Here is a 54115-nt window from a genome sequence, read left to right on the forward strand (position 1 = left end):
CGTCGATATAGACGGGATCGTCGTGGTAGGGCGGCACCGTGCGGATCGCCGGCTGCCAGCGCATCGCGAGCAGCGCCTCGAACACCTTGTCGTTCACCGTGGCGGTCGTCGTCGCCGAATATTGCGGATAGAGCGGAAAAACCAGAATGCGATCGCAGCCTTCCGCCTTCAACGCGTCGATGCGTTCGGCGATCGACGGCTTGCCGTAGCGCATTGCCCAGTCGACATGGACGTTCGGGTGGTTCGCGAGCGAAGCGCCAAGGCTATCGGACTGGTTGCGCGTGTAGGTGCGCAGGTAGCTCTCATCGAGCTCCTTGTTCCAGATTTCCTCGTACGCCTTGCCGACCCGCTTCGGACGGGTATTGAGCACGATGCCGAACAGGATCGGGTACCAGAGCGCCTTCGGCCATTCGATGACGCGCTTGTCGGTGAGAAACTCTTTCAGATAGCGCCGCATGGAGACCGGGTCGGTCGCATCGGGCGTGCCGAGATTGACCAGCAACACGCCCACCTTGCCGAGCTTCACCGGCGGGTGGTCCGCAGGCAACGTCATGGCAGGATCTGCCACATCGAAATCGAGATTGACGTGCTTGTTCATGGTTGGGGCGACCCTTGTCTCGGCATCCACCTGGAATGACCTCTCACATAAAGGCGACGCGCCAATTTTCAATCATTCCAATTTGTCGCATGAAACGACTGCATAACAAAAGCCCGGATACGAGGATCCGGGCTTTTGGTGTTTCAGGGACTTTCGACCGCGATTACGGCTGAGCCGGGATCACCAGCTCGGTGCCGATGTCCAGATCGCGCGCCTCTTGCGACGGGTTTGCGTCGGCAATGGCCTGCCACATCATGCCGTCGCCGTAATATTCCTCGGCGATATCCCAGAACGTGTCGCCACGGGCGACCGTGTGGGTGCGCTCACCGGCATCATCGGCGGCCGGGGCAGCTTCCTCGGTTGCTTCCGGTCCCATCGGCGCCGGCGTAGCAGCAGGTGCTTCCTCGGCCATGTCCGCAGGCTCGGCCGGCTCGTCAGCCGGTGCCGACGGGGCAGGTGTCGGAGCAGGCATCGTTTCCGCTGCGTCTTCCTCGGTCGCTGGCATCTCGGCCGGCATCTCGGAAGGTGCGGCCTCTTCGGTCATCGGTGCTTCCGCAGCCGGAGCTTCCGGTTCGGTCGTTTCAGCAGCTTCAGGGGCCTCAGCTTCAGGGGCCTCGGTCGCCGGTGTTTCGGTTTCCATCGCCTCCTCGGCTGCCGGTGCGACCGGCTCTTCGGTCGGCGCCTCGGCTTCCGAGGCGGGCTCTGCGGTCATCTCTTCGGCCGGAGCCGGAGCAACTGCTTCCTCTTCAACCGGAGCGGCCGTCTCGTCTGCAGGTGTAGAAGCGTCGGACGCATTGGCGTCGATGATGCGGCCTTCGAGGAACGGCTCGTAAGGCTCGTTCTCGGCCAGGTAGTCGGCAACCACCTGCTCGAGGCCCGGGCCGTAGTCGTAGGCGTTCTCGCCGTCGGTCGCGAACATCTCGTAGCCGTCGCCGCCGCCGCGCATGTAGTTGTTGGTGGCGACGAGATAGGTCGCTGCCTCGTCGATCGGCGCGAAGCCGCCATTGCCGTCGGCGACTTCGACCGAAACGACGCGGCTTCCGGCCGGCTGCGTGGCATCGAAGGTGTAGCGCATGCCGGCAACCTGGGCGAAGCGGCCTGCTTGTTCTTCATACTGGCTGAGGCCGTTTTCCAGTGCAGCAACGACGCCCGCGCCGGAAAGTCCAAACGTCGCCAGCGTGTTCTGGAAGGGCAGCACGCCGAGCACGTCGCCCATCGTGATCTCGCCTTCGTCGATCGAGGCGCGAAGACCGCCGCCGTTCTGAATGACGAGCTGCACGCCCTGATCGGCCGTCTGCCAGAGCATCGCATCGGCAACGAGATTGCCCATTTCGCACTCGCCCGCACGGCAGTTTTCGCGCGAGCCGTCGATGGCGGTCGTCGTTTCGGAGACGCGCTCCAGCATCAGGTCCTGGATCGGCTCGGCAAGTTCGGTCACGCGCGCCGCGACTTCCGCGTCGGGCTCGACCGATGAATCGAGCAGGTGCGGATCACCGGATGCCGACGTGACGTTGCCTTCGTCGTCGAATTCGACGCGTAGTTCACCGAGATACTTGGAATAGGCATAGGCCTGCACGATCGGCACGTCCGTGCCCGACGGGTTGGCCACCATCGTCGGGTAGGCGCCAGCTGCACCTTCTTCGGTGTTGGACAGGAGCGTGTGCGAGTGACCGCCGACGATCACGTCGATGCCGTCCACGGCAGCGGCGATCTCCTGATCGCGCACATATCCGACATGCGACAGAAGGACGATCTTGTTGACGCCTTCGGCTTCAAGCTCTTCGACCGCACCGGTCAGATATTCGATCTCGTCCTCGAACGTGATGTCGTCGCCAGGCGAGGAGGTCTCGTCCGTGTCTGTGGCCAGAACGGAGACGATGCCGATGCGCTCGCCGCCAAGCTCCTTGATCAGATAGGGCTCGTATTTCCCGGCCAGCAGCGAACCTTCGGCTGCGACCGTATTTCCGGAGAGAAGCGGAACGTCGACCTGCTCGATGAAGGCATCCAGGGCTTCCGGGCCATCGTCGAATTCGTGGTTGCCGATCGCCATCGCGTCGAAGCCGATCGCGTTCATGAACTCGGCTTCGGCTTCGCCTTTGTAGGTCGTGTAGAACAGCGAACCCTGGAACTGATCGCCTGCGTCCAGCACGAGCACGTTGGCGCCTTCACCGGTCAGCGCATCGCGGCGCTCGTCGATCTTCGTCTTCAGCCGCGCAACGCCACCGAAACATTCGTTGGCTTCGGCATCCTCTGCAGAACACGTCGCATCCGACGAGTTGATCGCCTCGATACGCGAGTGCAGATCGTTGATATGCAGGATGTCGAGGGTGAAATCGGCATGGGCCGCGCCCGCGGAAAGGGCGAGCGCAGAGACCGAAATCGCCGCGCGGCGAAAGAATTTTGACATGAAAGATAGGCTCCCTGTTGATCCCGCTGCTTGCTGCCAGCTTGGTACATGGCTTTTATGACAGCTTATGCGGCCAATGGTTTCATCATGGCCAAACGAGCGCAAGCGCAAAGAACAGGCGCTCCGACCAAAATCCCGGCGAAGTCTCAGGGAGAGTTAACCGGCGCCTATGCGGCGCCGGTTAGGAGAACGTCGTTCAGCCGACAGCCTGGCGGGCAAGCGAGAACTGCGCGCCGGCGTCCGAAGTGCAGTTCAACTGCGTCGGGCTGACGATCGCGCAGTTGACCGTGGAGGTCGTGCCGCGAACGCGCGAGGTCAACTGAATTTCGACCAGGCGATCTGAGCGGTACTGGTAGTTTCCGTCGGCCAGCAGGCTGTTCGTGTCGGTCGTTCGTGTCTCGAATCGACCGCTGTTGAAGCTCGAAACGATGCCGTTCGGATCGACCCAGGTGCCTTGCAGTTGGTCGCGCGGTTGCGGCGCCTCGCGCAGCACGGGAGCCGGACCGTAATTGACCGACTGACACGCTGCCAGAAGTGCAGCCAGGCCGGCGATGGATGAAATGCGGACGAGGCGGTTCATGTAATTTATGTCTCCCGTTGATAGCGGGCTTGTCGTTAGCCCCCGCTGTGGCGAATGCGCGTGCGCCATGTTGGTTCCTGTGCTTCTGCAAGGCTTTGGCTCTGTGGCGATTGCGCCACAGTCCTGCCGTGCTGAAGCCTATGGCCGAGGATGCAGCGCGCAATCGTCTTATGCAAGTGCGCGCCGCAGCGTCCGATTAGCGTACGAGAATATTGCGGAACTGCCAGGGATCGCTCTCATCCAAGTCTTCCTGGAACAAGCCCGGCCGGCCTTCCAGCGGCGTCCAGTCGGTATAATGCCCTTCGACCGGGCCGAGATAGGGCATCTGGACTTCCAGGCAGCGCTTGTAGTCCATCTCGTCGGCTTCGACGATGCCGGCTTCCGGGTTCTCGAGCGCCCAGACCATGCCCGCGAGCACCGCCGAGGTCACCTGCAGGCCCGTAGCGTTCTGGTAGGGTGCCAGTTCGCGGGTTTCCTCGAGCGACAGGCGCGAGCCGTACCAATAGGCGTTCTTGTCGTGGCCGTAGAGCAGCACGCCGAGTTCGTCGACGCCGTCGACCAGTTCGTCCTCGTCGAGCACGTGCAGCTTCGGCTGCTGGGTGCCGCCATTGCCGAACATTTCGTGCAGCGAAAGAACGGCATCGTTGGCCGGGTGATAGGCGTAGTGGCAGGTCGGGCGGTAGGAAACCTCGCCCTTCTTGTCGCGCAGCGTGAAGAAGTCCGCGATCGAGATCGATTCATTGTGCGTGACGAGGAAGCCGTACTGTGCGCCGGGAGTTGGGCACCATGTGCGCACGCGCGTGTTGGCGCCGGGCTGTTCCAGGTAGATCGCGGCCTTGCAGCCGGACTTGTGTTTCTTGGCGTTCTTTGGCTTCCACTTTTCGTGCGTGCCCCAGCCGAGTTCGGACGGCTGCAGGCCTTCCGAGATGAAGCCTTCCGCCGACCACGTGTTCCAGAAGACGTTCATCGGCTTCGGGTTCTTGGTGCGCTGCGTGTCGCGCTCGGCGATGTGGATGCCCTTCACGCCGACTTTCTTCATGAGCTTGGCCCAGCCCCGCTGATCGGCTGCTTCCGGCTCTTCGAACTCCACATTGAGCTCATTGGCCAGGTTGACCACGGCCTGCTTCACGAACCAGGAGACCATGCCCGGGTTGGCGCCACAGCACGATACGGCAGTGATACCGCCGGAGTTCTTGCGCTTTTCCTCGCGGACCGTTTCGCGAAGCGCGTAGTTGGTGCGCGTGGAATTGTCGGCGGTCTTGTCGAAATAGAAGCCGAGCCAGGGCTCGACGACCGTGTCGATATAAAGAACGCCCAGCTCGCGGCAGAGCTTGATCAGATCCAGCGACGAGGTGTCGACCGACAGGTTCACGCAGAAGCCACGGCCTTCGCCTTCCGTCAAAAGCGGTGACAGGAGATCGCGATAGTTTTCCTTGGTCACGGCCGACTGGATGAACTTGACGCCGTGCTTGCTGAGAATTTCGGCATTGTCGTCGCGCGGATCGATGACGACGATGCGGTTTTTGTCGTATTTGAAATGCCGCTCGATGAGAGGAAGCGTGCCCCGCCCGATCGATCCGAAACCGAGCATGACGATCGGTCCCGTGATATCGCCGTAAACGGGATAATCCTTGCCTGACATGGTGAGCTGCTCCTGAGCGCGATGGCCGGACGCGGCATTCGCGTCCATCTGTTCCTGTTGGACCGCGCTAAAGCATGTTTTCCCGTCACAATAAAGGGCGAGGCGACTTTACCCCTCGACCGTCTCCAGCTGTTGGAGCGCGTTGACGAGTTCGTCGCGCCGCAACCGAAGGCCTTTGTAGTCGAGCTCGGTCTCCTGCAGCGACTGAAGTTGACGGCGCAGCCCCGCAGCGAGACGAGGGCGATCGCCGTGTCGTTGCAGCGCTGCGAGCGGATCGACGTAGATGCGAATGGTGAAAACGATGCCGCCGGTCTCGGGCAACTTGCGCAGCGTCTGCCGCTCCACCCGAATGAATGCCGCGAGCGGATCGACGAACGGCGCCCCATCATAGGGCTGCGAGCGGGGATGATGCAGCTGGTCGTCGCCGTAGATAGACCAGTTCAGGCGCCAGACGGGACGCTCTACCCGAAGATTGTCGAACATCCGGACGATGAGTTCTGCATTGCGCGTCCCGGCTTGAAACCCGGGAACCGGCGCATGGATCTCGTCCATCGACCGATTGAATTTCGAGGCGAGGGACCATGACGAAGGAAATGAAAGCGATGCGGCCGTCAACCGCCACGCATCATCGACCTTTTCCATAGTGACAAGGTCTTCCTGCACAAGCCGTGAAGCCCGCTTCAATGGCGGCACGGATGTGTCGGCAAGATCGACGACGCGATCGACGCCGACGCCCATCCGATTGCCGTCGAGGCGATAGACATGCGGGAAACTGCTGGGCAGATACGCCATAAGCATCGCCAGAACTTCGTTTTGAGCGTGCCGGGACTGCGGCGTCTCCATGAACACGCGGGACGGGTGCTCGCTTTCGAGCCGATCTTTCTCAGCGAGATAGGAAGCGAGCCGATCATCGACTTCGATCCAGTCGGCGGGATCGAGTTGGCGCAAGCCGATCGTGAAGGGCTCGGCGGACCCGTCATAGGGGGTGTGGGCGGGAGCGTGGTTGATCACAGCCAATGTTCCGGTCGTCTGCGCCTGACATGGAAGACGCGCAGGATTTCAAGTTTATCGTTCGAAGCGCGATACGGAACCACGTAGGGAAGTCCCGGGATCGTCCATTCTTTCACATCGCTGCGATCGATCGGCCTTCCGATCCCAGGATTCTTGACGATGACCTCGACTGCTTTGAGGATACGGTCGGCAACCCGTCGCGCGGCGACCGGATTATCGGCGCCGATATGTTGGTGGAGCGACTCGAGGTCGCGAATGGCGACCCGCGTGAATTCGACCCTCACCGTCTAGCGGGGTCGATCTGATTGCTCGCCGTCGGGCAAATCACCCTCCGTCTGGGTTCCCCAGCTTTGAAGCCAGTTGACGACAGGGGCACCATCCACAACGTCGCCTCGATCGGCTTCGGCAAGAGCTTCATCGATAGCCGCGTAATATGCCCTTTGTTCCTCGACATAGGCGTTGATCGCCTCCTTCACGACGAAGGAGCGCGATCGGTGCTGTTGCCTTGCAACGCGGTCGATTTCGTCGCGCAGATCGTTGGGCAACCTGATCGAGAGCATCGAAGTCTCGTCCGACATCACATCCTCCGTCTTATACTGTATGACAATGTAAGACGGATCAGTGAGACCGTCAAAGCGCTTGCTCTTCCCGCTCCAGCGCCTCGATCTCGTCGATCAACCCTTCGATCATCGACAGGCCCTTGTCCCAGAAGGCGGGGTCGGACGCATCGAGGCCGAAGGGGGCCAGAAGCTCGGAGTGATGCTTCGTGCCGCCTGCCTTGAGCATCTCGAAATACTTCTCCTGAAAGCCTGATTCCGCATTCTGGTAGACAGCGTAAAGCGAGTTCACGAGGCAATCGCCGAACGCGTAGGCGTAGACGTAGAAGGGCGAATGGATGAAGTGCGGGATGTAGGCCCAGTAGGTCTCGTAGCCTTCTGAAATCCGGATCGCCGGTCCCAGGCTTTCGCTTTGCACCGATAGCCACAATTCGCCAAGTTGCTCGGCCGTCAGCTCCCCTTCGCGGCGCGCAGCGTGAACCTTGCGCTCGAACTCGTAGAAGGCGATCTGGCGCACGACCGTGTTGATCATGTCCTCCACCTTCTGGGCGAGCATCGCCTTGCGTTCGCGCTTGTCCTTCACCTTGTCGAGAAGCGCGCGGAAGGTCAGCATTTCGCCGAAGACCGATGCGGTTTCGGCAAGCGTCAGCGGCGTCGAGGCCATCAGCGCGCCCTGCCGACCAGCCAGCACCTGGTGCACGCCATGACCGAGTTCGTGGGCAAGCGTCATCACGTCGCGCGGCTTGCCCATGTAATTCACCAGCACGTAGGGGTGAACGGATGGGACGGTTGGGTGAGCGAATGCGCCCGGCGCCTTGCCCGGCCGCACTTCCGCATCGATCCAGTTCTGGTCGAAGAAGCGTTGGGCAATCTCCGCCATCTCGGGCGCGAAGCCCGCATAAGCCGAGAGTACGGTATCGCGCGCTTCCGACCAGCCGATGGCCGCCTGCGGCGTATCCGGCAGCGGCGCATTGCGGTCCCAGAACTCCATCTGCTCCATGCCGAGCCATTTCGCTTTCATGGCGTAATAGCGGTGCGAAAGCCTGGGATAGGCACGCCGGACGGCTTCCACGAGCGCGTCCACCACGTCGCGTTCGACGCGATTGGCGAGATGGCGCTGGTCGGCGATGTCCTCGAAACCGCGCCAGCGGTCAGAGATTTCCTTGTCCTTCGCCAACGTGTTGGTGATCAGCGAAAACGTCCGGAGATTGGCGCCGAGGGTCTCGGCAAGCGCCTTGGCCGCCGCTTCGCGCTTCGCCCGATCATGGTCCTGCAGAAGGTTGAGCGTCGGCTCGAGGCTCATGTCCTCGCCATCGACCGTGAACCGCAGCGCCGACATTGTTTCGTCGAACAACCGGTTCCAGGCGCCGGCGGCCGTCATCGCCTTCTCGTGGAACAGCTGCTCGATGCGTTCTTCCAGCTGGTAAGGCTTGTCCTGCCGCAGATCGACGATCCAGGGGCGGTAGTGACCCGTCAGCCGGTCCCGATCCATGGCCGCATCGACCTGCGCATCGTCGATGGCATTCAGTTCCAGCGAAAAGAAGAGGAGATGCGAACCGGCATCGGTCAGCTTCGCCTGCATGTCGCCGTAAAACTTCGCGTTCGCCGGGTTGCTGGTGTCGGAAAAATACAAAAGCCCCGCATAGGAGATGATGCGCCCCAACCGCTCTTCGATTGCCTCGAAGGCGGCGATCGCCGCGCCGAGACCCTCGTCGCCGTCTTTGCCGGCTGCCTCGCCGAGTTTGCCTTTCCAGCGCGCGGCAAAGGCTTGCGCATCGGCAAGCCCTTGAGCGACATCGGCTTTGAGGGCGTCGCTGTCCGGGCTTGGATAAAGATCCGCAAGCTGCCAGGTCGGCAATGCGCCGAGATCGGCTGCAGGACGTCGCGCCGCTGCCGCTTCGGTCGCTCTAGACACTTGTTTCGCCACGACATTCGTCATCGATAGATGTCCTCCAATGAAACGGTTTGGCGCAGGGTGACGCCGTTTGCGCCGTTCTGAAACGCGACCGTTAAAATGCGAGCCTTTCCGGCAAGCTGATCTTGAAGCTCCTGTGGGACTCTCTGGTCGAGCGTCCGATCCTTCAAGAGAAGAGTCCTAGCGAACATGGACCAGACAGCAAGCCCCAATGTCCTCGTCGTCGACGATGATCCCGTCCAGCGGCGCCTTTTGAAGGCCGCCGTCGAACATATGGGCGGCAACGCCTTCATGGCCGAGGATGGCGACATCGCGCTGGAGTTCCTGACGACGACGCGCGATCCGATCGCCATCGTCGTTTTGGATCTCAAAATGCCGCGCATGGATGGGTTGGAGGTCATGCGGCGCATGACGCAATCCGGCATAGAGGTGCCGGTGATCGTGCAGACCGGCCATGGCGGCATCGAAACGGTCGTCGAAGCCATGCGGGCAGGGGCCTTCGATTTCGTGGTCAAGCCGGTGGCACCTGAGCGTCTGGCGGTTTCGATCCGCAACGCGCTCAAGGTCGACCAAAGCGAGGAGCGCCATGCGGGCTTCCGCATGGATCCCGGTACTGGAATGGTCTCGGCAAGCCCTGCAATGGAGCGGGTCATGCACCTGGCGCAGCGGGCCGCTGCATCGTTGATCCCGGTCGTCATCGAAGGCGAATCGGGTGTCGGCAAGGAAAAGATCGCCCGCACCATCCAGCGCGCCAGCGATCGTCGCTACAAGCCCTTCGTCACCGTCAATTGCGGGGCCATTCCCGACAAGTTGGTGGAAAGCGTGCTGTTCGGCCACGAGCGCGGCGCCTTCACGGGCGCCACGGAGAAGCACCGCGGCAAGTTCATGGAAGCCAACGGCGGCACGCTGTTCCTTGACGAAATCGGCGATCTGTCGCCTGACATTCAGGTCAAGCTGCTGCGCGCCGTGCAGGATGGCGAGATCGAAACCGTCGGCGCACGCCAGAGCGCCAAGGTCGATGTGCGGCTGATCTCCGCGACCAACAAGAACCTGATCGAAGAGGTGAAGGCGGGCCGCTTCCGCGAAGACCTCTACTACCGGCTGAACGTGTTCCCGATCACCGTGCCGCCGCTGCGCAATCGCAAAGAAGATGTTCCGATGCTTGTCCGCAGCTTCGCCGATCGCTTCGGTCGCGAGCATGGCCTTCGCGGACCCGTGTCGATCAGCCCCGAAGTGCTTGCGATGCTCACGGCTTACGACTGGCCGGGCAATGTTAGGCAGCTCGAGAATGCCGTGTTCCGGGCCGTGGTGCTTTGTGACGACGGGCTTCTGACGCCCGATCTCTTTCCGCAGATCGCGGCGCAGCTGCCGGGCTACGACGTTCGCGAGGCTGGCGCGGGCCAGCGCGTCGCGGTGTCTGACGCGCCGTCGCTCTCCATGCCGGACGTGCCGCTTCAGCGCGGCTTTGCCGAAAGCCAGCAAAGAATCGCAAGCGGCCTCTCGCTCGCCGACCTCGGAGGAACTGCCAAGACAGGCAGCGTCGCCCGCGGAACGATCAATTCGATCGGCGACGACGGTGAGTTGCGCACCCTCAACGAGGTCGAGGAAGAAGTCATTCGCTTCGCGCTGCAGTTCTATTCGGGACAGATGAGCGAGGTCGCACGCCGTCTCGGAATCGGTCGGTCGACGCTCTACCGAAAGATCAAGGACTATGGTATCGACGCCGGACGGGCGATTGAAGTAGAGGCCTGAGCGGGGATTTTCGCAGGAAATCCAGTCCATGTTCGAGGCGGTCGCCGGATAAATCGGAGCGATCGCTTTGACTGTTTAGGTGTTGTTAGTTATTCATTCACTACATTGCACCCTTGGCCGGCCCTGTTGCCGGCGGGCCACGGTTGCAGCTTCGAATGGGGCGACCGGGGATCTGACTAAAAAACGAACCTGCTTGTGGGGATGATTTTGGCAGTCAATTCGGGGTGCATCGAAAGCGCAGCTGCTGCGCAGGGCCTTCTTCGGTCCGTGACGAGCTGCTTCTCTCAATCCCTTCGCTGGGCGTTTGTCGCGGTTTTTGCCGTCGCCGTCATGTCGTTCGCCACAGCCGAAGCGTCTGCGCAGACGCGCAGCCTCAAAATCCATTTCACCCATACGAAAGAGCGCGCTGAGATCGTGTTCAAGCGCAATGGGCGTTACGATCAGGCCGGCCTGAACCAGCTGAACAACATCCTGCGTGATTGGCGCCGCAACGAGCCGACCAAGATGGACCCGCGTCTGTTCGACCTGATGTGGGAAGTCTACCAGGCCTCGGGATCGCGCGACTACATCCACGTGGTTTCGGCTTACCGTTCACCCAACACCAACAACATGCTCCGTTCGCGCTCCTCAGGTGTTGCGAAAAACAGCCAGCATACGCTCGGCAAAGCCATGGATTTCTTCCTGCCGGACGTTCCGGTCAAACGGATCCGCGAAATCGGCATGCGCTTTCAGGTCGGCGGCGTTGGCTTTTACCCGAATTCGGGTTCTCCCTTCATTCATTTGGACGTTGGCAGTGTTCGTGCCTGGCCGCGTATGAGCCGTCAGGAACTCATCGCGCTGTTCCCGGATGGCAAGACGATCCACCTGCCGCCGGATGGCCGCAAGCTGGCCGGTTACGACCAGGCACTCGCCGATTACCAGCGTCGCGTCGGCGCCTCGGAAATTGCAGTTGCTGGTGGCGGTTCGCGCAACAGCGACGGTGCTGGGGGTGGCGGTGGTCGCCGCAACCTGATCGCCATGCTTTTCGGCAACAATGGCGACGAAGACGAAGATGCGGAAGCAATCGCGGCTCCGACGCAAGCTGCTGCGCCGCAGCGCGGTGCACCGCCGGCCGCCGTGCCGCAGCAGGCAGCAGCCCCGCAGACGCAGATCGCAAGCGTTGCTCCGATCCGTGCGCCTGTGCCGGTTGCCCGTCCCGTGATCGAGGCCGTTGCACAGCCCCAGATGGCTGCGCTTGCACCGGCTCCGGCAGTTCCCGTTCCTGCAGCGCCTGTTCCAGCCGCGCCGCCAGCTGGCATGAGCATGGCGAACGCCACCTTGCCGGCCAATGGCGCCAACACGCCGCCGGCCGCAATCCCGCAGGCAGCTGCAGTCGAACCGCCGTCGCCGACGGAAGCACCGGCAATGCCTGAGGTTCGTGAATTCGCCGATCTCTCCGGCATGTCCGTGCCGGTTCCGGAATTCGTCGATCGCTCCGGCATCTCGGTCTTTGCCGCCAACGACGCGCCTGCCTTCGATGGCCAGGAAGTCACCGACATCCTGATGGCCGAGGCGACCCCTGAGACGTCGAATGCGACGCCGAACGAGGCATCGTCGTCCGCACTTCAGACCGCTCTGGTGCCGGCACCGGTCGCACGTCCGGAGATCGCGGCTATCGCTGCCGCCACCGGGCAGGGCACCGTCGCCGCTGCAACTGGTGCAGCTGCCTCGGCAGCAGCGCCCGCGGCCGAAGCCGTCGCCGAAATCCCGGCGCCGATCGCAGCTCCCGACGAGATCCGGGTCGCTTCGCTCACGCCTTCGCCACGGGCGGCAAGCGACGCATCCACCGGTTCCAGCGCGTCGAGCGGCAACGATACCGCCACGGGCGAGCCCGAAAGCCTCGCCAACCGCATGGCCGCATCGCTGGGCGCAACGCCGCTCAAGGGATCGCGTCCGACGGAGCGCGAAGCAACCGGCACGTCCAAGCGGGCGATCCGTACCGAGCCGAAGCTCACCGATACGATGGTATCGAGCTGGGCGCTGGACCACACCCGCCTCGCCAGCGTTTCGCAGCCGGTCAAGTCGCCGCGCTTCGTTGACAAGCAGCTGCGTGCCGCCCCCGAAGTCGTCTACACCACCGGGTTCTCGGCCGAGACCGTCGAGGCCAATCGCTTCACCGGTGCCGCCGTGAACTTCCTGAGCGTCGCGCGCTTCCAAGCGCAGCAGTAATCCAGGTCATCCACTGACATCATAGTGAAGGCCGCCGTTCTCATCGAACGGCGGCCTCCTGCATTTCCGGGGCTGCGCTATCGTTGCGGGAGGTAGTGCGCCGCCGTCGGTATCTTGCCTTGCTCCAGGCCTCGCTTTATCGAAGCGATATGCACGTGCCGAAGGAAACCGCCCCATGAAATCGATGGAACTGCTGATCGAGCGCGTTATTCTCTCGGCGCGCTGGATTTTGGTTGTCTTCTATGTGGGGCTGGCCGCGGCGCTGGCGATTTACGCGGTGTCGTTCATCTACAAGCTCGCCAAGGTGGCCGTCGACGTCTTCACCCTGGACGACTCCGACATGATCCTCGCGATGCTTGGCCTCATCGATGCTGCGCTCGTCGCGAGCCTGATCGTGATGGTCATGATCTCAGGCTACGAGAATTTCGTGAGCCGCTTCGACGGCACCGACAACGACGAGATTTCATGGCTCGGCAAGCTTGATGCGGGCAGTCTCAAGATCAAGGTCGCTTCGTCCATCGTCGCGATCTCCTCGATCCATCTGCTGCAGATCTTCCTGAACATGCAGCAATATGACGGGACACGGCTGATGTGGGCCACGCTGATCCATCTCGCCTTCGTCGCATCGGCGCTGTTGCTCGGATTCCTGGAGCAGATCATGACGAAGCTGAAGGCCTGATTGAACGGCGTCTAAACATCCATCTCTCTAGAACTGCACACGATAAGGCCGCCGGTCGAAACGACCGACGGCCTTTGAAGTCAAAACCATATGATGACGCTTATTCGCTTGGGGCAGGGCCCATGCCGAGTGCGTGCAGATAGGTGTCCAGGATCGCTTCCTGTTCCATCCGCTCGTCCTTGTCGATCTTCCGGAGCGAGATCACGCGGCGCAGGGCCTTGGTGTCGAAACCGGTTCCCTTCGCTTCCGCATAGACGTCCTTGATGTCGTCCGCGATGGTCTTTTTCTCTTCTTCGAGGCGTTCGATACGCTCGACGAATGCACGCAGTTGGTCGCGTGCGACGCCGCCTGTGTCGGACATCGCTTACTCCTGTTGTCTCGTTCCAAGAAGGTCCAATTTTAAGGGTGTCAGGTGCCGCGCGGCGCGGCCCGCGTCAAGTCAAACCTTGATACCGCGCCGCATTCCTCATCGGATGCGCCGATTGCGCATCAGCCATGGGTCGCCTTGGTGGCGAATGAAGCCTTTTGCGCGTCGGTCGCCTCCGTCTGGTAGCGCTCCCGCCACGCGTCATAGGGCATGCCGTAGACGATCTCGCGTGATTCGTCCTTGGTGAGCGCGATGCCATCCGCCTCGGCCGCGTCCCGGTACCAGTTGGAAAGGCAGTTCCGGCAAAAGCCCGCGAGATTCATCATGTCGATGTTTTGCACGTCGGTGCGTTCGCGCAGGTGCGAGACGAGCCGGCGAAAGGCGGCCGCCTCCAGTTCGGTGCGCTGCTCGGCGCTGAGCTTCTGTTCGGGCGATGTCTGGTGCATGATTGGCCTCCTGAGGACTCGTCCCGGAAATGGTGATCGATGGTGGCCGATTCTAGGCGTCGCCGCAGCCGTGGGTCAAGTTGACGGAAGACATGCCCGCAAAGGCTCAGCTTCGTTGACATTGTCGGGTTCGCATCGCACAACCGACGCAGTGATCAATGGAGAAACGATAGACACCGTGCCTGCGAAAAATCGCTTCACATCGCGTCTCTTGAGCCTCCAAGTGCTGTTCCTGCTGGCGGGGTCCGCGGCCCTTTTCGGCGGCACCGAAACGGCACGCGCCGATTTCCGGGTCTGCAACGGAACGCAGAACCTCGTTGGCGTCGCAATCGGCTATCGGGCCCAGGAAGGCTGGATATCCGAGGGCTGGTGGCAAATTCCGGCCACGTCCTGCGCCACGCTCATCGAAGGCCAGCTCCAGTCGCGCTTCTACTATCTCTATGCCGAGGATGCCGCCCGTGGCGGACGCTGGGCCGGCAACATCAACATGTGCGTCGCCGACAACGAATTCAAAATCGTCGGCGTCAACGACTGCGTCGCACGCGGCTACCAGCGCATGGAATTCAAGGAATACGATACGGGACGACAGGGCAGCTGGATGGTTCAGCTTTCCGACACGCCAGCCCCACCCGAATCGCCGACGACCGCACCCAACGCGACACCTGAGAGCACGGAAGGCACCAGCCAATGAGACGCCAGCGCAAAGTCAAAATCCTGGCGACCCTCGGTCCGGCCTCCTCCGACGAGGCCATGATCCGAAAGCTCCACGAGGCGGGTGCAGACCTGTTCCGCATCAATATGAGCCATGCGAGCCACGAGATCATGCGCGATCTCATCGGCCGCATTCGCAATGTCGAAAAGCAGGTCGGGCGCCCGATCGGCATTCTTTGCGACATCCAGGGGCCCAAGTTGCGCGTTGGCAAGTTTGCCGACGGCAAGGTCCAGCTCAAGGCCGGCGATATTTTCACGCTCGACGACAAGCCTGAGCTGGGCGATGCGACGCGCGTGCAGCTGCCGCACAAGGAAATTCTCGAAGCCGTCCAGGTCGGGCATCGGCTTTTGATCGACGATGGACGCCTGCAACTGGAGGCGGTCAAGACCGACAGCAAGTCGATCGTCACCAAGGTCATTTCCGGCACCCATATCTCGGACCGCAAGGGCGTCAGCCTGCCAGACACGACGCTTGCCACGGGTGCGCTCACGGAAAAGGACCGCAAGGATATCGACGCGGCGATCGCCACTGAGGAGGTGGACTGGATCGCGCTCTCCTTCATCCAGCGGCCGGAAGACGTCGCCGAAGTGCGCAAGATCGTGCGCGGTCGGGCAGGCCTCATGTCCAAGATCGAAAAGCCGCAGGCGTTGGAGCGGATCGACGAGATCATCGAACTCTCGGACGCCCTGATGGTGGCGCGTGGCGACCTCGGCGTCGAAATGCCGATCGAAGCCGTCCCCGGCATCCAGAAGCAGTTGACCCGCGCCTGCCGCAAAGCCGGCAAGCCCGTCGTCGTCGCGACCCAGATGCTCGAATCGATGATTTCGGCCCCTGTTCCAACCCGCGCCGAAGTGTCTGACGTCGCGACTGCGGTCTTCGAAGGTGCCGATGCCGTCATGCTATCGGCGGAATCCGCTGCCGGCGACTACCCGGTCGAGGCGGTTTCCACCATGGCCGCCATCGCCCGCAAGGTCGAGAAGGATCCCAATTATCCGGGCATCATCTACGCGCAGCGCCCGCAGCCCGAACCGACCGGCGCCGATGCGATCTCGCTCGCCGCACGCCAGATCGCCGAAACGCTGAACCTCGCCGCGATCGTCTGCTACACGTCCTCCGGCACCACCGGTCTGCGCGCCTCGCGTGAGCGGCCGCAGACGCCGATCCTTGCGCTGTCGCCCGTCATCCAGACGGCGCGTCGCCTGTCGGTCTGCTGGGGCCTGCACTGCGTGGTGACCGAAGATGCCCATGATCTCGACGACATGGTCGATCGCGCCTGCCGCATCACCCATCTGGAAGGCTTTGGCTCGGCGGGCGACCGTGTGATCGTCACCGCAGGCGTTCCGCTCGGCACGCCGGGCGCGACGAACATGCTGCGCATCGCCTATATCTCATCCGACGGGCAGTCGGCCGTCTGAGCACGGGCGACTAGCCGCATATCTCCGCATCATCGGCGATGCGCTCTTCCAGGGCGCGCGCCATCGCCTGCAGGTCGGCTTGCCCACCGGCGAGCTTTTCGATGGCTGCGATGGCGATATCCCGCGCGATATAATCCGGCTTGTGGCCGAGATTGTTGACCTCGACGAGTTCCACGTTCGGAAGATCGCGCTCCAACCCGCGCGAATGGATCTCGGGAAGTACGATCTCGTCGCGATTGCCGGTGATGACGACGGCCCGCGCCGTGATCTCCGGGTAGCGCGGCGAAATCCGCCCTACATAATCCTTCAGATTGGCGACATCGGTCGAGTTGGCGCGGAAAGCCCGCGGCCTGAGCACAAGCTGGGGAGCAGTCAATTCCACATAATCGGCCGGCATGGGGTTCGGGGCAAATACGCAGGCAGCCGAGGAATCGATGCGCGACATCCCGACTGGCAACGCGACCACGCTGCTGAAGAGAGGGCCGATCACCGGCGCACGGGCGATCGAATAGAACCAGGCAACCCCGCCCGGCCAGGGGTGAGTCGCCGGCGCGAGAAAGAGAAGGCCACCGGTTCGTTCCGGATACTGAAGCGCGAAACTCGCGGCAATCGCCGACCCGAAGGAATGGGCAACGATGATGGCGTTGTCGATGCCGAGCTTGGCCATCAGACCAGCGACCATGTCTGCTTGCCCGTCCGGATTGGAGTTCGAGGCGTTGCCGCGCTCCGAGTAGCCGTGGCCCGGCCGGTCGACGAACAGCATCTCGGCCCGACCCTTCAGCGGATCACCGAAGGCAACCAGCTGGTCGCGCAGATTGCCGCTCGCTCCGTGCAGAAAGACGAGCGGAGGGAGATCCGCCTCGGGCCCGGCAGGCACGTGAACGGCATGCATCCGAACCCCGTCGACTTCGTGAAAAGTCCCGATCGGCGGAAAACGGGCCTCGATCTGGCGTGACTGGTAGACCGTAAAGCCGGCCAGGAGAGCAAGGACCGCGGCGAGAGCGAGAACGACGATGATCATGAAACGCATAAGCTGAGGGGTTCGATTGATTGAGCGGGAGGCCGGCGACGAACACCGATGACGGGCACCGATGTCGGCAATGGACGCTATACGTCCGACGCGCCGGTTTGGTTGCGCCGGCGGCTCCCCGGTTTCCTCAATCGCTGATCTTCAGCACGATCTTGCCGATATGGCTGCTTTCTTCCATGCGGCGATGGGCATCCACGACATCCGCGAAGGCGATCACGCTGTCCATCACCGGCGCGACGCGCCGGCTTGTAAGGAGCGGCCAGACCTTTTCCTTCAGCTCCGTGGCAAGCTGGGCCTTGAAGCCGCTGTCGCGTGCGCGCAGCGTCGAACCGGTGTGGACCAGCCGCTTCATCATGAGCTTGGAGAAATCTGCCTCGGCTTTTCGCCCGTTGAGGAAGGCGATCTGGACCACGCGTCCCTCGATCGCCGCCGCATCGTAATTCCGGCCGATATAGTCGCCACCGACCATGTCCAGGATCACGTTCACCCCCTTGCCGTCGGTCAGGGTTTTCACCGTCTGCACGAAATCCTCGTCGCGGTAATTGATGGCGTGGTCGGCGCCAAACTCGAGACAGGCGCCGCATTTGTCGTCCGAGCCCGCGGTCGCAAAGACGGTCGCGCCAAAGGCCTTCGCAAGCTGGATGGCGGTCGTCCCGATGCCCGACGTGCCGCCATGCACAAGAAACGTTTCCCCGGCCTTCAGTCCGCCGCGCTGGAATACGTTGTGCCATACGGTGAAGTAGGTCTCGGGCAGGGCGGCCGCCTCTTCCATGGAGAAACCGTCCGGCACGGGCAGCACGCTGTCCTGATGCGCAGCGCAGTGTTCGGCATAACCTCCGCCCGTCACCAGAGCGCAAACCCGGTCGCCGATCGACCAGCGCGTGACGCTATCGCCGAGCGCCACGATCTCACCGGCGACTTCGAGCCCTGGAATGTCGGAGGCGCCTGGCGGCGGTGGATAGGCACCTTGTCTTTGCAGGCAGTCCGGACGATTGACGCCCGCAGCCTTGACGGCGATCAGCACCTCGTCGTGCTTCAGTGTCGGAACGGGGCGCTCGGCGAGCTTGAGAACCTCCGGACCGCCCGGCTGGCTGATCTCCACGGCGCGCATCATCTCGGGCATTGCTTTTCCATTCCTGTTTTTCGTCACGAGGTTATACTGGCTCAACCCGCCGAGGGCGAGCGATGCTCGAAATCGGCCGAAGCGTAAAGCGTAAGGAGCGATGAGCTGATGGCAATTTTTGATGATGTGCCGCCAACGCGCAAACCAGTCCACGAGATCGGTATCGATCTGTCGCTTCTGTCCGCCGACGAATTGAGGCAGCGCATAGAGGCGCTGCGCACCGAGATCGCGCGGCTGGAGGAGGAGATCGAGACGAAGACGTCGAGCAAGGCGGCGGCAGAACAGTTTTTTCGCTGACCGAGAAAGGAGATTCCCGAAAGAAGGCATGTGGGCGAGACGCATTAACCCGGCGTTAACGGTTAATAGTGTCTAATCACCATGTCCGGAGCTTCTGGACGATTGCAGACTGACTGCTGGTCACTCTGTTTGACGCCTCCCTGTTAAAACTCTCGAGAGCCGCTTCTGCGGCTCTTTTTTTGTTGCAGGACGGGATGGCGCATTTGCCGCACATGTGGACATTAACCCTTTCTTAAGAACGTTCTTGCGCAAAGCCCTCCAGGCGTACCATTCTGCAGCTAGACATCGAGCACCCATGAAGGCGGAACGGAACCTGATTCTGCCTGGAGTGTTACAGCGTTTATAAATGCGACGGCCATGATGTGCCGACGCGACACAGCCTGCAGGCGAGAACCGCAGAAGGCGGCACGGCGGGTCAACTGATATCGAGGCGGAATTCGAATATGAGCGAAACGTCCAGCAACATGATCAGCTTTGCCGGTCACATGGCCACGTCCAATCCATTCAAGACGCTTTATGCCGATGGCATGGGTCTGGTGGAGGAGACGGCAAGCTATCTCGACGGCCCCGGTCGCATCGCATCCAAGGACCTGACGCGTCTTGCGTCGATTCTCTATGCAGCGGAATCCATGCGGCTGACCACGCGTCTGATGCAGCTTGCCTCGTGGCTGCTGCTGCAGCGCGCCGTCAACAACGGCGAGATGAGCCGCGATCAGGTCATGTCCGAAAAGAACAAGGTGCGGATCGACAGCTTCACCATCGACGCCAACGCGCCGGGTTGGGACGACCTGCCAGAGCAGTTCCGCGACCTCGTCGCCCGCTCGCTGCGGCTGCAGGCTCGCGTCGCATTGCTCGACCGCGAGATCTATCGTCCGGAAGTCATGCCGGCATTCGCCGACAACGAAAACAGCGTCAAGGCACAGCTTTCACTGCTGCAGACGGCTTTCGGCCACCACTAATTTCATTCGGAAGGAGAGAAACTGCCGTTCTCTCCTTCCTTTGACTGCGACTGCATCCACAATCGAAACGAAAAAAGCCCGGTCTTGCGACCGGGCTTTTTTTGTTCTCGCGAGAGATCGAAACTTAAAGGCCGAGGCCTTCGAAGCGCTTCTTGAACTTGGAAAGACGGCCGCCGCGGTCCATGAGCTGCTGGCCGCCGCCGGTCCAAGCCGGATGGGACTTCGGATCGATTTCGAGGTTCATCGTATCGCCTTCCGAGCCCCAGGTGGAGCGCGTCGTGTACTCGGTGCCGTCAGTCATGACGACTTTGATCGTGTGGTAGTTGGGATGAATGTCGGCTTTCATCGTCCTGGCTTCCTGACTGCTTGGCGAGCCGCCGTGACGAATTAGGCGTTGCGTCAAATCGGCTCAAATGGGAAATGAAAGCGCCGCCGGGTAGGCTCGCAGCTTCCTAATTTGTTGGCGAGCCTATACAGGAAGGGAAAATCGATAACAAGAGCCTCGGGGGAAAATGGGGCCGGGCGGGAGTAGGAGAGTTAAAGCGTGGCGGAAACGGCCCCTAGCGTGAACAAGCGGCGCTCGCTGCGACCGCTCGCGAGATTGCTGCCCTATGTGCTGGCCTATCGCGGGCTGGTCACCGGAGCTTTGATCTTTCTGGTCCTCGCCGCCAGCATGACGCTGACCTTGCCGATGGCAGTCCGCCGTATGATCGACCACGGCTTTTCGGAAGCCGACGCCGGTTTCATCGAAACTTACTTCATCATGCTTCTGGTGATTGCGGTGCTGCTCGCCCTGGCGAGCGCATTTCGCTACTATTTCGTCATCACCCTTGGCGAGCGTGTCGTGTCGGACCTTCGCCGCGACGTCTTCGCGCATGTCACGCGCCTCTCCGCCGGCTTCTACGACGTCAACCAGTCGGGTGAGATCGTCTCGCGCCTGACGGCGGACACCACCCAGATCAAGTCCACGGTCGGCGCGACGGCATCGCTTGCCCTGCGCAACATGATCCTGTGTCTCGGCGCCATCGGCATGATGATCGTGACGAGCCCTGGTCTGTCGAGCCTGGTGCTCGGCGCCATTCCGCTGATCGTTTTTCCGATCGTCGCTTTCGGACGAGCCGTGCGCCGCCGCTCGCGCGCCGCCCAGGATACGCTTGCCAGCGCGATGGCCTATGCGAGCGAAACGATCGGTGCAACCCGCACCGTCCAGTCCTACAACAACGAGCCGACCGCAAACGGCCTGTTCTCCCATGCGATCGAATCCGCCTTCATCGCCGCGCGCGACGCGGTGCGGGCCCGCGCGGTGCTGACAGGCTTCGCCATCTGCATGGCCTTCGGAAGCGTCGTCGCGGTCCTGTGGTTCGGCGCGCAGCGTGTGCTCGACGGAACGATGTCGCCCGGCACGCTCAGCCAGTTCCTGCTCTATTCGCTCTTCGCCGCCGGTGCGCTTGCGGCCTTGTCCGAGGTCTGGAGCGAGATTTCCCAGGCCGCCGGCGCGGCCGAACGCCTGTCGGAACTCCTGGACGAAGTGCCCGAGATCCGCGTGCCGGCCAATCCCGTAGCGATGCCCGTGCCCGCAGTGGGCGCGATCGAATTCGATCACATCGCTTTTGCATATCCCGCGCGCGACGACATGCCGGTGCTGGAGGATTTCGACCTGCAGGTGAAGCCGGGCGAAAGCGTCGCCGTCGTCGGCCCGTCAGGGGCGGGCAAGAGCACGCTCTTTTCGCTTCTGCTCCGCTTCTACGATCCGGTAGCGGGAACGGTGCGGATCGATGGCGTCGATATCGCCAAGGCCGACCCTGCCGAAGTCCGCGCACGCATCGCGATCGTGCCGCAGGACGTGACGATCTTCCAGGGCACGGTGCGCGACAACATCGCGTTTGGCCGGCCGGGTGCCAGCGAGGGCGACATCCTGGCGGCGGCCAAGGCCGCCCATGCGGATATCTTCGTGGCGGCGTTGCCGGAAGGCTACGACACGATGGTGGGCGAGCGCGGCATTACGCTGTCCGGCGGACAGCGCCAGCGCATCGCGATCGCCCGCGCCATTCTCAAAGATGCGCCGATCCTCATCCTCGATGAGGCGACCTCCGCGCTCGATGCCGAGAGCGAGCAACTTGTGCAGCAGGCCCTGGAGCGTTTGATGGAAGGCCGCACGACGCTTGTCATCGCGCATCGGCTCGCCACCGTGCTCAAGGCCGACCGCATCGTCGTCATGGATCGCGGGCGCATCGTCGAGGAGGGCACGCACCGCAATCTCGTCGAGCGCAACGGCATCTATGCGCGGCTGGCGCGCCTGCAGTTCGACCACGGGCACGCCGAGTTCATCCAGGCCGCAAAGTAGCGGCGCTCCAAGCCTTCGCTCTAGACCCTCAGCGTTCCGTCAGCTTCAGCTCGATGCGTCGGTTGGTGGCGCGCGCTTCCGGGCTGTCGCCTTCCGCGATCGGCTGGAACTCGCCGAAGCCCGCTGCAACCAGCCGCTCGGCCGGCACGCCCTGAGAGATGAGATATTTGACGACCGACGTCGCGCGGGCGGACGAAAGCTCCCAATTGTCCACATAGCGGCCGGTGCCGGACAGAGGCACATTGTCGGTATGGCCATCGACGCGCAGCACCCAATTGATATCGGACGGGATCTCGCGTGCGAGTTCCAGAACGGCCGTTGCCAACTCACCCATTTGCACAGAGCCTTCCGGGTTGAGATCGGCACCGCCTGATGGGAACAGCACTTCCGATTGGAAAACGAAGCGGTCGCCCACGATCCGGATATTCTCGCGGTCGGACAGGATTTCCCGCAAACGGCCGAAGAAGTCGGAACGGTAGCGGTTCAGCTCCTGCACCCGCTGGGCAAGCGCGACGTTCAGGCGGCGGCCGAGATCGGCGATCTGAGTCTGGGCTTCGGTGTCGCGCGCTTCCGACATGTCGAGCGCGCCTTCCAGAGCCGCGATCTGGCTGCGCAGCGCCGAAATTTGCTGGTTCAGCAGTTCGACCTGGTTCAGTGCGCGCTGGCTGACTTGGCGTTCGTCATCGAGCGTGCCTTCGAGCATTCCGATCTGGGCTTCGGTCTCCGATGATACGCCTTGGTTGCTGCTCAACAGCTCGCGCAGACGCGATTGTTCCTGCTCGGACTGGGCAAGCGACGCGCGCAAATTGGCAAGCGCATCCTCGGCGTCCTGCCCAACGGCCTGCTCGAGCGCCAGCAACTGGGTCAATTCGTTGATCTGGCTGTTCAGCCGGTTCAGCACCTCATCCTGGCCCGAAATTTCACGGCTGAGCAGAAACTGCGCCAGCACGAACACGGACAGCAGGAACATGATGGCGAGCAGCAAGGTCGACAGGGCATCGACGAAACCCGGCCAGTAGTCGACGGACCGCTCGCGCCGCCTGTTGCGCGCCAGGGCCATGGCTCAGCCTTCTTTCCGCGGTCGGTCAGGATCGATTCGGGCGGAAATCTGCTCCAGCGTCTCGCGAAGCGCACGCGATTCCCGCTGCTGCGCCTCGATCCAGTCGCGCAGCATCTGCTGCTCGGACCGCATGTTCTTCACAAGCCCCTGGATGCCCTCGGCCAGATTGGCCATGGCTGTGGTGGAGCGCTGCGACATGCCGTTTTCCTGGGACATGACCTGCAGTCGCTCCGACAGCAGCCGAAGCTCCTCCGTCGACCCCGTGCCGCGTCCCATCTCGTTGACGATTGTTTCGGAATCCATGTCCGTGACCGTCGAGAGCCAGTTTTCCAGCTCCGTATAAAAGCGGTTCTGCGCGCGTCCTGCTTGCAGATCCAGGAAGCCGAGGATCAGCGAACCGGAGAGGCCGAAAAGCGAAGACGAGAACGCCGTTCCCATGCCGCCGAGCGGTGCGCTCAGGCCGGCCTTCAGCGATGCCAGAATATCGCCGGTATCGCCCGATCCCGGGTCGAGCGACTGGATGGTGTTGTTGATCGATCCGATGGTGCCGAGAAGGCCCCAGAACGTGCCGAGCAGGCCGAGAAAGACAAGCAGGCCGATCAAATAGCGAGACGTGTCGCGGGATTCATCGAGACGCGTCGCGATGGAATCGAGGATCGACCGCAGCGAGGAGGTGGACAGCGCCATCTCCTGGCGGCGCCCGATCAGCGCGCGCATCGGTGCGAGAAGCACCGGCTCGCGTCCGGCTTTCTCGGCACTGCCGGCGGCTCGGAAGGAGTTGACCCACCGCACTTCGGGGCGAAGCCGCAGCACCTGGTTGAAGGCAAGCAGAACGCCGATCAGCAGAACGCCGAAGATAAGGCCGTTCAGGCCTGGGTTGGTCACGAAAGCCGATTGAATTTGCCGATAGAGGATCGCCGCCAGAAAACCGACGATGATCAGGAAGATCAGCATGCTCCAGAAGAAGACGAGCGGGCTCGATAATTTATGCGGATCGGCGCCGGTGCCGTCGTCGGAAATGCCCCAGCCCGAGAATTTCAATCCTGCCATGAAAAGCAGCTCCAATCGTCATAGGGTCGGACAGTAACCGAGAATCAAGACGGAATGAAAGCCGCGTAGTGCTGGAAGATTAACCGCCGATTGCAGGAGCAGGGCGGTGCACGACCTCTTTCAGCGCCTTGTGGATGTACTCGTTGCCGGCAAGAACCGTTCCGCTTTCGAACATGCGGTTGCCGCCTTCGAGATCCGTGACGTAGCCGCCGGCTTCACGCACCAGCAGCAGGCCGGCGGCGATGTCCCAGGCGGCGATGTTCTTTTCCCAGTAGGCGTCGAAGCGTCCTGCAGCCGTATAGGCAAGGTCGAGTGCTGCGGAGCCGGTGCGGCGAACGCCGGCGACTTCGCCCATGACATTGCGCAATTCCAAGAGGAACTTGCCGTGGTGGCCGCGGCCGAGATGCGGAATGCCGGTCGCAACGACGGAATCCGACAGCTTCTTGCGGGCCGCGACGCGCAGGCGACGATCGTTGAGGAAGGCGCCACCGCCGCGTTCTGCGGTGAAAAGCTCGTCCATCGCCGGGTTGAAGATCACGGCGCCGACGATCTCGCCATTGCGCTCCAGCGCGATCGAGACCGCGAAGAACGGAATCCCGTGCAGGAAGTTGGTCGTGCCATCCAGCGGATCGACGATCCAGCGATGCGCTCCGTCGGTGCCCTTCGTCTCGCCGCCTTCCTCACCGAGGAAATCGTAGGTCGGGCGGGCACGCAGAAGCTCGGAGTGAATGATCTCTTCGGCCTTGCGGTCGGCCTGGCTGACATAGTCGCCCGGGCCTTTGAGCGAAACCTGCAGATTCTGCACTTCGCCGAAGTCTCGCGACAGCGAGCGCCCGGCCTTCATTGCGGCCTGGACCATGACGTTCAAGAGGGCGGAGCGGGCCATCGGGAAAGCTTTCGGGAAGAGGAGTGGGCGGCGTGATCAGTCGGCGCGGCGGATATAAGTGATCTCGTTGGTATCGACCAGGATGCGCTCGCCGGACTCGATGAAGGGCGGCACCATGACGCGCACGCCGTTTTCCATGACGGCCGGCTTGTAGGACGACGCCGCCGTCTGGCCCTTCACGACCGGATCGGCCTCTACGATCGCCAAGACCACCTGATCCGGCAGCGAGATGCCGATCGGCTTGTCTTCATAGAGCTCGACGGTGACCATCATGCCGTCCTGCAGGAAGGCTGCGCGATCGCCGACGAAATCCTGCTGCAGTTCGAGCTGCTCGTAGTTTTCGTTGTCCATGAACACGAGCATGTCGCCCTGTTCGTAGAGAAACTGGAAGTCCTTCTGCTCCAGCCGCACGCGCTCGACCGTTTCGGAAGCGCGGAACCGCTCGTTGAGCTTGGTACCGTCGAGGAGGTTTTTCAGCTCGACCTGGTTGAACGCGCCGCCTTTGCCTGGCTTGACCGCATTGGTCTTCACCGCGGCCCAGAGGCTGCCATTGTGCTCGATGACGTTACCGGGACGGATTTCGTTGCCGTTGATCTTCATGAGTCTTTTCCGTTGACATCTGGACGACCGGAAGACGTCGGATTGGTCCGATTGCGATCGCTACGAGCGCGCTTTCCGGGATTGCGCGCCTCAAGACCACAAATGCGGCCGGCTTTCAAGCCCGGTGCCGGTCAGGGCTCTGCCTGAAGGGCGGAATGCTCAGCCCAGGAAGCGGTTTGCGGCTTCGATCGCCTGGCGCTGTTCCTCGTCGGTCAGGCCCCGGAAGAAGTCGTCGAGCAACGGATCGTTATAGCCCGCCCGGCGCGACAGCACATACCATCGGCCGGCAGCGATCGGGTCGGGGCGGGTGCCGATCGCATTGATGTAGAGATGCGCCAGCCGGTTCTGAGCAACAACATTGCCCCGGTTGGCCGCGATCTGCATCCAGCGGAAGCCTTCCTCGTAGTCGACGTCGCCACCGACGCCGTCGATCAGCCAGATGGCGAGATCGAGCTGCGCGGTGTCGAAGCCGGCATTGGCGGCGCGCGCCAGCCAGTCGCGCGCGGTGTCGCGCTGCGCTTCATCGAGATCCCGGGCATTCACGTAAATCTGCGAAAGCGCATATTGCGCGTCGGCGACGCCGGCAGCGGCCGAACGTTCGAAATAGGGCATGGCCGCGAGCAATCCTGCCTGTCCCCGCTGCTGGTCGACGAGAAGCTGGCCGTAATTGAAGGAGGCCATGGGATGGCCGGCATCGGCCGCCTGCTTCATCAATTCGCGACCGCGCTCGGGATCAGCCTCGGCGTGGCGTCCCGCAAGAAGCATCAGCGCGTATTTGAACTGGGCCTGGCGATCGCCGCCCGAGGCAGCCTGTCCGTACCAGAACGCGGCCTGCTCGAGATCGCGGGGAACGGCAAACCCTTCGGAAAAGAGCTCCGCCACCAGGGTCTGGGCGGACGCGTCGCCGTCCCCGGCCAGCGGAAGCGCCATGTCCATCGCCGTTAGATAGTAGCCCCGCTGAAAAGCGGCATAGGCCTTGGCGGGTGTCGGATCCGTCGCGAAATCGGCCGGCAGGGCCGCGACGCTTGGCGCCGGCAGGATCGCCCCGCCGATAAGTCCGACGGGCCGTTGCTCGCCGGCGAGCCGCTCGATCAGGAAGCCCGGTTCGCCTGGCTGGATGTCGCTTTCGCCGTTGCCGAGAAGACGGTCGGTGGTCGGCGCGGCCTGCACATCCTCGACCGGCGGAGCGCCTTCGCCCTCCTGGGCGGATGCTTTACCGAGCCCCACCGCGGCGACAAGCGACACGGCGAAGAGCGCCGCAGTGCCGCGTCGGTTGGCTCGATCGATCCTTGGCGCTGGGACATGCCACATGCGCGGCATCAATCGCTGAACCGTGGCGCTTTTTCGGCGAGCAGGGCATTCACTTCCTGGACGGCGGCGGCGGGACCGGAGGGATGATCGAAGATCGCCTTCCCGAGCGCCACGAATTCGCTTCCGGCCTCCGCCACTTCCAGCGCCGATTCGACCGTCAAGCCCCCCATGGCGATGCACGGGATCTCGATCATGGCAGACCACCATTCGGCGAGATCGAGAACCTTGGGGTTGGCTTCCGGCTTGATGTCGCCGTCGAGCTTGCCGAAGAAGATGTAGTCGGGCCGGAGTTCGCCGCGCTCCAGGGCGCCGTGTCGGTCCTTGGCGTTGCCGATGCCGATGATCAGCTTGGGGGCGAACTTCTCCATGGCATCGGCCGCATCCGACGTCGCGCCTTCGACGTGAAGTCCATCGGCGCGGGCGCGCCCGGCCACGCGGCTGTCGCCGGCGATGATTACGGCGACGCCCTTGTCCTGAGCGATCGGCACGAGCTTTTCGGCGATCGCCTGGAAGAGATCGGTATCGCGGCCGGACTGAGGGACAATCACCGTCGCCACGTCGCCGCCGGACAGCGCTTGAGACAGCGCCTCACCCTGCACATCGGCGTCGTCGCCGGGCTGCGTCACCAAAACCAATCTGCATCTGTCTTCGAACTCTGCCTTGCTCACGCTTGGGCTCCTTATGCGCGGGTGGGCCGTCTGGTCGCCGCTCGCAATCCCCGCCGATCTCGGATAGACGCGTGACAACAAAGGTTCAACTGGTCCCCGATGCTTTCCGATCCTTGGTTCTACGCCGCCGCGATACCGTCTGTCCTGCTGGTCGGCCTTTCGAAGGGCGGACTCGGCGGCGCGATGGCGTTGCTCGGGGTGCCGTTGATGTCGCTCGTCGTCCCGCCTGTCCAGGCTGCGGCGATCCTTCTGCCGATCCTGATCGTCATGGATATGGTGGGTCTGTGGTCATGGCGCCATCACAGCGATCGCATGACCCTGAAGATCATGCTGCCCGGCGCCCTGCTCGGAATCGGCATCGCCTGGATGACGGCCGCCTTCGTCACCGATGCCATGATCAAGCTTTTGGTCGGGGTCGTGGCGCTGGTCTTCGCCCTCGACTATGCCCGCCGCTCCTGGCAGTTGCGTGGCGGTTTGCCATCGGGCGAACGGCCGCACAACCGCGTGAAGGGTGCATTCTGGGGCACCGTCTCGGGATTCACCAGTTTCATTTCCCATGCCGGCGGCCCGCCCTACCAGGTCTATGCTCTGGCGCTGCGCCAGGAGCCGCGGACCTATGTCGGCACGAGTGTGCGGTTCTTTGCCGTGGTCAACGCCGTCAAGGTCGTGCCCTATCTGGCGCTCGGGCAGTTCGACGCGTCCAATCTGCAGGCGTCGCTCGTCCTGTTGCCGCTGGCGCCGATCGCCACCCTTGCGGGCGCCGCGATCGTGCGCCGCATCCGGGCCGAACGCTTCTACCCGTTCATGTACGGGATGGTGTTTCTCGCTTCGCTCAAGCTGATCTGGGACGGCCTCAGCGGCCTCCTCGCTTGATCGCGGCGACTTTCTCAATATCGTGTGCCACAGCCGTGCGGGGAGCACGGCCGAAGGGGAGGACAGACGTCAATGAGCGGCAGTGCCTATGAGACCGATCTCGATCGAAACCCGGCCAATTACCAGCCATTGACGCCCATCGCGCATCTCGCGCGCGCTGCCTATGTCCATCCCGATCACATCGCCATCATCCATGGCGCCATGAAAATGGATTACAGGACTTTCTACGAGCGCTCGCGCAAGCTCGCTTCCGCACTTCAGGCAGCCGGCATCAAGCGCTTGGACACCGTGTCGGTGATGCTGTCGAACACGCCGGCGATGTTGGAAGCCCACCACGGCGTGCCGATGTCGGGCGGCGTCCTGCATTCGATCAACACCCGGCTGGATGCGGCCATCGTCGCCTTTCAGCTCGATCATGCCGACAGCAAGGTGCTGATCGTCGACCGGGAATTTTCGGGTTTGGTCGCCGAAGCCCTGAAGCTCGCCACCGTGCAACCGACGATCATCGACTATGACGATCCGAACTATCCGGCCGATGCGCCGGCGCCCAAAGGCGAGCGCATCGGAACGATCGACTACGAAGAGTTTTTGCAGGCGGGTGACCCCGATCATCACTGGGCCGGCCCGGAAGACGAGTGGGATTCATTGTCGCTGAATTACACATCCGGAACCACCGGAAACCCCAAGGGCGTCGTCTACCACCACCGCGGCGCCGCGCTGATGGGCTATTCCAACGTCGTCGCCTCGGGCATGGGCAAGCATCCCGTCTATCTCTGGACGCTGCCGATGTTTCACTGCAACGGCTGGTGCTTCCCTTGGACGCTGGGCGTGGTGGCGGGGACCCATGTCTGCCTGCGCTGGGTGCGCGCGAAGGCGATGTACGATGCGATCGCGGACCATGGCGTCACGCATCTATGCGGCGCGCCGATCGTCATGTCGACGCTGATCAACGCGCCCGAGGAAGACAAACGCGATTTTCCGCAGACGGTTTCCTTCAACACGGCCGCTGCGCCACCGCCGGAGCAGGTTCTGTCAGGCATGGCGGATGCAGGCTTTGAGGTCGTGCACCTTTACGGGCTTACCGAAACCTATGGTCCGGCAGTCGTCAACGAGTGGAAGGGCGACTGGGACGATCTGGAGCCGAAGGCGCGCACCACGAAGAAAGCGCGCCAGGGCGTGCGCTACAACGCGCTCGAGGATCTGGCCGTCATCGATCCATCCACCATGGAACGCGTGCCGTCCGATGGCGAGACGCTGGGGGAGGTGATGTTTCGCGGAAACATCGTCATGAAAGGCTATCTCAAGAACCGCAAGGCAAGCGACGAAGCCTTTGCCGGCGGCTGGTTCCACTCCGGCGATCTCGGGGTCATGCATCCGGACGGCTATATCCAGCTCAAGGACCGCTCGAAGGACATCATCATCTCCGGCGGAGAGAATATCTCGTCGATCGAAGTGGAAGATGCGCTCTATCGGCATCCGGCCGTGCAGGCGGTGGCCGTCGTGGCCCGTCCGGATGACAAATGGGGTGAAACGCCCTGCGCATTCGTCGAGCTCAGGGCCGGCCGCACAGCAACGGAAGAAGAACTGATCGAGCATTGCCGGCAGCATCTTGCGCGCTTCAAATGCCCGAGAAGCATCGTTTTCGGTGAGGTGCCGAAGACATCGACCGGCAAGATTCAGAAATTCGTTCTGCGGGATCGCGCCAAGAAGCTTTGATCTGCATGTGAGAGCGAGCATCGACGAAGTAAAAACGCTGCGAACATCTTCGCTGCAGTGCACAAAATCGCTTGCCCGAAAACCGGCTTTGACTTAGCGTCAGGCCATGCCGACCCTGGATCCGTTCGCAGCCATTGCCGATCCGAATCGCCGCCATCTGCTGGAGGAGCTTCGCCGTGCGCCTCAGACGGTGAATGAGTTGGCCAAAGGTCTCCCGATCAGCCGGCCCGCCGTCTCTCAGCACCTCAAGGCGCTTCTGGACAGCGGACTGGTCGTGGTGAAGCCGCAGGGAACGCGGCGGATTTACGCGATCGACACTTCAGGCTTCATGCGCCTGAACATTTGGCTCGACCAGTTCTGGGCTTGAGCCCGTATCGCGTGATCCTTCTGTGAAGCGGATGATGAGCCTAGTGGCTTATCTTTGCCTGTAACCGCTCGATCTCATCTTTGAGACGCAACTTCTGGCGCTTGAGTTCGACTATCGTCTGTTCTTTTCCGGAAGGTCTGGTCCTCTCGGCGTGAAGCTGTTCCTCCAGGGAACCATGCTTCTGCTTCAGTGTTGCGAGATGAGCCTCAACGGTCATGTACAACTTCCTTCCTTCGGTTTTCGACGCCCGATCTGGGATGCGAGCGCCGGTTGCGGAAACGGGAAGTGTGCCATGGGAAATGTGGATTGTCGAAGGTGATTTCATGACCATTGATAACTTCCCGTTACGCCCGAATGTGTGGTACGAGCCTCCCCGAAAATGCACTGTGGTTGCTGCCAAAAGCGCGGCTTTTCCGGTGTCGAGTGGGGAAGGGCATGTCCGATCAGGATCAAAGTGAACTGCGCCTCATGGCGGCGCGGCTGCGGCAGGAACATGAAGATTATGACGTTGCCATCAAGGCTATGATTCAGATCGGCTGCGAAGCGCTGCGCATCCAGCGCATGAAGAAGAAGAAGCTGGTCATCAAGGACCGGATCTCGCAGATCGAGGACCAGATCATTCCGGATATCATTGCGTGAGGAACAGGCCATGAGCGCCGCAGGGACGCCCGTCGCCATCATCATGGGCAGCCAGTCCGACTGGGCAACCATGCGCCACGCAGCCGAAACGCTCGATGCCCTGGAGATCGCCTATGATTCGCGCATCGTCTCCGCGCATCGGACGCCCGATCGCCTTGTCGCATTCGCCAAGGGCGCACGAGATGCAGGCTTCAAGGTCGTGATTGCCGGTGCGGGTGGCGCGGCGCACCTGCCGGGCATGACGGCTTCGATGACGCCTCTGCCCGTATTCGGCGTACCGGTCGAATCGAAGGCTCTCTCTGGACAGGACAGCCTGCTGTCGATCGTCCAGATGCCGGCCGGAATACCGGTTGGAACGCTCGCCATCGGCCGGGCCGGCGCGGTCAACGCCGCATTGATGGCAGCAGCCGTCCTCGCGCTCAACGACACTGCCCTTGCCGACCGCCTCGACGCATGGCGCCGCAATCAAACCGAGTCCGTCGCCGAACGCCCGGTCGACGATCCTCAGCCGGCCAGCGAAAGCAAGCGTTCATGAGCACCATCCATCTGCCGCTCGGCAGCACGATCGGCATTGTCGGTGGCGGCCAGCTCGGACGCATGCTTGCCATTGCGGCCGCAAGGCTCGGCTATCGCACGGTGGTGCTGGAGCCGCAGGCGGATTGCCCGGCGGCCCAGGTCGCCAATCGCCAGATCATCGGTGCCTACGACAATCTGGACGCGCTGGAGGAACTGGCGTCGTCTGCCCATGTGCTGACCTATGAATTCGAGAATGTTCCCGTCGGCGGGCTGACGCATCTGTCGCGTTCCGTACCGGTCTTTCCGCCGGTCGGCGCCCTGGAAGTGTCGCAGGACCGGCTGGCCGAGAAGCAGTTCTTCGAAAATGCCGGCATCGCCACCGCGCCTTACCGCCTCGTCGACGACCAGCAGATGCTGGAAGCGGCACTGGCTGAGTTCAACGGCGAAGGCATCCTGAAGACGCGCCGCCTTGGCTATGACGGCAAGGGGCAGCGCCGGTTCTCCAGCGACGATCTCGCCGACGACGCCTTCGCCGATCTCGGCTCCGTTCCGGCGATCCTGGAGGCAGTCGTTCCCTTCGAGCGGGAGGTGTCGGTGATCGCAGTTCGCGGCCGCGATGGTGAGATGGTGTTCTACGATCCTGCCGAGAACGTGCATCGGGACGGCATTCTAGCGACCTCGACGGTTCCGGCATCGATCTCCGACGCAACGGCGGAAGCCGCGATCGCAGCCGCTTCGGCCGTGCTCGAAAGCATCAGTTATGTCGGTGTCATCGGTATCGAATTCTTCGTGCTTGCCGACGGCCGCCTCATCGCCAACGAGATGGCGCCACGCGTTCACAATTCCGGCCACTGGACCGAGGCCGCATGCCTCATCTCGCAATTCGAGAATCATATCCGCGCGGTCGCCGGCCTGCCGCTAGGCTCCACTGCGCGCCATGGCGACTGCGAGATGTACAACCTTCTCGGTCGCGAAGTCGCCGAAATCGCGCATCTTGCAGCCGAGCCGGATGTCTCCATCCACATCTATGGCAAGGGCGAAGCGCGCGCGGGACGCAAGATGGGGCACTATACCCGGGTCAAACCGCGCCTTTGAACCGGATTTTGCGGGATTACGTGCCTGCCATCGGTTGACACGTTCCGGGGGAGGATATACACCCCGCCCAACGTTTCCGGCGCGCCTCATTGGGCGCGTTTTGATTGTGTAAAGCCCGGTCTTGCCTCAGGCAGTCGAGCGGGCCTTTTGCGGACAGAGTAAGATGAAGATCAAGAATTCGCTCAAGTCGCTGAAGACCCGTCACCGCGAGAACCGTCTGGTTCGTCGCAAGGGCCGGGTCTACATCATCAACAAGCAGAACCCGCGCTTCAAGGCCCGTCAGGGCTGATTGAGCGGCGCTCCTTCGTGGAGCGGTTGTATTGCTGTTGAAAAATCAGAGGGCCCGCGGCTGACGCTTGCGGGTCCTCACGATATTTTGCGATTGCAAATCGGAGGGTCTGTTCTACCCTCTTCTTATGCAACGCACCATTTCCGTTCGAACCGCTCTGCTCGCTGCGACATTGGTCGCTCTGCCGTCAGCGCTCGCCTGGGCGCAGGACGAGACAGGTCCAGCCGCGGACACTCCTGGAATCGCTCAACCCGCGCCCCCTCAGACGGCCGCTCTGACCGATGAGACCAGCGAAGCTGATCCATTGGATGGGCTTTTCGCCAACCTGAAGCGCGTGAGCGACCCGGCCGAAGGAAGACGGATCGTCGGCGAGATCTGGGCCGAATGGGGCGATTCCGGCAGCGCCACGGTCAATGTCCTGATGCAATGGGCGACCGAAGCGATGGAGGACGAACGCTACGGCACTGCGCTGGATCTGCTCGATCAGGTCACCGTGCTGAAGCCTGAATTCCCCGAGGGGTTCAACAAGCGGGCCACGCTGCATTTCATGATGGATGATCATGCCAAGTCGCTGGCCGATATCCATCGCGTACTGTCGCTCGAGCCCCGCCATTTCGGCGCCCTGTCGGGCATGGCCGCAATCATGGCGGAAGCCGGCAACGATCGGCTGGCACTGCGCGCCTATGAGCGTGTTCTGGAGCTCTACCCCTCCGACCGCAACGCGCAAGGCAAGCTGGTCGAGATCGAGGACAAGATCGAAGGCGATCCCGTGTGAGGCGACAAATCAAAACTTAGAGGGACTGAGCGACTCCCGGAAAAGCGAGAGTCCTCTAAGCGGCGGATGATTGCCGATCGTTCGTGCCGGGCTCCGCTGGAGCTTCCACATTGGCGCGCGGATCGAGATGAATGCCCTGCTGGGTCGCCACGCGAATCGATGGGAGCGTCTTGAACGCCTCCTTGTCGGCGTCCGGGACCGCAGCACGACGGCGCGATCTCAAGATAGCATAGACCGCGATCGACAGATGCGAGACGAGCGTGACGGCGAAGATCGCATGCGGCCCGCCGGCATCCATTGCCGGGCCTCCGATCGTCGGCCCGACGATCGTCCCGATGCCGTAAAGCAGCAGCAGACTGCCCGACACCTTCACGAAATCCTCCGACCTGGCGAAGTCGTTCGCGTGGGCAACGGCGATTGGGTAGAGCGTATAGGACGCGGCGCCGTAGAGCGCGATCAGCACGAAGAGGATGGTGATGTCGCTGGCGACCGTCACCAGCATCAGAATGCCGACGATGCCGGCGAGTGCAGCGACCGCGGCAAGCACATAGCGGCGATCCACGCGGTCCGAGAGGCGGCCGGCCGGAAACTGGGCTACGGCACCCGCAAAGATCGTCACGCTCATCAGGGATGCGACGGCGCCTTCCGCAAGGCCGACTTGTGCGGCAAACACCGGGCCAAGCGTGCCGAACGCACCGTTGGCGACGCCGATCAGGAAGATCGAAACGCAGGCGACCGGCGAATTCCGGTATAGCCCTTTGAGGTCGAGGCGGACTTCCCTGAGTGGCGAGGGGCTGACGGCGGTGGAGATCGCGGTCGGCAACAATGCCATGCAGTAGAGAATGCCGGCGATCATGAAAAATGTCGGCGTGGAAATGTCGCCGGCGGCGATCGACATCTGCCCGGCGACGATCGCGACATAGGTGATCGTCATGTAGAGCGAGAACACCATGCCGCGGCTGTCATTGGTCGAACGCTCGTTCAGCCAGCTTTCGATGACCATGAAGACGGCAGCCATGGAAAAGCCCGTCAGCGCGCGCAGCAGAATCCAGGCGATCGGGTCGACGAAGAGGCCGGTGAGCAAGGCGACGATCGCAGCGCCGGCCGCAAAGGCTGAAAACGCCCGCACATGGCCGATTCGCTTCACCAGACGCGGCGCGAGCAAGCAGCCGAGCACGAAGCCGCTGGCCCAGGACGTGCCCAAAAGACCGAGGCTGGCGGAGGAAAAACCTTCCATCGAGCCCCGCATGGGCAGCAAAAGGCCGTGAAGACCATTGCCGGCAAGCAGAAAGGCCGTACCCAGGAGAAGGGCGAAGATGGGTAGCAGGTTGCGGGCCATCACTGCGTCCGTCATCCGTTCCGATAGCAGCCGGATACAGAACTTCGCCGTTGAGGAAAACCCACTGCGTATAAAAAGGCGCCGCGGTTGACCCGCACGGGGGCTGCTTTATGGCTGGGTGCCACAGCGGTGGCCCAAATCTGGATTCGTTTTTAGACGGGCCGGTTGCAGAGCTTCAAACGGTTAGAGCGACCCGTCTGCGCCCCTGCGGACGCGAAGCGCTCTGATTGAGGAGACGATACATGTCGAAGGCGATCTCGATTCTGCTCCTGCTGGCGATGATCGTCCACATCATCCGTCCACTCGGGCTACCCGGCCTCAAACGCCGCAAGGATTTCTGGAAGATCGCGGTGGTGGCGCTCGCCGTCACGATGGCGACGGTGCTTATTCGCCCAACATAGCGATGCTGGGCTCCGGCGTTTCCGCTTCGACGTCGCGGACTGGAAAGAGGCCTTGGGAGCGGCGCGTTTCCGAGTCGATGATCACGCCTGCCACCAGGTCCGCCCAATAGCCGTAGCCCTTGGCGCTGGCATGGAAGCCGTCGATGGCGAAACCCTCGCGATCATGGGCGGTCAGGCGGGGAGCTGCGATCGTGAAGCGCTCCCGGCAAAGTTGATGGCCGAGCTCGTTGACCATCGCGACGCGTAGCTCGAGGATTTGACCAAGCAGTTTTGGTAGGGCCGGCACCGTGCGCATGTCGATGATCGGCGACCAGATGAGCGTCGCATCGGGCCATTTGGCATGCAGCGCAAACAGCATCCCACCAAACCCGTCGTCGAACCGCCGCCGTGGGACGAAATCCTTCATGTCGTTGGTGCCGGCCAACACCAGAATGTGCGTGAAGGGCTCGCGCCTGATGTTTGGAATGACATGGTCGCGCAGTTCCTCGGTTGTGGCCGAGTTGGCGCCGATCGTGCGCCACTTCACCGAAGCGTCGAAATGCTCCGAAAGCCGTGCGGCAAGCTTGGGCGCCAAGGTCTCGTCCATGTGATCGGCGCCGACGCCGGCTGCAGACGAATCGCCCATGACGAGAACGTGGAAGCGAGGCTCCGACTGTGGCCCGACCTGCCCGGCAGTGCGTCCAGGCGGCGGCGACAGACGCGGCGTCCGCCGGCGGACGCCGAACGCCTGCGCGACCGCAATGGGCGAAAGCAGCCAGCTGAGAAGGCCGTTGTACCGATAACGCATCCCGATTCTGTCTCACAAAAAGAAACCGCCCGCCACCCTCGGCGGGGGCGGCGGACGGTCACATCATGCGTTGCACAATCGGAACGTTGGGCTTGCTGACGGCCTGACCGGTCAGGCGGCTGTTTCCAGCTCGCGCTTCCAGTTGCCGATCGCGGCCAGGCCGTTCATCTCGGCGCGGTGGCTGAAGGCGCGCTGGCCGGCAGCAACGTTCTCCGAGCGTCCGCCCCAGGCCTTCAGTGCTGCCGCCTGCAGGGCGCGACCATAGGAGAAGGTCACCGGCCAAGGCAGATCCTGGCTGGCATTCATTGCGGACAGGTGGGCCGTCGCCTCTTCGTCCGACTGACCGCCCGAAAGGAAGGCGATGCCGGCGACGTCGCTCGGCACGTTGGCCTTGAGGCACTTCACGGTCTTCTCGGCGACTTCCTCGACGGAGGCCTTGCGGGCGTTCTTGCCGTCGATGACCATGTTGGGCTTCAGCACCATGCCGTCGAGCGCCACGCGGGCAAGTTCGAGTTCGGCGAACACGGCTTTCAACACCGCGTCGGTCACTTCGTAGCAACGGTCGATCGAATGATCGCCAGGCTTGCCGTCCATCAGGATTTCCGGCTCGACGATCGGCACGATACCGGCTTCCTGGCAAAGCGCCGCATAGCGTGCCAGCGTATGCGCATTGGCATGGATCGCACCCTGTGTCGGCAGATCGTTCGCAATCGCGATCACGCCGCGCCATTTGGCAAAGCGCGCGCCGATCTCGTAATACTCGGCAAGCCGTTCGCGCAGGCCATCGAGGCCATCGGTGACCGTTTCGCCCGGGTAGCCGGCCAAAGGCTTGGCGCCCATGTCGACTTTGATGCCGGGCACGGCGCCGGCGTTGCGGATGACCTCGACGAGCGGTGTGCCATCGGCGGCTTTCTGGCGCAGCGTTTCATCATAGAGAATGACGCCCGAGATGTGCTGGCTCATCGCCGGTTCGGCACGGAACAGCATCTCGCGGTAATCGCGGCGGGCATCTTCAGTGGAGGTGAGGCCGATCGTGTCGAACCGCTTCTTGATGGTGCCCGACGACTCGTCTGCAGCAAGAATGCCCTTGCCCCGAGCCACCATCGCAGCCGCAATATCCTGAAGCTTTTCAACCATTCCAGACGTCTCCTGTTCGAACTGGCTAAGCCGTTAGCAGACTAGTCCCGACGAGGAAATGACACCCAAAACGCCTGAAACGATTGAAAAAAATTCAATCGTTTAAAAAATCGCCTTTAAACTTTGAGAGCCGAAACGCCCGGCAAATCCTTGCCTTCCATCCACTCGAGGAAAGCACCGCCTGCCGTCGACACGTAGGTGAAGTCGTCGGCCACTTCCGCTTGGTTCAACGCCGCGACCGTATCGCCTCCGCCGGCGACGGAAACAAGCTTCCCAGCGCGCGTGCGCTCGGCGGCGTGGCGCGCAGCGCTGACCGTCGCCTTGTGGAACGGCTCGATCTCGAATGCGCCGAGGGGGCCGTTCCAGACGAGCGTCTTCGCACGGTCGATCCAGCCATTGATCGTCTCGACCGAGCGCGGACCCACATCGAGGATCATCGCGTCGGCCGGCACATTGGCGATGTCGACGATCTCGCTGGCAGCACCGGCCTTGAACTCGCGCGCGACGACGGCATCGACGGGCAGCACGATAGCGCAGCCGGAAGAGGCAGCCTCGATCATGATCTGCTTGGCGGTCGCCGCAAGATCGTGCTCGCAGAGCGATTTGCCGACATCGGTGCCACGAGCCGCGAGAAACGTGTTGGCCATGCCGCCGCCGATGACGAGCGCATCGACTTGTCTCACGAGGTTCATCAGGAGGTCGAGCTTTGTCGACACCTTAGCGCCGCCGACGATCGCCACGACCGGCTTTTCGGGATTGCCGAGGCCTTTTTCCAGCGCCTTCAGCTCCGCTTCCATCGTCCGGCCGGCATAGGCCGGAAGGCGGTGCGCCAGGCCCTCGGTCGATGCATGCGCGCGGTGTGCGGCCGAGAAGGCATCATTGACGTAGATGTCGCCAAGCGCTGCCAGCTTGTCGGCAAAGGCGCCGTCATTGGCTTCTTCGCCGGCATAGAACCGCGTGTTCTCCATCAACATCACATCGCCATTGTCCATCTTGCCAATGGCCTTCTGCATGGCTTCGCCGACGCAGTCCGGGGCGAACACCACGTCGTGGTCAAGCAGTTCTTCCAGGGCGTGAGCAACCGAGGCGAGCGACATGTCCTCCACCCGCTTGCCCTTGGGTCGGCCGAAATGGGCGAGCAGGATGACCTTCGCGCCCTTGCCGGACAGTTCCTCGATCGTCGGCAGCACCCGTTCGATGCGGGTCATGTCGCTGACATAGCCGTCTTCCATCGGCACGTTGAGATCCACCCGGACCAGAACGCGTTTGCCCGAAACATCGGTGAGATCGTCGAGAGTGCGAAAGGCCGGCATCGTGAATTCCCCTTGTGTGGCGCGGGAGACAATACAAATGCCCTGCGCGGACGCAAGTCGAACCATCGGCCGCCCCCAGCGCTAATCGCTTGCGGTCTGCCGCTCGCTGGTTGTGGCTTGTTGTTGCTGGTCGTCCGCGGCCTCCATCGCCGGCGTGAGCGACGATGGAGGAGGGCCGAGAGGCGTCTTGGCCACCGGTTGCCGGCGCCTCACGCGTTGTCTCAGCAGCGTCGCTATTTCACGTGCCGACAGGAAAACGGGGATGTTCGGCCGGTTTCCTTCCGGATCGAGCGAGAGGCCGGCACTTGTGATCCGGCCCTGGTCGTCCACATCGCGCACGATGATCTCGACATTCTTGAGCACGACACGGTCACCGAACTCTGCCTTGCCGCCGAGCCGCCTCGTCAGCAACGCGTCGATGCTGAGATCCATCTCGTCCTTCGCGAGCCCGATATCGTAGGCCGCATGCAGGTCCTTGGCTGGACGATGGGGATCGATCGTGAACTCGCCGAAGAATTCGGCGTCGTCGGATTGGACCGGCAGAGGGCTGGCGAAAAGTCGGTCGAGCAGGCGTGGATAGCGCGACGAGATGAAGAGATAGACATAGTCGCCCGCCTGAAGCCTTCCCGCATATTGATAGCGCATGGACTTGCCATCGCGAATGACGAGCGACGGTCGCGCCCAGCGCGGTATGCGCTCGCCAGTCGCCACCGGGCTGTCAGGCACGACGCGATAGGCAAGAAGCTCATGCAGGGCGGTGCCCGGTAGTTCCAGCTCGACCTTGTCGACCGGGCCGATCCGCGCGGGAACCACGAGCCCCAGGCGACGGGCGAGGGGATTGATGGTCCACCCCTGCACGACCAGCGACACGAGCACGATGATGAAGGCGGCGTTGAAGAACGTCGTGGCGTTTTCGAGATTGCCGAGCAGCGGCAAAATCGCGAGCAGGATGGAGACCGCGCCGCGCAAGCCCACCCACGACACGAACGCCGTTTCCTCCCGCTTGTAGTTGAAGGGCAGAAGCGTGAGCCACACCGCAAGCGGCCGGGCGATGAAGATCAGGAAGAAGGCCATGGCGATCGCCGGGATCGCGATGGCCGGAAATTGCGACGGTGTGGCTAAGAGCCCCAGAAGCAGGAACATCAGGATCTGTGCCAGCCATGTCATGCCGTCCTGGAAGCGCTTCAACGTCGGTGCCGAGCGTATCTGCCGGTTGCCCGCATAGAGACCGGCGACATAGACGGCGAGGAAGCCTGATCCACCGGCAACTCCGGTTGCGGAAAAGACGAGCAACGACAGGGCGATGACGAAGATCGGCGTCAGCCCTCGCTCCAGGTTGAGGCGGTTGACGAGGCTGACGATGATCATCCCGCCGATGAAGCCGGCCAGCAGGCCGACGCCCATCTGCAGTCCGAAATTGATCAGGAGATCGACTCCCATCTCGCCGAGCGGCGTTCCGTTGGCGATCAGTTCGACGAGCGTGATGGTGAGGAAGATCGCCATCGGGTCGTTCGAACTGGATTCGATTTCGAGCGTCGATCGAACCTTTTCACGGATGTTGATGCCGCCGATGCGAAGCAGGAAGAAGACGGCGGCCGCATCCGTCGAACCGACGATGGAACCGAAGAGAAGCGCTTCAAGCCAAGTGAAGTCGAAGACGAAGCGGGCGGCGAGCGCAAACAGAAGGGTCGTCAGCAACACGCCGAGCGTCGCCAGCGCAATCGCCGGCGCGGCCGCTTGCCTGAAGGACTGGATTGAGGTTCCGAAACCGGAATCGAACAGGATGATCGCCAGCGCGAGCGAGCCGATGAAATAGGCCGCAGACGCGTTGCTGAAATTGATCCCGAGCCCGTCGACGCCGGCCACGAGGCCGATGCAGAGGAAGAGCAACAGAAGCGGCGCGCCGAAGCGAAAGGCAAGAAGGCTCGAAAAGGCCGATATGAGAACCAGAAGCGTCCCGATAAGAATGACGAGATACATCGCTTCAAGCATCATGCGTTCGGGTCTCCAGCATGGTCATCCAATCCATGGACCGGCCGGAAACGACGCTGGGCTCCGCCTGATGGGAAACGGTCCAGGGCCGTCAGTACGGCTCGGAACCACGTGAGGTCGGCGCTGCATGGCAGCGCTTCTTAATCGAAACGCTTTGTCTATCCTCGCTGCAATGGCCTGGCCAAAATCATGGCCCGATGCTGTTGCCGGAGGTGTCGATTGCGATGCGACAGTCCCTCGTATTGGTGGAAAGCGAGCCTGACTGAACTGACAGGTCACAAAACCCATCTAAGAATGCAAAACGCCCGAAAAAAGGTCGGGCGCTTCGATTTCTATAACTTTTGACATATCCGGCGATGTGCCGGGCAGAGCTGGCTCAGGTCAGATGAGCTTGCCCATGGCAACCGCCGTGTCGGACATGCGGTTGGAGAAGCCCCACTCGTTGTCGTACCAGGTGAGGATGCGGCACATCGTGCCTTCCATCACCTTCGTCTGGTCCATGTGGAAGACCGACGAATGCGGATCGTGGTTGAAGTCGGTCGAAACGAGCGGCTCGTCGGTATAGCCGAGAATGCCCTTCAGCTCGCCATCGGCGGCGCTGCGGATCGCATCGTTGATTTCCTGGACCGACGTCGCACGTTTGGCGATGAAGGTCAGGTCGACGACCGAGACGTTCGGCGTCGGCACGCGGATCGCGACGCCATCGAGCTTGCCGTTGAGTTCCGGCAGGACGAGACCAACAGCCTTTGCAGCACCGGTCGATGTCGGGATCATCGAGAGCGCTGCGGCACGGGCGCGGTAGAGATCCTTGTGCATCGTGTCGAGCGTCGGCTGATCACCCGTATAGGAGTGGATCGTCGTCATGAAGCCCTTCTCGATACCGATGGCCTTGTCGAGGACGTAGGCGACCGGGGAGAGGCAGTTGGTGGTGCAGGATGCGTTGGAGACGACGAGGTCGTCCTTCGTCAGCGCATCGTGGTTCACGCCAAACACGATCGTCTTGTCGGCACCGGTGGCCGGGGCGGAGACGAGCACGCGCTTGGAGCCGTTTTCGAGGTGAAGCGCAGCTTTCGGCCGATCGGTGAAGATGCCGGTGCATTCCATCGCGATGTCGACGTCGCCCCAGGGCAGTTCCTTGGGATCGCGGATCGCCGTCACCTTGATCGGGCCGCGGCCGACATCAATCGTGTCGCCATTGACCGTCACGGTGCCCGGGAAACGGCCGTGGACGCTATCGTAGCGCACCAGATGCGCATTGGTCTCGACCGGTCCGAGATCGTTGATGGCGATGACTTCAATATCGGTGCGGCCGGACTCGACGATGGCCCGCAGGACGTTGCGGCCGATCCGCCCAAAACCGTTGATGGCGACTTTCACTGTCATGACACTTCCTCTTCCGCTTGAAGCCCGACTGGAAACGGGCCTTCGTATCTGGCCGGCGAATTAGTTATCGGCGTGCAGCCGAGCTTCGGCCGCTGCGACGATCGCGTCGGCCGTAATGCCGAAATGCTTGTAAAGCTCCTGATAGGGGCCCGATGCACCGAAGCCGTGCATCCCGATAAAGACGCCGTCGGAGCCGATGAACGCATCCCAACCCTGGCGGATGCCGGCTTCCACCGCGACCTTGACCTTGGACTGGCCGATGATCGCCGCGCGGTATTCTTCGGTCTGCTCCTCGAAGAGCTCGAAGCAGGGCACGGACACGACGCGGGTTGCGTGTCCCATGCCATCGAGGCGCGTCTTGGCTTCCAGCGCGATTTCAACTTCCGAGCCCGACGCGAAAATCGTCACGTCCGCGTCCGATGCCGGCGCGAGGTCGTAGGCGCCGAACGAGCAGAGATTGTCCTCGACATGGTCGGTGCGAACCGTCGGCAGGTTCTGGCGCGTGAGCGCAAGGCCGGACGGCTTGTTTTCGCTTTCGAGCGCCAGCTGCCAGCACTCGGCCGTCTCAACCGCGTCGGCGGGACGGAACATCTGGAAGTTCGGAATCGCACGCAGCGCCGCGACATGTTCCACGGGCTGGTGGGTCGGGCCGTCTTCGCCAAGGCCGATCGAATCGTGGGTCAGCACATGGATGACGCGGATGCCCATCAGCGCTGCCAGACGGATCGCCGGACGCGAATAGTCGGAGAACACGAGGAACGTGCCGCCATAGGGAATGAGGCCGCCATGCAGCGCGATGCCGTTCATGGCCGAAGCCATGCCGTGCTCGCGAATGCCGTAGTGCAGGTAGCGGCCGGAAAAATCGTCGGGCGTGATCGGCTTGGTCTGGCTGGTCTTGGTGTTGTTCGAACCCGTCAGGTCGGCCGAGCCGCCCAGCGTCTCGGGCAGGGCGCCGTTGATCACTTCCAGCACCATTTCGGAGGCCTTGCGGGTGGCGACCTTCGGTTTGTCGGTGGCAAGCTTCTTCTTGTAGCCCTCGATTGCCGGTTCGAACGCGCCTGCCAGTTCACCGCGGAAGCGACGTTCGAAGGTGGAGCGGATCTCGGCGTCCTTGGCGGCAAGCCGGTCTTCCCACGCCTTGCGCTCCTTGTTGGAACGCAGGCCCGCAAGACGCCACGCGTCGAGTATGTCCGAGGGGACGACGAACGCCTCGTCGCTCCAGCCAAGCTGGGTGCGGGTGAGGGCGATCTCGTCCGCGCCGAGCGGCGAGCCGTGGGCCTTTGAACTGCCGGCCTTGTTGGGCGAGCCGTAACCGATCGTCGTCTTGCAGGCGATGAAGGTCGGGCGTTCGCTCTTCTGCGCCTCTTCGATAGCGCGGCCGATCGCATCGGGATCGTGGCCGTCGACGGCAAGTGTATGCCAGCCCGAAGCGGCGAAGCGCTTCACCTGGTCGGTCGAGTCCGAAAGGCTGACGGCGCCGTCGATCGAGATGCCGTTATCGTCCCAAAGAACGATCAGCTTGTTCAGCTTGAGATGGCCGGCAAGCGAAATAGCCTCCTGGCTGATACCCTCCATGAGGCAGCCATCGCCGACCAGCGCGTAGGTGTAATGGTCCTGAAGATCGGAGCCGAATTCGGCTTCGAGCTTGCGCTCGGCGATCGCCATACCAACCGCATTGGCGAGACCCTGGCCGAGCGGGCCGGTCGTCGTCTCGATGCCGGCGGCATGGCCGTATTCCGGGTGGCCGGCAGTCGGCGAACCGAGCTGACGGAAGTTCTCGATGTCGGAAATGTCGATGTCTTCATAACCGGTCAGATAGAGCAGCGAATAGAGCAGCATCGAACCGTGGCCGGCCGAAAGAACGAACCGGTCGCGATCGGGCCAGTTCGGGTTCTTCGGATCGAACGAGAGATAGCGGGTAAACAGGACCGTCGCGATGTCGGCTGCGCCCATGGGCAATCCGGGGTGACCGGAATTGGCTTTCTCGACCGCATCGATCGAAAGAAAGCGGATCGCATTGGCCATGCTGTTGTGCTTGTCGCGTGAGGTCATTGGTTCTCTGCTTCGTTGACGAAAAAGCGGGCTCCCCCGAAGGCGCGTGACACATAGCAGTTGGCCGTGTTGAGTCAATCAAACTGCGGCCAAACTGCGGGCTCCGTGCATTCTCACCCGCCTGATCGGTACGATCGATGCCCGGCATGCAGGAGGATAGATGCGTGAATTGCGGTTAGAGGATTGGATTTGCGGGGGAGAACGTCTGCACCCTTGATTGACGCTCGGTTGGCGCGACGCCTAAACTCGAAGGCCTAAACGTCGGGAACCGCTATGATTCGAAGCGTCCAGGCGTTGCGGAGTGTGGGGAGCCATGACGAGCGAGTCCGAGGTTGGTGCGGCGTTGGAACGACTGCGGCGGGCCCTGGCGGGTTTGGACGATGCGATCGAGCATCGCTTCGAGCATGAACAGGACTTCGGCGCCGCCGAAGCGGAAGTTGCCCGCATGAATGCCGATCGGTCGCGTCTGGCACAGGACCTCGACAAGGCCGAAGATCGCGCGAACCGGTTGGAAGAAGCCAATCGCGAAGTCTCCCGCCGTCTGGTCACGTCGATGGAAACCATCCGAGCGGTTCTCGATCGATGAATGCGGTTTTGGTCTGTCGTTCGCCCGAACTTGGCGGCGACTGCCGAACGAAGGGGCGCCGGCAATGTCACAGGTGACGGTCAATATCGATGGCAAGGCCTATCGCATGGCGTGCGAGGAGGGCCAGGAAGAGCACCTGACGACCCTCGCCACGCGGTTCGATCGCTACGTCTCGCACCTCAAGAACCAATTCGGAGAAATAGGGGATCTGCGGCTCACCGTCATGTCGGCCATCATGGTGATGGACGAACTGTCCGAGAACGAGCGCACGATCCAATCCCTGCGCGGCGAACTCGAAACCCTGCGCAAAACCCGCGACGCGGCACTCGCCCGGTCGGAAACCGCCGACCAGCAACTGGCACTCGCCCTGAACGAGGTGACCGATCATGTCGAGAAGCTTTCGGAGCGCCTGACAGCCCGCTGAGGCAGCTTATTTATGTGCGCTCGTGATGGCGAGCCACTGGCTAAAACCAACGGCTCGACATATATTGAGAATGCGGTCTGCGCTTCTCGACAGGAACAACATTCCCCGGGGCCATACGCGATCCAAGGGAGCTGTCCCTGATTGAACCCGTGGGTTCGGTTATACGGCACCCACCTACTTTGTAGGTACCCGGGATCGTAAAACTCCATCGGTCGCCGTGGATCGCGCTTTTCTCTTTTCGATCCCTACAATTTCCCTCATGGAATGCTGCTGTCGTCCTTGATCAGCCCAAGTCGGACCGCCTTGGTCACGGCATCCATCAGGTTCATTGCACCCAATTCCCCTTCGGCTCCGTTCAGAGCGTCCAGAACGGCCTGCAGCGATATCCCGTCTTCTGCGGCAATGTCCTCTGCAGTCTGGCCGCGTGCGATGCGGCTCAGATAACCCGCTTCAATTTCCGAAAGCATTCCTTCACCAGTCTCCGCTGCCCCCACGCCCCGGCAACTGAAGATGCCGAAAGCGACCGACGCGCATAAAAAACGGCGTCGGCTGAAGATTGTGCTGTCCGGCGGCCATCAATTTGCATTGTGTTTTAGCGATGTCGACTTATCAGAACGGATAGTCTGGCCGATCATCCCCCTATGGTTGCAAGATGACGGCGCTTGGATGGGCAATGAGACGGAGGATCGGGCGATATGAACATGACCGCGAGCGCTGCGAACAAAGCCGATCTTCGACGACGGGCCCTGGCGCATCGGGATGCCATGTCGATCGAGACACGCATCGAAGCCAGCATCGCGATAGCCGAATTCGGTCGAACTTTGATCGATCTGCCGGATGGTGCGATCGTGTCGGGCTTTTCCCCGATCCGATCGGAAGTCGACATTCGCCCGCTGATGGCGGATCTGCGGGATCGAGGCGCACGCATCTGCGTGCCGGCGATCCTCAGCCGCGAGGAAATCGTCTTTCGCGAATTATTGCGCAACGCGCCACTGGTCGACACCGGGTTCGGCACCGTCGGTCCCGGCCCGGATGCCGAAGTGCTCGATCCGAACGTCATGCTCGTGCCGCTGGCAGCGTTCGACAGCAGGGGCCATCGGCTCGGTTACGGTGCCGGTCATTATGACCGCGCGATCGCAAGATTGCATGAAAAGGGGCTGAAGCCGCGCCTGATCGGCATCGCTTTCGACAGCCAGCGTGTCGACCTGGTACCGGACGAGCCGCATGACGTTCAGCTTGACGCCATCCTCACCGAGACCGGCTTGCACGCAGCGAAGCCTCAGGTATAGAGGCCCACCATGAGGCTACTCTTTCTTGGCGACATGGTCGGGCGCAGCGGGCGCACGGCTGTCTATGAACGTCTTCCCGCACTGATTTCGGATTTCCGGCTCGATTTCGTCATCGTCAATGGCGAGAACGCTGCCGGCGGATTTGGCGTGACAGAGGAGATCCTTCTGCAGACGCTGCAGGCCGGTGCAGACGTGATGACGACCGGCAACCACGTCTGGGACCAGCGCGAAGCCATCGAATTCTGCGAGCGCCAGGAACGGTTTCTCCGCCCCGCCAATTTTCCGGCGGGCACACCCGGCCGCGGTGCCAATCTCTACCGTTCCCGCAGTGGCGCCCAGGTGCTCGTCGCCAACATCATGGGCCGCGTCTTCATGCATCCTGACCTCGACGATCCGTTCCAGTCGGCAGAGGCGATCCTGTCGGCTTGTCCGCTCGGCGAGCAGGCGGATGCGGTCATCTTCGATTTTCATGCGGAAGCGACCAGCGAGAAGCAGTGCTTTGGCCATTTCGTCGATGGACGGGCCAGTCTGGTCGTCGGCACTCATACGCATGTGCCCACCGCCGATTGCCAGATCCTCAATGGCGGCACCGCCTATATGTCCGACGCCGGTATGTGCGGGGACTACGATTCCTCGCTCGGCATGGACAAGGAAGAGCCGCTCAACCGGTTTCTGTCCAAGATGCCGAAAGGCCGCTTCGAAGCAGCTGCGGGGGAGGCGACGATCTGCGGGGTCGCGGTGGAGATTTCCGATCGCACCGGACTTGCTGAAAAGGTGGCGCCGCTGCGCTTGGGGCCGCGTCTGGCCGAAACCGTTCCGTCTTTTTGGAACGCTTGAACACATCTCTCGTTCATGAGCGTTAATTAACGTATGAACTTCGACTTCATTTCCTCACGCCATCTTCAAGAACGGAATTTGCCCAATGGCTGACTGGTTCTCCTTTATGAACGATCCTGCGGCATGGGTGGCGCTTGCGACACTCCTCGTCATGGAAATCGTCCTCGGCATCGACAATCTGATTTTCATCTCCATCCTGTCGAACAAGCTGCCTGAGGGCCAACGCGAGCGTGCACGCCGCATCGGCATTTTGCTCGCTCTCGTGCTGCGTCTCGGTCTTCTGTCGCTCGTCAGCATCATCGTGCAGTTGACGGAACCGGTGTTCACAGTGTTCGGCCAGGACTTCTCCTGGCGCGACATCATCCTGCTCGTCGGCGGTCTCTTCCTGGTCTGGAAGGCCACGAAGGAAATCCACCACACGGTCGATGTGGAAGACAGCAAGGACAACATGATCGGAAAGGCCGCGACCGTGACGTTCACCGGCGTGATCATCCAGATCCTGCTGCTCGACCTCGTCTTCTCGGTCGACTCGATCATCACGGCCGTCGGCATGACGGACGAAGTGCCGATCATGGTGATCGCGGTCGTAGGTGCGGTGACGGTCATGTTGCTGGCGGCAAATCCCCTGTCGCGCTTCATCGGCAACAACCCGACGATCGTCATGCTGGCGCTGTCGTTCCTGCTGATGATCGGCATGACGCTGATCGCCGAAGGCCTCGGCTTCCATGTGCCCAAGGGCTACATCTACGCCGCCATGGCTTTCTCGGGCATCGTCGAAGCGCTCAACATGCTGGCTCGTCGTGCCCGCAAGAAGAAGAACGCTGCCGGCGCGCCCGCCGGTCATTGAGCCCTCGCGGCGCCCCGATCTGGGGCGCTGCCTTCTCCAAGCACCAAAAAAAGGGGCTGGCCCGTGGGCCAGCCCCTTTTCCGTTGGGTGCTTTGGTTGTCGAAGCTCAAGCGATCAGAAGCGAACTTCCTTGGTCACGCCCACATGCGGCATGTCGTCGGTAAGGTTCGCCTTGGCGATTTCCCAGCCGAACTTGATCTTGCTGTCGGTGGAGGCCCAGATTTTGCCGTCGACGAGCTTCAGTTGCAGCATCGTCAGCTTCGGATCGTCCTTGCCGCCATCGAACCATGCTTCGACGACGCTGTTCCAGTATTCGTCACGCTTCGCCGGATCGAGATTGACGCTGATCGGCCCGGCGACGCAGGCGTGATAATCGTGATCCTTGCCGACCACGCAGAAATGCGCGTGGGAACCGGCCGTGATCGCCTGCACCAGTTCCGTATCGCTCTTGGTGAAGAACCAGATCGAATTGGTGTTGCGGTCGAGTTGCGGCGCCATGGGCTGCATGTGCAGGCCCGATCCTTCGACACCCAGCATGCCGGCATGAAGGTCGTCGATTTCGTCGAAGAGCTGGGTCTTCGGGTCGGTTTCTGCTTTTTTGAGATCGGCCATTGTTTGCTCCGGCTTCTGTTGTTGGAATTACTCATCCAAACGCCGGGGCCGAAGGCGGGTTCCGCTCACATACCCTGGAGGATCATCACGGTCGGCCGTTCCGGCAGGCTGCGCAGCGAGACCATGATGCCCGTCTCGTCGATATAATCACGCGCCCAGTCCTCTCCCATCAGTTCGATGAAGCCGCTGAGCGACGGGCCCATCCTGTGCATTGGCAAAACCAGCGATGAACGCAGCCGCTTCACCACCTGGCTCATCTGCTCCGCACCCATCGTCAGCCCACCATCGGTCGGCACCATCACGATGTCGAGCCGGCCGATTTCCCCATAATGCTCGTCGGTCAAGGCGTGATGCAGATGGCCGAGATGACCGATGCAGAGGCCGGCGACCTCGAAAATGAAGATCGAGTTTCCGTCCGCCTCCATGCCCTCGTAGCCCGCGCGGATGTCGGTGGTGACATTGCGGATATAGGTATCGCCCACCACGAGATCGTGGTCGACCGCTCCCCCTTCCGGGTTCCAGCCCCGCAGCACATGGGCGATGGCAGGGTCGGGGTTGGCGGTATAGTGGCCGGAATGCGCCTTGTTCATCGTCACGACCGTCGGCGTGATCGCCGAACCTGCATAGCCGTTGAAATCCGTGGCGATCGAAATTCCGCCCGGTGTCTCGATCAGATAGGTGGAATGGGCGACGAAGGTGATGCGCACCTCTTCAGCGGCGGATTGGGCGAGTGTGATGAAATCGTCCGCGCCGGCGAGGCTCGCAAATTGCGCAGACGGAAGACGCGTGGCGACGGCTTGGCACTTGGCTCACCGCCATCGGTTCCTGCGCGCCCGCGGGCGAAAAAAATACCGCCATGCAGAGAAGGCTGGCCGCGCCAGACATCGAAAGGACTTTCGTCATCATGACCTGCCTTCAACTGAAGTGCCTGGCTGAAGAGACTACGTGCAAACGAAGGAACGTCCACCGGCCAGCGCCACGGTCACGGCATCGTGAATGCGATCGAACACGAGACAACGCGATTGGAGGTTCTGGACGACGGGCGGCGCTTTTTCTATAAGCGCGCCCATGCCCGGCCAGCGCGGCCCAAGATGCCAGCGACGGGGCGACAGTTAAAGAACAAGGCGAGGCGACATGGCAGGCCATTCACAGTTCAAGAACATCATGCACCGCAAGGGCCGCCAGGACGCGGTGCGCTCCAAGATGTTCTCCAAGCTCGCGCGCGAAATCACCGTGGCGGCAAAGGGCGGTCTGCCGGATCCGGCCATGAACCCGCGCTTGCGCCTGGCGATCCAGAACGCCAAGGCGCAGTCCATGCCCAAGGACAATATCGAGCGCGCCATCAAGAAGGCGTCCGGCGGCGATGCCGAGAGCTACGAAGAAATCCGCTACGAAGGCTACGGCCCGGGCGGCGTCGCTCTCATCGTGGAAGCATTGACAGACAACCGCAACCGCACCGCTTCGAATGTGCGCGCGGCGTTCACCAAGTCCGGCGGGGCGCTTGGCGAAACCGGCTCGGTTGCCTTCAGCTTCAACCGTGTGGGCGAAATCGTCTACAAGCCAGCGGCCGGCGATGCCGACACGGTGATGGAAGCGGCCATCGAAGCGGGAGCCGAGGATGTCGTATCCGACGAGAACGGCCACGTCGTGATCTGCGCTTTCGAGGATATCGGCGAAGTGTCGAAGGCGCTCGAGGAGAAGCTCGGTGAAGCCGAGTCGGTCAAGGCGATCTGGAAACCCCAGACTTCGACCCCGGTCGACGAGGAGCGGGCGCTTTCAGTGATGAAGCTGATCGACGTTCTCGACGATGACGACGACGTCCAGAACGTCTACGCCAATTTCGAGATTTCCGACGAGGTCATGGCCAAGCTGTCTGCCTGACACGCCATATTTGAAATGCAAAAGCCCGCATCGGTCTCCCGATGCGGGCTTTTTTTTAGCTTGTTTCGATCAACCGCCGATCAGTACTGCCGGAACTCGCGACGCGGCTGGCGGGGATCCTGTCGATCGTCACGGCGTTCGACGCGGTTGTCGCGGCGATCCTCACGACGCTCCTGGCGGAACTCCTGGCGATCCTCACGTCGGTCCTGGCGGAATTCGCGGCGATCTTCACGGGCATCCTGACGGAACTCGCGACGGTCTTCGCGGCGCTCGACCTGGTTTGGACGGCCCGGATTACCGATGCCGGGGCGACCGGGACGGTCAGGCTGCACGATCACGGGACGGCCTGGACGATCGGGACGGACGACGACCGGACGGCCTTCGTAACGGCCGCGATCACGGTAGAAGCCCTGGCCGCGGTAATGGCGGTCCCAATAATTGCCGATGGAGAAGGTGACCGTCGGAATCCCGATCCGTGCGACATAGCTCGGAGCGCGGACGCGGCGGTTGTCGTAGGACAGGTCGAGATAGCTGGCCGAGACCCAGCCGCGCACGCCGCCGCCTTGTACATCGCACCAGCCGGGGCCGGCCGTGCAACCGATGACGTCAACCTGGGCGCCTGCAGGAAATACGGTGACCGCCGGATACTGCGTGCCGGGACCGGACCGCACGTTCAAATTGGTCGTGACAAAGCCTGGTGCTGCAGATGCGATGCTGGGCAGCGCGACCAGTGCGGCCAGCGATGCTGCTGCGGCGACTATGAACTTCTTCATCTCACTCTCCTTGCGGCCTTTTTGGGCTCTTCGATGCATTCAGGGGCGAAGCATGAAGACAGATTTAGCGTCCCGATCCTGAACGAAGGATGGCTTAGCGGTTCATACGCCGTTCATCGACGCATTCAGGCTGCCTGCCTGGCCATTTCGTCGCGCATGCCGGCCAGGATTTCGAGACCTCTCAGCCGCTTGTCGAGATCATGGATTGGCAACGAGACGATCAATTCGTCCACCTTGGTCAGTTCAAGGAACCGATCCGTCTTTTCGCGCACCGTCTCGGGGGAACCGACGAGAGCGTATTGGAACGTATGTTCGATGCCGATCTTTTCGTTTGCGGTCCAGATTTCGTCCATCGATTCGACCGGCTTCGGCGTCCGCCCGGGCGTGCCCCGACGCAGATTGACGAATTGCTGCTGCGCCGAGGTAAAGAGGAATGCCCCTTCCTCGTCGCTTTCGGCCGGTGCGGCCATAACGCCCGCCATCGCATAGGGCTTGTCGAGCACGGCGGAGGGCTGGAACTTCTCACGATAGATTGCGAGCGCCTGCATCAGCGAATCCGGCGCAAAGTGCGATGCGAAGGCGAAAGGCAGGCCGAGCATCGCCGCAAGCTGTGCGGAGTATAGGCTGGAGCCGAGGAGCCAGATCGGCACATGGGAGTTCTCGCCCGGAACCGCATGCACGCGCTGGCCGGGTTGTGGCGCGCCGAGCAACGTCATCAATTCGACGACGTCGTTCGGAAAGTTTTCGGCTCCGGCATCGAGATTGCGGCGCAGGGCCCTTGCGGTCAGTCCGTCGGTACCGGGCGCGCGACCAAGCCCGAGATCGATGCGGCCGGGGTAGAGGGCTTCGAGCGTGCCGAACTGTTCGGCAATCACCAGCGGCGAATGGTTCGGCAGCATGACGCCGCCCGAGCCGACGCGGATCGTCTTCGTCCCACCGGCCACGTGACCGATCACGACGGCGGTCGCAGCAGAAGCGATGCCATGCATGTTGTGATGCTCGGCAAGCCAGAAGCGATTGTAGCCAAGCGCCTCGGCTTTCTGGGCGAGCTTCAGGGAGCCTTTCAGCGCATCGGCCGGCGTCTGGTCTTCGGCGATGGGCGAGAGATCGAGAATGGAGAGGGGTACCATGACTGGTCCTTTGGCAGCGAAAGCGCGTTGGGTGTTGGGAGAGATTTAGGTGCTGCGACCCTCCACCGCCACCTTCTCCGTTCGATCCTCAGTTTGTTTCTCTTTTGTTCACGAGATGCGTGGCAGAACATGGCATCAGCAGCTAGGGTTTCGCGCATGCAACAGACGATTCGCATCATGGGTATCGATCCGGGCCTGCGCCGTACCGGCTGGGCGATGGTCGATGCGCTCGGCAACTCGCTGCGCTTCGTGGGATCAGGCACGATCCGGTCCGACGAGAAATGCGATCTGGCGACCCGTCTCAAGCAATTGCACGAGGGTCTCGCCGCCATTCTCCATGAAATGAAGCCGGACGAAGCAGCCGTGGAGCAGACATTCGTCAACAAGGATGCGGTCGCGACCCTGAAGCTCGGCCAGGCGCGCGGCGTCGTCATGCTTGTGCCGGCGCTCGCCGGCTTGCCGGTCGCCGAATACGCGCCCAATGCGGTGAAGAAGACGGTCATCGGCGTCGGCCACGGCGACAAAACGCAAATCCACATGATGGTGAAGGTGCTCCTGCCGAAGGCGACGTTCGACACCGACGATGCCGCGGACGCCATTGCCATCGCCATCTGCCACGCCCACCACCGTCAAAGTGCAGCCGGCCGGCTGAGGCTCGCGAGCGCATAGATGACGGCGATCTGGCGACGAAAAATATCTGCCCAGCCCACAATCGGATAGCTGTTCCATGATCGGAAAACTGAAAGGCACGGTGGACGAGATCGGCGAAGACCATGTCGTCGTCGACGTCCACGGCGTTGGTTACGTTGCCTATTGCTCCGGCCGAACGCTGGCGAAACTGACCGCCGGCGAGGCCGTGATCCTCCAAATCGAGACCTATGTGCGCGAAGATGTGTTGCGGCTCTATGGCTTCACCAGCCCGCTGGAACGCGAATGGTTCCGCCTGCTGCAGAGCGTGCAGGGCGTGGGCTCCAAGGTGGCGCTGGCCGTCCTGACGACGCTGACGGCATCCGAGCTCGCCAATGCCATCGCGCTTCAGGACAAGGCGACCGTGGCGCGCGCACCGGGTATCGGACCCAAGGTCGCCCAGCGCATCGTCACGGAACTGAAGGCGAAGGCGCCCGCCTTTGCCGGCGATGCCGCAGGCGCGATTGGTTTCAAGCAAGAACTCGGCGAGGGCGTCGCCTCCGCACCCATCTCGGATGCGGTCTCCGCGCTTACCAATCTCGGCTATTCACGCGACCAGGCGGCGAACGCCGTCGCGGTCGCCGTGAAGAACGCCGGCGAAGACGCCGACAGCGCTAAGCTTATCCGTCTGGGGCTGAAGGAACTGGCAAGGCCATGAACTGCGGTGCGATTGCGAGCGCCGAGCGGCTGGACTACACCGATGGCATGACCCGTTCACCGACCTCGGCCAACGCCAATGAGTGATCCCGCTCGTCTCA

At 62.2% G+C, this 54115-nt stretch carries 57 protein-coding genes, 1 other RNA gene and 1 pseudogene (2 of these 59 running past the window's edge); 27 read left to right on the top strand and 32 right to left on the bottom strand.

The features are described 5' to 3' along the window. The 8 genes from hemH to GC125_RS05360 all read right to left on the bottom strand — a co-directional run. Positions 1-598 carry the 5' portion of a ferrochelatase gene (gene hemH, locus GC125_RS05325; RefSeq protein WP_151984368.1) on the bottom strand. The gene continues 467 nt to the left of window position 1, outside the view, so the window shows 598 of its 1065 coding nt (coding positions 1-598); the start codon lies at positions 596-598; its stop codon lies off the left edge, out of view. A 163-nt stretch (positions 599-761) separates the two neighbouring features. Then, the gene (locus GC125_RS05330; RefSeq protein WP_151984369.1) at positions 762-3005 is read right to left on the bottom strand and encodes a 5'-nucleotidase C-terminal domain-containing protein; all 2244 of its coding nucleotides are present in this window, start codon (positions 3003-3005) and stop codon (positions 762-764) included. A gap of 196 nt (positions 3006-3201) precedes the next feature. Then, entirely contained in the window at positions 3202-3585 is a 384-nt protein-coding gene (gene omp10, locus GC125_RS05335) for an outer membrane lipoprotein Omp10 (RefSeq protein ID WP_151984370.1), read from the bottom strand. A gap of 196 nt (positions 3586-3781) precedes the next feature. Next, a complete protein-coding gene (locus GC125_RS05340) occupies positions 3782-5227 on the bottom strand; it encodes a homospermidine synthase (protein WP_151987589.1) in 1446 nt (481 codons plus the stop codon). 108 nt (positions 5228-5335) lie between these two features. Then, complete coding sequence (locus GC125_RS05345; RefSeq protein WP_353617100.1) at positions 5336-6238, bottom strand: heme-dependent oxidative N-demethylase family protein; 903 nt, start codon at positions 6236-6238, stop codon at positions 5336-5338. Beyond that, entirely contained in the window at positions 6235-6522 is a 288-nt protein-coding gene (locus GC125_RS05350) for a type II toxin-antitoxin system RelE/ParE family toxin (RefSeq protein ID WP_151984371.1), read from the bottom strand. Before GC125_RS05350 ends, GC125_RS05345 begins: the two co-directional genes overlap by 4 nt. A 3-nt stretch (positions 6523-6525) precedes the next feature. Then, positions 6526-6816 carry a CopG family ribbon-helix-helix protein gene (locus GC125_RS05355; protein ID WP_151984372.1) on the bottom strand — a complete coding sequence of 97 codons (291 nt, stop codon included), beginning with the start codon at positions 6814-6816 and terminating at the stop codon, positions 6526-6528. A gap of 52 nt (positions 6817-6868) precedes the next feature. Further along, positions 6869-8734 (bottom strand): M3 family oligoendopeptidase, encoded by a 1866-nt coding sequence (locus GC125_RS05360; RefSeq protein ID WP_151984373.1) that lies wholly within the window; start codon positions 8732-8734, stop codon positions 6869-6871. Between the two features lie 165 nt (positions 8735-8899). Between GC125_RS05360 and GC125_RS05365 the strand changes: the two genes are divergently transcribed. The 3 genes from GC125_RS05365 (at position 8900) to GC125_RS05375 (ending at position 13349) form a co-directional block, all read left to right on the top strand. After that, the gene (locus GC125_RS05365) at positions 8900-10462 is read left to right on the top strand and encodes a sigma-54-dependent transcriptional regulator (protein ID WP_151984374.1); all 1563 of its coding nucleotides are present in this window, start codon (positions 8900-8902) and stop codon (positions 10460-10462) included. Positions 10463-10792: 330 nt separating this feature from the next. Continuing rightward, positions 10793-12670, top strand: coding sequence for a peptidoglycan L,D-endopeptidase MepK (locus GC125_RS05370; protein WP_151984375.1), 1878 nt, complete (start codon positions 10793-10795; stop codon positions 12668-12670). A gap of 175 nt (positions 12671-12845) precedes the next feature. Next, entirely contained in the window at positions 12846-13349 is a 504-nt protein-coding gene (locus GC125_RS05375) for a TIGR00645 family protein (protein ID WP_151984376.1), read from the top strand. A gap of 100 nt (positions 13350-13449) precedes the next feature. Here the strand turns inward: GC125_RS05375 and GC125_RS05380 are convergent, their stop codons facing one another. Together GC125_RS05380 and GC125_RS05385 are read right to left on the bottom strand one after the other, a co-directional pair. Beyond that, positions 13450-13710, bottom strand: a complete 261-nt coding sequence (locus GC125_RS05380) for a DUF2312 domain-containing protein (RefSeq protein ID WP_151984377.1) — start codon at positions 13708-13710, stop codon at positions 13450-13452. Positions 13711-13838: 128 nt separating this feature from the next. After that, on the bottom strand, positions 13839-14162 hold the full coding sequence (locus GC125_RS05385; RefSeq protein ID WP_151984378.1) for a DUF1244 domain-containing protein: 324 nt from the start codon (positions 14160-14162) through the stop codon (positions 13839-13841). A 223-nt stretch (positions 14163-14385) separates the two neighbouring features. On the opposite strand from GC125_RS05385, the gene GC125_RS05390 reads away from it, so the two are divergent. Next, positions 14386-14853, top strand: a complete 468-nt coding sequence (locus GC125_RS05390) for a DUF1036 domain-containing protein (RefSeq protein ID WP_286165603.1) — start codon at positions 14386-14388, stop codon at positions 14851-14853. Then, positions 14850-16289 carry a pyruvate kinase gene (gene pyk, locus GC125_RS05395; protein WP_151984379.1) on the top strand — a complete coding sequence of 480 codons (1440 nt, stop codon included), beginning with the start codon at positions 14850-14852 and terminating at the stop codon, positions 16287-16289. Before GC125_RS05390 ends, pyk begins: the two co-directional genes overlap by 4 nt. Before the next feature lie 10 nt (positions 16290-16299). Here pyk and GC125_RS05400 read toward each other — a convergent pair whose 3' ends face one another. Beyond that, positions 16300-17319, bottom strand: a complete 1020-nt coding sequence (locus GC125_RS05400) for an alpha/beta fold hydrolase (protein WP_151984380.1) — start codon at positions 17317-17319, stop codon at positions 16300-16302. Positions 17320-17446: 127 nt separating this feature from the next. After that, positions 17447-18442: an NAD(P)H-quinone oxidoreductase gene (locus GC125_RS05405; protein ID WP_151984381.1), complete on the bottom strand. Its 996-nt coding sequence runs from the start codon at positions 18440-18442 to the stop codon at positions 17447-17449. A 108-nt stretch (positions 18443-18550) separates the two neighbouring features. On the opposite strand from GC125_RS05405, the gene GC125_RS05410 reads away from it, so the two are divergent. Both GC125_RS05410 and rcdA read left to right on the top strand, forming a co-directional pair. Further along, positions 18551-18739, top strand: coding sequence for a DUF1192 domain-containing protein (locus GC125_RS05410; protein ID WP_151984382.1), 189 nt, complete (start codon positions 18551-18553; stop codon positions 18737-18739). Positions 18740-19182: 443 nt separating this feature from the next. Then, the gene (rcdA, locus tag GC125_RS05415; protein ID WP_151984383.1) at positions 19183-19698 is read left to right on the top strand and encodes a protease adaptor protein RcdA; all 516 of its coding nucleotides are present in this window, start codon (positions 19183-19185) and stop codon (positions 19696-19698) included. 124 nt (positions 19699-19822) lie between these two features. Here rcdA and rpmE read toward each other — a convergent pair whose 3' ends face one another. After that, positions 19823-20044, bottom strand: a complete 222-nt coding sequence (rpmE, locus tag GC125_RS05420) for a 50S ribosomal protein L31 (protein WP_126011835.1) — start codon at positions 20042-20044, stop codon at positions 19823-19825. A gap of 198 nt (positions 20045-20242) precedes the next feature. Between rpmE and GC125_RS05425 the strand changes: the two genes are divergently transcribed. Further along, the gene (locus tag GC125_RS05425; protein WP_151984384.1) at positions 20243-22042 is read left to right on the top strand and encodes an ABC transporter transmembrane domain-containing protein; all 1800 of its coding nucleotides are present in this window, start codon (positions 20243-20245) and stop codon (positions 22040-22042) included. 28 nt (positions 22043-22070) lie between these two features. Here the strand turns inward: GC125_RS05425 and GC125_RS05430 are convergent, their stop codons facing one another. The 6 genes from GC125_RS05430 to GC125_RS05455 form a co-directional block, all read right to left on the bottom strand. Next, entirely contained in the window at positions 22071-23102 is a 1032-nt protein-coding gene (locus GC125_RS05430; RefSeq protein WP_151984385.1) for a peptidoglycan -binding protein, read from the bottom strand. A 3-nt stretch (positions 23103-23105) separates the two neighbouring features. Next, positions 23106-24152, bottom strand: coding sequence for a MotA/TolQ/ExbB proton channel family protein (locus tag GC125_RS05435; RefSeq protein ID WP_151984386.1), 1047 nt, complete (start codon positions 24150-24152; stop codon positions 23106-23108). Positions 24153-24231: 79 nt separating this feature from the next. Beyond that, a complete protein-coding gene (locus tag GC125_RS05440; protein WP_151984387.1) occupies positions 24232-25038 on the bottom strand; it encodes an inositol monophosphatase family protein in 807 nt (268 codons plus the stop codon). Between the two features lie 36 nt (positions 25039-25074). After that, positions 25075-25638, bottom strand: coding sequence for an elongation factor P (efp, locus tag GC125_RS05445; protein ID WP_151984388.1), 564 nt, complete (start codon positions 25636-25638; stop codon positions 25075-25077). 159 nt (positions 25639-25797) lie between these two features. After that, on the bottom strand, positions 25798-26949 hold the full coding sequence (locus GC125_RS05450; RefSeq protein WP_151984389.1) for a tetratricopeptide repeat protein: 1152 nt from the start codon (positions 26947-26949) through the stop codon (positions 25798-25800). A gap of 8 nt (positions 26950-26957) precedes the next feature. Next, positions 26958-27617 (bottom strand): thiamine phosphate synthase, encoded by a 660-nt coding sequence (locus GC125_RS05455; RefSeq protein ID WP_151984390.1) that lies wholly within the window; start codon positions 27615-27617, stop codon positions 26958-26960. Positions 27618-27716: 99 nt separating this feature from the next. Here GC125_RS05455 and GC125_RS05460 point away from each other — a divergent pair, with 99 nt between their 5' ends. The 3 genes from GC125_RS05460 to GC125_RS05470 all read left to right on the top strand — a co-directional run bounded on the left by GC125_RS05460 (position 27717) and on the right by GC125_RS05470 (position 30573). Then, positions 27717-28490, top strand: coding sequence for a sulfite exporter TauE/SafE family protein (locus GC125_RS05460; RefSeq protein WP_151984392.1), 774 nt, complete (start codon positions 27717-27719; stop codon positions 28488-28490). Between the two features lie 72 nt (positions 28491-28562). Then, on the top strand, positions 28563-30206 hold the full coding sequence (locus GC125_RS05465; RefSeq protein WP_151984394.1) for an acyl-CoA synthetase: 1644 nt from the start codon (positions 28563-28565) through the stop codon (positions 30204-30206). A 106-nt stretch (positions 30207-30312) separates the two neighbouring features. Next, a complete protein-coding gene (locus GC125_RS05470) occupies positions 30313-30573 on the top strand; it encodes an ArsR/SmtB family transcription factor (protein WP_151984396.1) in 261 nt (86 codons plus the stop codon). Positions 30574-30613: 40 nt separating this feature from the next. On the opposite strand, the gene GC125_RS05475 is transcribed toward GC125_RS05470, so the two are convergent. Then, complete coding sequence (locus tag GC125_RS05475) at positions 30614-30790, bottom strand: YdcH family protein (protein ID WP_151984398.1); 177 nt, start codon at positions 30788-30790, stop codon at positions 30614-30616. 218 nt (positions 30791-31008) lie between these two features. Here GC125_RS05475 and GC125_RS05480 point away from each other — a divergent pair, with 218 nt between their 5' ends. The 5 genes from GC125_RS05480 to GC125_RS05500 all read left to right on the top strand — a co-directional run bounded on the left by GC125_RS05480 (position 31009) and on the right by GC125_RS05500 (position 33887). After that, positions 31009-31212: a YdcH family protein gene (locus tag GC125_RS05480; RefSeq protein ID WP_151984400.1), complete on the top strand. Its 204-nt coding sequence runs from the start codon at positions 31009-31011 to the stop codon at positions 31210-31212. A 10-nt stretch (positions 31213-31222) separates the two neighbouring features. After that, a complete protein-coding gene (gene purE, locus GC125_RS05485; protein WP_151984402.1) occupies positions 31223-31747 on the top strand; it encodes a 5-(carboxyamino)imidazole ribonucleotide mutase in 525 nt (174 codons plus the stop codon). Then, complete coding sequence (locus GC125_RS05490; RefSeq protein WP_151984404.1) at positions 31744-32823, top strand: 5-(carboxyamino)imidazole ribonucleotide synthase; 1080 nt, start codon at positions 31744-31746, stop codon at positions 32821-32823. The genes purE and GC125_RS05490 overlap by 4 nt, the downstream gene beginning before the upstream one ends. A gap of 163 nt (positions 32824-32986) precedes the next feature. Continuing rightward, complete coding sequence (gene ykgO / locus GC125_RS05495) at positions 32987-33112, top strand: type B 50S ribosomal protein L36 (protein ID WP_065998194.1); 126 nt, start codon at positions 32987-32989, stop codon at positions 33110-33112. Positions 33113-33416: 304 nt separating this feature from the next. Next, positions 33417-33887: a tetratricopeptide repeat protein gene (locus GC125_RS05500; protein ID WP_286165375.1), complete on the top strand. Its 471-nt coding sequence runs from the start codon at positions 33417-33419 to the stop codon at positions 33885-33887. A gap of 55 nt (positions 33888-33942) precedes the next feature. Here the strand turns inward: GC125_RS05500 and GC125_RS05505 are convergent, their stop codons facing one another. Continuing rightward, the gene (locus GC125_RS05505) at positions 33943-35226 is read right to left on the bottom strand and encodes an MFS transporter (RefSeq protein ID WP_151984408.1); all 1284 of its coding nucleotides are present in this window, start codon (positions 35224-35226) and stop codon (positions 33943-33945) included. A gap of 242 nt (positions 35227-35468) precedes the next feature. Between GC125_RS05505 and GC125_RS19940 the strand changes: the two genes are divergently transcribed. Further along, complete coding sequence (locus GC125_RS19940) at positions 35469-35627, top strand: hypothetical protein (protein ID WP_164527963.1); 159 nt, start codon at positions 35469-35471, stop codon at positions 35625-35627. Here the strand turns inward: GC125_RS19940 and GC125_RS05510 are convergent. The 6 genes from GC125_RS05510 to tkt all read right to left on the bottom strand — a co-directional run bounded on the left by GC125_RS05510 (position 35611) and on the right by tkt (position 44291). Further along, complete coding sequence (locus GC125_RS05510) at positions 35611-36414, bottom strand: SGNH/GDSL hydrolase family protein (protein WP_151984410.1); 804 nt, start codon at positions 36412-36414, stop codon at positions 35611-35613. The genes GC125_RS19940 and GC125_RS05510 overlap by 17 nt on opposite strands. A gap of 111 nt (positions 36415-36525) precedes the next feature. Continuing rightward, positions 36526-37551, bottom strand: coding sequence for a class I fructose-bisphosphate aldolase (locus tag GC125_RS05515; protein WP_151984412.1), 1026 nt, complete (start codon positions 37549-37551; stop codon positions 36526-36528). A 116-nt stretch (positions 37552-37667) separates the two neighbouring features. Continuing rightward, positions 37668-38864, bottom strand: a complete 1197-nt coding sequence (locus tag GC125_RS05520; protein WP_151984414.1) for a phosphoglycerate kinase — start codon at positions 38862-38864, stop codon at positions 37668-37670. Positions 38865-38945: 81 nt separating this feature from the next. Beyond that, entirely contained in the window at positions 38946-40859 is a 1914-nt protein-coding gene (locus GC125_RS05525) for a potassium/proton antiporter (protein ID WP_199864461.1), read from the bottom strand. Positions 40860-41237: 378 nt separating this feature from the next. Continuing rightward, positions 41238-42239, bottom strand: a complete 1002-nt coding sequence (gap, locus tag GC125_RS05530; protein WP_151984416.1) for a type I glyceraldehyde-3-phosphate dehydrogenase — start codon at positions 42237-42239, stop codon at positions 41238-41240. A gap of 60 nt (positions 42240-42299) precedes the next feature. Next, positions 42300-44291 carry a transketolase gene (gene tkt / locus GC125_RS05535; RefSeq protein ID WP_151984418.1) on the bottom strand — a complete coding sequence of 664 codons (1992 nt, stop codon included), beginning with the start codon at positions 44289-44291 and terminating at the stop codon, positions 42300-42302. Positions 44292-44604: 313 nt separating this feature from the next. On the opposite strand from tkt, the gene GC125_RS05540 reads away from it, so the two are divergent. The 3 genes from GC125_RS05540 (at position 44605) to ssrS (ending at position 45529) form a co-directional block, all read left to right on the top strand. Then, entirely contained in the window at positions 44605-44877 is a 273-nt protein-coding gene (locus GC125_RS05540; protein WP_126011793.1) for a DUF4164 domain-containing protein, read from the top strand. A 64-nt stretch (positions 44878-44941) separates the two neighbouring features. Beyond that, entirely contained in the window at positions 44942-45301 is a 360-nt protein-coding gene (locus GC125_RS05545) for a cell division protein ZapA (RefSeq protein WP_151984420.1), read from the top strand. Between the two features lie 71 nt (positions 45302-45372). After that, positions 45373-45529, top strand: a non-coding RNA gene (gene ssrS, locus GC125_RS05550) — 6S RNA. A gap of 29 nt (positions 45530-45558) precedes the next feature. Here the strand turns inward: ssrS and GC125_RS05555 are convergent. Continuing rightward, positions 45559-45768, bottom strand: a complete 210-nt coding sequence (locus tag GC125_RS05555; protein WP_151984422.1) for a helix-turn-helix domain-containing protein — start codon at positions 45766-45768, stop codon at positions 45559-45561. 234 nt (positions 45769-46002) lie between these two features. Here GC125_RS05555 and GC125_RS05560 point away from each other — a divergent pair, with 234 nt between their 5' ends. The 3 genes from GC125_RS05560 (at position 46003) to GC125_RS05570 (ending at position 48274) form a co-directional block, all read left to right on the top strand. Next, complete coding sequence (locus tag GC125_RS05560; protein ID WP_151987597.1) at positions 46003-46590, top strand: 5-formyltetrahydrofolate cyclo-ligase; 588 nt, start codon at positions 46003-46005, stop codon at positions 46588-46590. 9 nt (positions 46591-46599) lie between these two features. Further along, entirely contained in the window at positions 46600-47427 is an 828-nt protein-coding gene (locus GC125_RS05565) for a TIGR00282 family metallophosphoesterase (RefSeq protein ID WP_151984424.1), read from the top strand. Between the two features lie 85 nt (positions 47428-47512). Further along, entirely contained in the window at positions 47513-48274 is a 762-nt protein-coding gene (locus tag GC125_RS05570; RefSeq protein ID WP_151984426.1) for a TerC family protein, read from the top strand. Positions 48275-48388: 114 nt separating this feature from the next. On the opposite strand, the gene GC125_RS05575 is transcribed toward GC125_RS05570, so the two are convergent. Both GC125_RS05575 and GC125_RS05580 read right to left on the bottom strand, forming a co-directional pair. After that, positions 48389-48886 (bottom strand): pyridoxamine 5'-phosphate oxidase family protein, encoded by a 498-nt coding sequence (locus GC125_RS05575; protein WP_151984428.1) that lies wholly within the window; start codon positions 48884-48886, stop codon positions 48389-48391. 65 nt (positions 48887-48951) lie between these two features. Beyond that, positions 48952-49792, bottom strand: a pseudogene (locus GC125_RS05580) (MBL fold metallo-hydrolase). Positions 49793-50020: 228 nt separating this feature from the next. Between GC125_RS05580 and GC125_RS05585 the strand changes: the two are divergent. Beyond that, on the top strand, positions 50021-50767 hold the full coding sequence (locus tag GC125_RS05585; RefSeq protein ID WP_151984430.1) for a YebC/PmpR family DNA-binding transcriptional regulator: 747 nt from the start codon (positions 50021-50023) through the stop codon (positions 50765-50767). Between the two features lie 80 nt (positions 50768-50847). Here GC125_RS05585 and GC125_RS05590 read toward each other — a convergent pair whose 3' ends face one another. Both GC125_RS05590 and GC125_RS05595 read right to left on the bottom strand, forming a co-directional pair. Beyond that, positions 50848-51540 (bottom strand): SH3 domain-containing protein, encoded by a 693-nt coding sequence (locus tag GC125_RS05590; RefSeq protein WP_199864462.1) that lies wholly within the window; start codon positions 51538-51540, stop codon positions 50848-50850. A 125-nt stretch (positions 51541-51665) separates the two neighbouring features. Beyond that, the gene (locus GC125_RS05595; protein ID WP_151984434.1) at positions 51666-52670 is read right to left on the bottom strand and encodes an LLM class flavin-dependent oxidoreductase; all 1005 of its coding nucleotides are present in this window, start codon (positions 52668-52670) and stop codon (positions 51666-51668) included. Positions 52671-52826: 156 nt separating this feature from the next. On the opposite strand from GC125_RS05595, the gene ruvC reads away from it, so the two are divergent. From ruvC to ruvB, 3 genes are all read left to right on the top strand, one after another. Continuing rightward, the gene (ruvC, locus tag GC125_RS05600; protein WP_151984436.1) at positions 52827-53339 is read left to right on the top strand and encodes a crossover junction endodeoxyribonuclease RuvC; all 513 of its coding nucleotides are present in this window, start codon (positions 52827-52829) and stop codon (positions 53337-53339) included. A gap of 58 nt (positions 53340-53397) precedes the next feature. Then, positions 53398-54015: a Holliday junction branch migration protein RuvA gene (gene ruvA / locus GC125_RS05605; RefSeq protein WP_151984438.1), complete on the top strand. Its 618-nt coding sequence runs from the start codon at positions 53398-53400 to the stop codon at positions 54013-54015. A 78-nt stretch (positions 54016-54093) separates the two neighbouring features. Further along, on the top strand, positions 54094-54115 hold the 5' end (the start) of the coding sequence (gene ruvB, locus GC125_RS05610) for a Holliday junction branch migration DNA helicase RuvB (RefSeq protein ID WP_151984440.1). The gene runs 1019 nt beyond the window's last position; 22 of the gene's 1041 nt are visible here — the first part of the coding sequence; the start codon lies at positions 54094-54096; its stop codon lies beyond the right edge, outside the window.

The organism is Rhizobium sp. EC-SD404, from assembly GCF_902498825.1.
GTDB lineage: Bacteria > Pseudomonadota > Alphaproteobacteria > Rhizobiales > Rhizobiaceae > Georhizobium.

What these genes read in the sequence shown, in the direction of transcription:
- GC125_RS05330 (WP_151984369.1), bottom strand. Translation starts at nt 3,005, where the DNA reads ATGTCAAAATTCTTTCGCCGCGCGGCGATTTCGGTCTCTGCGCTCGCC.
- omp10 (WP_151984370.1), bottom strand. Translation starts at nt 3,585, where the DNA reads ATGAACCGCCTCGTCCGCATTTCATCCATCGCCGGCCTGGCTGCACTT.
- GC125_RS05340 (WP_151987589.1), bottom strand. Translation starts at nt 5,227, where the DNA reads ATGTCAGGCAAGGATTATCCCGTTTACGGCGATATCACGGGACCGATC.
- GC125_RS05355 (WP_151984372.1), bottom strand. Translation starts at nt 6,816, where the DNA reads ATGTCGGACGAGACTTCGATGCTCTCGATCAGGTTGCCCAACGATCTG.
- GC125_RS05360 (WP_151984373.1), bottom strand. Translation starts at nt 8,734, where the DNA reads ATGACGAATGTCGTGGCGAAACAAGTGTCTAGAGCGACCGAAGCGGCA.
- GC125_RS05365 (WP_151984374.1), top strand. Translation starts at nt 8,900, where the DNA reads ATGGACCAGACAGCAAGCCCCAATGTCCTCGTCGTCGACGATGATCCC.
- GC125_RS05370 (WP_151984375.1), top strand. Translation starts at nt 10,793, where the DNA reads ATGTCGTTCGCCACAGCCGAAGCGTCTGCGCAGACGCGCAGCCTCAAA.
- GC125_RS05375 (WP_151984376.1), top strand. Translation starts at nt 12,846, where the DNA reads ATGAAATCGATGGAACTGCTGATCGAGCGCGTTATTCTCTCGGCGCGC.
- GC125_RS05380 (WP_151984377.1), bottom strand. Translation starts at nt 13,710, where the DNA reads ATGTCCGACACAGGCGGCGTCGCACGCGACCAACTGCGTGCATTCGTC.
- GC125_RS05385 (WP_151984378.1), bottom strand. Translation starts at nt 14,162, where the DNA reads ATGCACCAGACATCGCCCGAACAGAAGCTCAGCGCCGAGCAGCGCACC.
- pyk (WP_151984379.1), top strand. Translation starts at nt 14,850, where the DNA reads ATGAGACGCCAGCGCAAAGTCAAAATCCTGGCGACCCTCGGTCCGGCC.
- GC125_RS05400 (WP_151984380.1), bottom strand. Translation starts at nt 17,319, where the DNA reads ATGCGTTTCATGATCATCGTCGTTCTCGCTCTCGCCGCGGTCCTTGCT.
- GC125_RS05405 (WP_151984381.1), bottom strand. Translation starts at nt 18,442, where the DNA reads ATGCCCGAGATGATGCGCGCCGTGGAGATCAGCCAGCCGGGCGGTCCG.
- GC125_RS05410 (WP_151984382.1), top strand. Translation starts at nt 18,551, where the DNA reads ATGGCAATTTTTGATGATGTGCCGCCAACGCGCAAACCAGTCCACGAG.
- rcdA (WP_151984383.1), top strand. Translation starts at nt 19,183, where the DNA reads ATGAGCGAAACGTCCAGCAACATGATCAGCTTTGCCGGTCACATGGCC.
- rpmE (WP_126011835.1), bottom strand. Translation starts at nt 20,044, where the DNA reads ATGAAAGCCGACATTCATCCCAACTACCACACGATCAAAGTCGTCATG.
- GC125_RS05430 (WP_151984385.1), bottom strand. Translation starts at nt 23,102, where the DNA reads ATGGCCCTGGCGCGCAACAGGCGGCGCGAGCGGTCCGTCGACTACTGG.
- GC125_RS05435 (WP_151984386.1), bottom strand. Translation starts at nt 24,152, where the DNA reads ATGGCAGGATTGAAATTCTCGGGCTGGGGCATTTCCGACGACGGCACC.
- GC125_RS05440 (WP_151984387.1), bottom strand. Translation starts at nt 25,038, where the DNA reads ATGGCCCGCTCCGCCCTCTTGAACGTCATGGTCCAGGCCGCAATGAAG.
- efp (WP_151984388.1), bottom strand. Translation starts at nt 25,638, where the DNA reads ATGAAGATCAACGGCAACGAAATCCGTCCCGGTAACGTCATCGAGCAC.
- GC125_RS05450 (WP_151984389.1), bottom strand. Translation starts at nt 26,949, where the DNA reads ATGTGGCATGTCCCAGCGCCAAGGATCGATCGAGCCAACCGACGCGGC.
- GC125_RS05460 (WP_151984392.1), top strand. Translation starts at nt 27,717, where the DNA reads ATGCTTTCCGATCCTTGGTTCTACGCCGCCGCGATACCGTCTGTCCTG.
- GC125_RS05465 (WP_151984394.1), top strand. Translation starts at nt 28,563, where the DNA reads ATGAGCGGCAGTGCCTATGAGACCGATCTCGATCGAAACCCGGCCAAT.
- GC125_RS05470 (WP_151984396.1), top strand. Translation starts at nt 30,313, where the DNA reads ATGCCGACCCTGGATCCGTTCGCAGCCATTGCCGATCCGAATCGCCGC.
- GC125_RS05475 (WP_151984398.1), bottom strand. Translation starts at nt 30,790, where the DNA reads ATGACCGTTGAGGCTCATCTCGCAACACTGAAGCAGAAGCATGGTTCC.
- GC125_RS05480 (WP_151984400.1), top strand. Translation starts at nt 31,009, where the DNA reads ATGTCCGATCAGGATCAAAGTGAACTGCGCCTCATGGCGGCGCGGCTG.
- purE (WP_151984402.1), top strand. Translation starts at nt 31,223, where the DNA reads ATGAGCGCCGCAGGGACGCCCGTCGCCATCATCATGGGCAGCCAGTCC.
- GC125_RS05490 (WP_151984404.1), top strand. Translation starts at nt 31,744, where the DNA reads ATGAGCACCATCCATCTGCCGCTCGGCAGCACGATCGGCATTGTCGGT.
- ykgO (WP_065998194.1), top strand. Translation starts at nt 32,987, where the DNA reads ATGAAGATCAAGAATTCGCTCAAGTCGCTGAAGACCCGTCACCGCGAG.
- GC125_RS05505 (WP_151984408.1), bottom strand. Translation starts at nt 35,226, where the DNA reads ATGGCCCGCAACCTGCTACCCATCTTCGCCCTTCTCCTGGGTACGGCC.
- GC125_RS19940 (WP_164527963.1), top strand. Translation starts at nt 35,469, where the DNA reads ATGTCGAAGGCGATCTCGATTCTGCTCCTGCTGGCGATGATCGTCCAC.
- GC125_RS05510 (WP_151984410.1), bottom strand. Translation starts at nt 36,414, where the DNA reads ATGCGTTATCGGTACAACGGCCTTCTCAGCTGGCTGCTTTCGCCCATT.
- GC125_RS05515 (WP_151984412.1), bottom strand. Translation starts at nt 37,551, where the DNA reads ATGGTTGAAAAGCTTCAGGATATTGCGGCTGCGATGGTGGCTCGGGGC.
- GC125_RS05520 (WP_151984414.1), bottom strand. Translation starts at nt 38,864, where the DNA reads ATGCCGGCCTTTCGCACTCTCGACGATCTCACCGATGTTTCGGGCAAA.
- GC125_RS05525 (WP_199864461.1), bottom strand. Translation starts at nt 40,859, where the DNA reads ATGATGCTTGAAGCGATGTATCTCGTCATTCTTATCGGGACGCTTCTG.
- gap (WP_151984416.1), bottom strand. Translation starts at nt 42,239, where the DNA reads ATGACAGTGAAAGTCGCCATCAACGGTTTTGGGCGGATCGGCCGCAAC.
- tkt (WP_151984418.1), bottom strand. Translation starts at nt 44,291, where the DNA reads ATGACCTCACGCGACAAGCACAACAGCATGGCCAATGCGATCCGCTTT.
- GC125_RS05540 (WP_126011793.1), top strand. Translation starts at nt 44,605, where the DNA reads ATGACGAGCGAGTCCGAGGTTGGTGCGGCGTTGGAACGACTGCGGCGG.
- GC125_RS05545 (WP_151984420.1), top strand. Translation starts at nt 44,942, where the DNA reads ATGTCACAGGTGACGGTCAATATCGATGGCAAGGCCTATCGCATGGCG.
- GC125_RS05555 (WP_151984422.1), bottom strand. Translation starts at nt 45,768, where the DNA reads ATGCTTTCGGAAATTGAAGCGGGTTATCTGAGCCGCATCGCACGCGGC.
- GC125_RS05560 (WP_151987597.1), top strand. Translation starts at nt 46,003, where the DNA reads ATGACCGCGAGCGCTGCGAACAAAGCCGATCTTCGACGACGGGCCCTG.
- GC125_RS05565 (WP_151984424.1), top strand. Translation starts at nt 46,600, where the DNA reads ATGAGGCTACTCTTTCTTGGCGACATGGTCGGGCGCAGCGGGCGCACG.
- GC125_RS05570 (WP_151984426.1), top strand. Translation starts at nt 47,513, where the DNA reads ATGGCTGACTGGTTCTCCTTTATGAACGATCCTGCGGCATGGGTGGCG.
- GC125_RS05575 (WP_151984428.1), bottom strand. Translation starts at nt 48,886, where the DNA reads ATGGCCGATCTCAAAAAAGCAGAAACCGACCCGAAGACCCAGCTCTTC.
- GC125_RS05585 (WP_151984430.1), top strand. Translation starts at nt 50,021, where the DNA reads ATGGCAGGCCATTCACAGTTCAAGAACATCATGCACCGCAAGGGCCGC.
- GC125_RS05590 (WP_199864462.1), bottom strand. Translation starts at nt 51,540, where the DNA reads ATGAAGAAGTTCATAGTCGCCGCAGCAGCATCGCTGGCCGCACTGGTC.
- GC125_RS05595 (WP_151984434.1), bottom strand. Translation starts at nt 52,670, where the DNA reads ATGGTACCCCTCTCCATTCTCGATCTCTCGCCCATCGCCGAAGACCAG.
- ruvC (WP_151984436.1), top strand. Translation starts at nt 52,827, where the DNA reads ATGCAACAGACGATTCGCATCATGGGTATCGATCCGGGCCTGCGCCGT.
- ruvA (WP_151984438.1), top strand. Translation starts at nt 53,398, where the DNA reads ATGATCGGAAAACTGAAAGGCACGGTGGACGAGATCGGCGAAGACCAT.